This window comes from Streptomyces purpurascens (assembly GCF_045040895.1).
GTDB classification, from domain to species: Bacteria; Actinomycetota; Actinomycetes; order Streptomycetales; family Streptomycetaceae; genus Streptomyces; species Streptomyces purpurascens.
The window spans coordinates 1,079,659-1,137,329 of record NZ_CP108341.1; the positions used below are offsets into that span (position 1 = coordinate 1,079,659).

At 71.3% G+C, this 57,671-nt stretch carries 45 protein-coding genes and 2 pseudogenes (2 of these 47 only partly in view); 20 read left to right on the top strand and 27 right to left on the bottom strand.

Annotated elements, in window-relative coordinates; genetic code table 11:
- The 5 genes in view from OHU35_RS04950 to OHU35_RS04970 are tightly spaced (at most 30 nt apart) and all read left to right on the top strand, a layout consistent with a single transcriptional unit that may run on beyond the window.
- Positions 1-372, top strand: partial view of a sugar ABC transporter substrate-binding protein gene (locus OHU35_RS04950; RefSeq protein WP_229872931.1) — the final stretch only. The gene continues 981 nt to the left of window position 1, outside the view; 372 of the gene's 1,353 nt are visible here — the last part of the coding sequence; the start codon falls outside the window, past its left edge; its stop codon occupies positions 370-372.
- Positions 369-1,280 (top strand): carbohydrate ABC transporter permease, encoded by a 912-nt coding sequence (locus tag OHU35_RS04955; RefSeq protein WP_189724179.1) that lies wholly within the window; start codon positions 369-371, stop codon positions 1,278-1,280. Before OHU35_RS04950 ends, OHU35_RS04955 begins: the two co-directional genes overlap by 4 nt.
- A complete protein-coding gene (locus OHU35_RS04960; protein WP_189724180.1) occupies positions 1,277-2,221 on the top strand; it encodes a carbohydrate ABC transporter permease in 945 nt (314 codons plus the stop codon). The genes OHU35_RS04955 and OHU35_RS04960 overlap by 4 nt, the downstream gene beginning before the upstream one ends.
- A 30-nt stretch (positions 2,222-2,251) precedes the next feature.
- Entirely contained in the window at positions 2,252-3,160 is a 909-nt protein-coding gene (locus tag OHU35_RS04965; RefSeq protein WP_405504845.1) for a 5-dehydro-4-deoxyglucarate dehydratase, read from the top strand.
- Entirely contained in the window at positions 3,157-4,407 is a 1,251-nt protein-coding gene (locus tag OHU35_RS04970) for a glucarate dehydratase family protein (RefSeq protein ID WP_405504847.1), read from the top strand. Before OHU35_RS04965 ends, OHU35_RS04970 begins: the two co-directional genes overlap by 4 nt.
- A 37-nt stretch (positions 4,408-4,444) precedes the next feature.
- Here OHU35_RS04970 and OHU35_RS04975 read toward each other — a convergent pair whose 3' ends face one another.
- The 20 genes from OHU35_RS04975 to OHU35_RS05070 form a co-directional block, all read right to left on the bottom strand.
- On the bottom strand, positions 4,445-5,341 hold the full coding sequence (locus tag OHU35_RS04975) for a peptidoglycan-binding protein (RefSeq protein WP_189724183.1): 897 nt from the start codon (positions 5,339-5,341) through the stop codon (positions 4,445-4,447).
- On the bottom strand, positions 5,341-6,885 hold the full coding sequence (locus OHU35_RS04980; RefSeq protein WP_189724184.1) for a DUF6519 domain-containing protein: 1,545 nt from the start codon (positions 6,883-6,885) through the stop codon (positions 5,341-5,343). The genes OHU35_RS04975 and OHU35_RS04980 overlap by 1 nt, the downstream gene beginning before the upstream one ends.
- Positions 6,886-6,942: 57 nt before the next feature.
- Positions 6,943-9,126, bottom strand: a complete 2,184-nt coding sequence (locus OHU35_RS04985; RefSeq protein WP_189724185.1) for a hypothetical protein — start codon at positions 9,124-9,126, stop codon at positions 6,943-6,945.
- Complete coding sequence (locus OHU35_RS04990) at positions 9,126-12,935, bottom strand: putative baseplate assembly protein (RefSeq protein WP_405504850.1); 3,810 nt, start codon at positions 12,933-12,935, stop codon at positions 9,126-9,128. Before OHU35_RS04990 ends, OHU35_RS04985 begins: the two co-directional genes overlap by 1 nt.
- Positions 12,932-16,042 (bottom strand): putative baseplate assembly protein, encoded by a 3,111-nt coding sequence (locus OHU35_RS04995; protein WP_359897095.1) that lies wholly within the window; start codon positions 16,040-16,042, stop codon positions 12,932-12,934. The genes OHU35_RS04990 and OHU35_RS04995 overlap by 4 nt, the downstream gene beginning before the upstream one ends.
- Positions 16,039-16,443 carry a GPW/gp25 family protein gene (locus OHU35_RS05000; protein ID WP_189724188.1) on the bottom strand — a complete coding sequence of 135 codons (405 nt, stop codon included), beginning with the start codon at positions 16,441-16,443 and terminating at the stop codon, positions 16,039-16,041. Before OHU35_RS05000 ends, OHU35_RS04995 begins: the two co-directional genes overlap by 4 nt.
- A complete protein-coding gene (locus OHU35_RS05005; protein ID WP_189724189.1) occupies positions 16,440-16,784 on the bottom strand; it encodes a hypothetical protein in 345 nt (114 codons plus the stop codon). Before OHU35_RS05005 ends, OHU35_RS05000 begins: the two co-directional genes overlap by 4 nt.
- Positions 16,785-16,803: 19 nt before the next feature.
- Positions 16,804-17,340 carry a phage baseplate assembly protein V gene (locus OHU35_RS05010; RefSeq protein WP_359897099.1) on the bottom strand — a complete coding sequence of 179 codons (537 nt, stop codon included), beginning with the start codon at positions 17,338-17,340 and terminating at the stop codon, positions 16,804-16,806.
- 39 nt (positions 17,341-17,379) lie between these two features.
- On the bottom strand, positions 17,380-18,519 hold the full coding sequence (locus OHU35_RS05015; protein ID WP_405504852.1) for a hypothetical protein: 1,140 nt from the start codon (positions 18,517-18,519) through the stop codon (positions 17,380-17,382).
- The gene (locus tag OHU35_RS05020) at positions 18,512-18,886 is read right to left on the bottom strand and encodes a hypothetical protein (protein WP_189724192.1); all 375 of its coding nucleotides are present in this window, start codon (positions 18,884-18,886) and stop codon (positions 18,512-18,514) included. The genes OHU35_RS05015 and OHU35_RS05020 overlap by 8 nt, the downstream gene beginning before the upstream one ends.
- Positions 18,887-18,894: 8 nt before the next feature.
- Positions 18,895-19,593 carry a hypothetical protein gene (locus OHU35_RS05025; protein WP_189724193.1) on the bottom strand — a complete coding sequence of 233 codons (699 nt, stop codon included), beginning with the start codon at positions 19,591-19,593 and terminating at the stop codon, positions 18,895-18,897.
- A gap of 16 nt (positions 19,594-19,609) precedes the next feature.
- On the bottom strand, positions 19,610-20,311 hold the full coding sequence (locus tag OHU35_RS05030) for a hypothetical protein (RefSeq protein WP_189724194.1): 702 nt from the start codon (positions 20,309-20,311) through the stop codon (positions 19,610-19,612).
- Positions 20,312-20,321: 10 nt separating this feature from the next.
- The gene (locus tag OHU35_RS05035) at positions 20,322-27,221 is read right to left on the bottom strand and encodes a DUF4157 domain-containing protein (protein WP_405504854.1); all 6,900 of its coding nucleotides are present in this window, start codon (positions 27,219-27,221) and stop codon (positions 20,322-20,324) included.
- Positions 27,218-27,496 carry a hypothetical protein gene (locus tag OHU35_RS05040; protein ID WP_189724196.1) on the bottom strand — a complete coding sequence of 93 codons (279 nt, stop codon included), beginning with the start codon at positions 27,494-27,496 and terminating at the stop codon, positions 27,218-27,220. The genes OHU35_RS05035 and OHU35_RS05040 overlap by 4 nt, the downstream gene beginning before the upstream one ends.
- Before the next feature lie 53 nt (positions 27,497-27,549).
- Positions 27,550-29,775, bottom strand: coding sequence for an ATP-binding protein (locus tag OHU35_RS05045; protein ID WP_405504856.1), 2,226 nt, complete (start codon positions 29,773-29,775; stop codon positions 27,550-27,552).
- A gap of 32 nt (positions 29,776-29,807) precedes the next feature.
- Complete coding sequence (locus OHU35_RS05050; RefSeq protein ID WP_189724197.1) at positions 29,808-30,677, bottom strand: DUF4255 domain-containing protein; 870 nt, start codon at positions 30,675-30,677, stop codon at positions 29,808-29,810.
- A 73-nt stretch (positions 30,678-30,750) separates the two neighbouring features.
- Positions 30,751-31,503: a hypothetical protein gene (locus tag OHU35_RS05055; protein WP_405504858.1), complete on the bottom strand. Its 753-nt coding sequence runs from the start codon at positions 31,501-31,503 to the stop codon at positions 30,751-30,753.
- The gene (locus OHU35_RS05060; protein ID WP_405504859.1) at positions 31,496-32,230 is read right to left on the bottom strand and encodes a hypothetical protein; all 735 of its coding nucleotides are present in this window, start codon (positions 32,228-32,230) and stop codon (positions 31,496-31,498) included. Before OHU35_RS05060 ends, OHU35_RS05055 begins: the two co-directional genes overlap by 8 nt.
- A 131-nt stretch (positions 32,231-32,361) precedes the next feature.
- The gene (locus OHU35_RS05065; protein ID WP_004003113.1) at positions 32,362-32,886 is read right to left on the bottom strand and encodes a phage tail protein; all 525 of its coding nucleotides are present in this window, start codon (positions 32,884-32,886) and stop codon (positions 32,362-32,364) included.
- A gap of 33 nt (positions 32,887-32,919) precedes the next feature.
- Positions 32,920-34,785: a phage tail sheath subtilisin-like domain-containing protein gene (locus OHU35_RS05070; protein ID WP_189724201.1), complete on the bottom strand. Its 1,866-nt coding sequence runs from the start codon at positions 34,783-34,785 to the stop codon at positions 32,920-32,922.
- 708 nt (positions 34,786-35,493) lie between these two features.
- On the opposite strand from OHU35_RS05070, the gene OHU35_RS05075 reads away from it, so the two are divergent.
- A complete protein-coding gene (locus OHU35_RS05075) occupies positions 35,494-35,982 on the top strand; it encodes a hypothetical protein (protein WP_189724575.1) in 489 nt (162 codons plus the stop codon).
- On the opposite strand, the gene OHU35_RS05080 is transcribed toward OHU35_RS05075, so the two are convergent.
- On the bottom strand, positions 35,948-36,469 hold the full coding sequence (locus OHU35_RS05080; RefSeq protein ID WP_229872933.1) for a hypothetical protein: 522 nt from the start codon (positions 36,467-36,469) through the stop codon (positions 35,948-35,950). The genes OHU35_RS05075 and OHU35_RS05080 overlap by 35 nt on opposite strands.
- A gap of 258 nt (positions 36,470-36,727) precedes the next feature.
- Between OHU35_RS05080 and OHU35_RS05085 the strand changes: the two genes are divergently transcribed.
- Positions 36,728-37,978 (top strand): helix-turn-helix domain-containing protein, encoded by a 1,251-nt coding sequence (locus OHU35_RS05085; protein WP_189724202.1) that lies wholly within the window; start codon positions 36,728-36,730, stop codon positions 37,976-37,978.
- A 145-nt stretch (positions 37,979-38,123) separates the two neighbouring features.
- Positions 38,124-39,641 (top strand): aldehyde dehydrogenase, encoded by a 1,518-nt coding sequence (adh, locus tag OHU35_RS05090; protein WP_189724203.1) that lies wholly within the window; start codon positions 38,124-38,126, stop codon positions 39,639-39,641.
- Positions 39,642-40,349: 708 nt separating this feature from the next.
- On the opposite strand, the gene OHU35_RS05095 is transcribed toward adh, so the two are convergent.
- Positions 40,350-40,928, bottom strand: a complete 579-nt coding sequence (locus OHU35_RS05095; protein WP_189724204.1) for a TetR/AcrR family transcriptional regulator — start codon at positions 40,926-40,928, stop codon at positions 40,350-40,352.
- Positions 40,929-41,684: 756 nt separating this feature from the next.
- Here OHU35_RS05095 and OHU35_RS05100 point away from each other — a divergent pair.
- From OHU35_RS05100 to OHU35_RS05145, 10 genes and pseudogenes are all read left to right on the top strand, one after another.
- On the top strand, positions 41,685-42,695 hold the full coding sequence (locus OHU35_RS05100; RefSeq protein ID WP_229872934.1) for an alpha/beta fold hydrolase: 1,011 nt from the start codon (positions 41,685-41,687) through the stop codon (positions 42,693-42,695).
- Positions 42,696-43,150: 455 nt separating this feature from the next.
- Positions 43,151-43,966: an oxidoreductase gene (locus OHU35_RS05105; RefSeq protein WP_189724205.1), complete on the top strand. Its 816-nt coding sequence runs from the start codon at positions 43,151-43,153 to the stop codon at positions 43,964-43,966.
- A gap of 52 nt (positions 43,967-44,018) precedes the next feature.
- The gene (locus OHU35_RS05110) at positions 44,019-44,870 is read left to right on the top strand and encodes an alpha/beta fold hydrolase (protein ID WP_189724577.1); all 852 of its coding nucleotides are present in this window, start codon (positions 44,019-44,021) and stop codon (positions 44,868-44,870) included.
- Between the two features lie 73 nt (positions 44,871-44,943).
- Entirely contained in the window at positions 44,944-46,098 is a 1,155-nt protein-coding gene (locus OHU35_RS05115) for a low temperature requirement protein A (RefSeq protein ID WP_189724206.1), read from the top strand.
- Positions 46,099-46,206: 108 nt separating this feature from the next.
- On the top strand, positions 46,207-46,869 hold the full coding sequence (locus OHU35_RS05120) for a response regulator transcription factor (protein ID WP_189724207.1): 663 nt from the start codon (positions 46,207-46,209) through the stop codon (positions 46,867-46,869).
- A 139-nt stretch (positions 46,870-47,008) separates the two neighbouring features.
- Positions 47,009-47,371, top strand: a complete 363-nt coding sequence (locus OHU35_RS05125; RefSeq protein WP_229872936.1) for a class I SAM-dependent methyltransferase — start codon at positions 47,009-47,011, stop codon at positions 47,369-47,371.
- A 169-nt stretch (positions 47,372-47,540) separates the two neighbouring features.
- Complete coding sequence (locus OHU35_RS05130; protein ID WP_189724208.1) at positions 47,541-48,374, top strand: enoyl-CoA hydratase/isomerase family protein; 834 nt, start codon at positions 47,541-47,543, stop codon at positions 48,372-48,374.
- A gap of 31 nt (positions 48,375-48,405) precedes the next feature.
- A complete protein-coding gene (locus OHU35_RS05135) occupies positions 48,406-48,684 on the top strand; it encodes a hypothetical protein (protein WP_189724209.1) in 279 nt (92 codons plus the stop codon).
- Positions 48,685-48,769: 85 nt separating this feature from the next.
- A complete protein-coding gene (locus tag OHU35_RS05140) occupies positions 48,770-49,468 on the top strand; it encodes an SDR family oxidoreductase (protein WP_189724210.1) in 699 nt (232 codons plus the stop codon).
- 95 nt (positions 49,469-49,563) lie between these two features.
- A pseudogene (locus tag OHU35_RS05145) lies at positions 49,564-50,146 on the top strand ((2Fe-2S)-binding protein).
- A gap of 96 nt (positions 50,147-50,242) precedes the next feature.
- Here the strand turns inward: OHU35_RS05145 and OHU35_RS05150 are convergent.
- Complete coding sequence (locus OHU35_RS05150; RefSeq protein ID WP_189724211.1) at positions 50,243-50,647, bottom strand: type II toxin-antitoxin system PemK/MazF family toxin; 405 nt, start codon at positions 50,645-50,647, stop codon at positions 50,243-50,245.
- A gap of 167 nt (positions 50,648-50,814) precedes the next feature.
- Here OHU35_RS05150 and OHU35_RS05155 point away from each other — a divergent pair.
- Positions 50,815-51,111: pseudogene (locus OHU35_RS05155) on the top strand (transposase); the annotation flags it as partial.
- A gap of 323 nt (positions 51,112-51,434) precedes the next feature.
- Here the strand turns inward: OHU35_RS05155 and OHU35_RS05160 are convergent.
- The 4 genes from OHU35_RS05160 to OHU35_RS05175 form a co-directional block, all read right to left on the bottom strand.
- The gene (locus OHU35_RS05160) at positions 51,435-51,578 is read right to left on the bottom strand and encodes a hypothetical protein (protein WP_189724599.1); all 144 of its coding nucleotides are present in this window, start codon (positions 51,576-51,578) and stop codon (positions 51,435-51,437) included.
- A gap of 294 nt (positions 51,579-51,872) precedes the next feature.
- Positions 51,873-53,294: a DEAD/DEAH box helicase gene (locus OHU35_RS05165; RefSeq protein WP_189724212.1), complete on the bottom strand. Its 1,422-nt coding sequence runs from the start codon at positions 53,292-53,294 to the stop codon at positions 51,873-51,875.
- Positions 53,295-54,413: 1,119 nt separating this feature from the next.
- Entirely contained in the window at positions 54,414-54,851 is a 438-nt protein-coding gene (gene yidD / locus OHU35_RS05170) for a membrane protein insertion efficiency factor YidD (protein ID WP_229872937.1), read from the bottom strand.
- 165 nt (positions 54,852-55,016) lie between these two features.
- Entirely contained in the window at positions 55,017-56,756 is a 1,740-nt protein-coding gene (locus OHU35_RS05175; protein ID WP_189724213.1) for a glycoside hydrolase family 6 protein, read from the bottom strand.
- Positions 56,757-57,522: 766 nt separating this feature from the next.
- Between OHU35_RS05175 and OHU35_RS05180 the strand changes: the two genes are divergently transcribed.
- Positions 57,523-57,671, top strand: the beginning of a protein-coding gene (locus OHU35_RS05180) for a glycoside hydrolase family 48 protein (RefSeq protein WP_189724214.1). 2,770 nt of this gene lie beyond the right edge of the window; only the first 149 of its 2,919 coding nucleotides appear in the window; the start codon lies at positions 57,523-57,525; its stop codon lies off the right edge, out of view.

Sequence of the window (57,671 nt, forward strand, 5' to 3'; positions counted from 1 at the left end):
GAGAACGTCTACTTCGGCGCCAAGACCGGCAAGGCGAAGCAGGAGCAGACGCTCGCCGCCTTCCTCGTCTCCCCCGAGGGCCAGACACTCGCCATGACCGGCGACCACCAGCCCGTGGTGCGTATCCCCGTCAACTCCACGCTGGACGCCTCCAAGGTGCGCAACGACCCCCGCTGGAGTGTCGTGCAGAAGGCGTACGAGACGGCCTCGGTGCAGTTCCCCAACGCGCCCGACTTCGCCCCGATCAAGCAGGACACCGCCGACGCGCTCAACGCGATCTTCACGTACTGCGGCAGCGACGTCCGCTCCGGCCTGAAGGAACTCAACGACACCCTCGCCGGTGACCTCAAGGACCAGGACCTGTTGAAATGACCGCGACCGTGACGACTCCCGGGCCGCGCAGAGCCCGGATCCTCGGCAAGAGGGCCGTACTGCCCTGGCTGTTCCTCGCCCCGGGCCTGCTCCTCGCCCTCGTCTTCAAGTTCCTCCCCATGGGCAAGGGCGTCTGGCTGAGCTTCTTCGACGTACGGCCCTTCCTCGGTGACAAGTGGGTCGGCCTCGACAACTACACCCGGGTCCTGACCGACCACCGCTTCCAGGACGCCATCGGCCACACCCTGCTCCTCGGCGTCGGGATGTCCCTCGGCGGGATCGCCGTCGGCTCCGCGCTGGCGCTGCTGCTGGAGGGACAGGCCCGTTCGCTGAAGATCATCCGTACCGCCGTGTTCCTGCCCGTCGTCACCGCCACCGCGGTGGTGGGCGAGATGTGGCGGCTGATGTACTACCCGACCTCCGACGGCCTGATCAACAGTGGTCTGGGGCTGTTCGGACTGGGGCCCGTGCCCTACCTGGACAATCCCGACACCGCGCTGTGGGCGACGATGGCCATGGGCATCTGGATGCTCGCCCCGTACAACATGGTGATCATCCTCGCCGGACTGGCCGGCGTGGACCGCTCGTTGTACGAGGCCGCCGCGATGGACGGTGTCTCGCTGTGGCAGCGGCTGCGGCACATCACACTGCCCGCGATCCGGCCCGCCCTCGGCATCGTCCTCACCCTCGCCGCCATCCGCGGGCTGCGCGTCTTCACCGAGGTGTACGTCCTCACCGGCGGCGGCCCGGCCGGATCCACCGATGTGTGGATGACCCGCGCCTACACCCTCGGCTTCACCCGTAACGACATCGGCGGCGCCTCGGCCGCCTCCGTGGTTCTGCTCTGCGTGACGCTGCTGCTCACCGTCACGGTCAACTACCTCCGCAAGAGGGGAGACGTGAGATGAGCGCTCCCGCCATCGACCCCGTCCGGACCCCGGTGACCGCCTCTCCCGCGGGCAGGTCCGCCGGAAAGCAGCGCACCACCCCGGCCCGTTTCGACACCGCCCTCGGCTGGAGCGACCGGCCGGGACCCGCCTGGGCGCTGCGCGTCCTGCTCTGCCTGCTCGCCCTGGGCGTCTTCGCGGCGCCGTTCCTGACGATCTTCTCCGGTTCCTTCAGCGAGAAGGCCAGCGGCTCCACCCTGTCGTTCCTCCCCCACCACCCGACCCTGCTGAACTTCAACGTGGCGGGCGAGCGCGGCATCTGGGACTACTTCGGCAACTCCCTGGTCATCGCGGGCGGCGGACTGCTGCTCCAGCTCGCCGTCTGCACGCTCGCCGCGTACGCCCTGGCCCGGCACCGCTTCCGTGGGCAGGCCCTGATCCTGACCCTGTTCATGCTGACGATGATGCTCCCCGAGGAGGTCATCGCCATCCCGCTGTCCCTGGTCCTCGGGCATGTGCCCGTGGTCGGCATCGACCTCAAAGGCACCGTCTGGGGTGTGATCCTGCCGCTCGGCGCCTGGGGCTTCTCGGTGATGGTGCTCACCGAGTTCATGAAGGACATCCCCGCCGAGATCGAGGAGGCCGCCCGTATCGACGGCGTGGGCGAGCTGCGGATGCTGTGGCAGGTCATCCTGCCGCTGTGCAAGCCCGCGCTCGGCGTGGCCGGGGTGCTCGGCTTCATCATGATCTGGGACCAGTACCTGCTGCCCCTGATCGCCGCCAAGGACCCCACCGACTACACGGTCACCGTCGCCCTGTCCATCCTGCGCACCGACCCCGAGGTCGGCTCCGGGGTGGTGCTGGCCGGTGCGGTCATCGCCCTGATCCCCAGTCTGATCGTCTATCTGCTCCTTCAGCGCTCGCTGGTCACCGGCATCGCCGCCGGCGCCACCAAGGGCTGACCACCCCCACCCCCCACGTATGAGGGAGACATGAAGTTCCACGGAGTGCTGTTCTTCCCGGTCACGCCGTTCACGGCGGACGGCTCACTGGACGAGGAACGGCTGGCCCAGCACATCGAGTCCGGTGTCGCCGCAGGCGCGGGAGGTGTGTTCGTCGCCTGCGGCACCGGCGAGTTCCACGCGCTGTCGACCGAGGAGATCGAGCGGGCCACCCGGATCGCCGTGAGGACGACCGCCGGACGAGTGCCGGTCCTGGCCGCGGCCGGCGGCCCGCCGGTGGTCGCCCGGGACCAGGCCGCCCGCGTCGAACGGGCCGGCGCCGACGGCATCCTGCTGCTGCCGCCCTACCTGGTCAGCGCCCCGCAGCAGGGTCTCGTGCGGTACGTCCGGGAGGTCACCGCCGCGACGGGGCTGCCCGTCATCTTCTACCAGCGGGGCACCGCCCGGCTCACCGCGGACACGGCCGCCGAGATCGCCTCCCTGCCCGGGGTCGTCGGACTCAAGGACGGCATCGGGGACATCGAGCGGATGCACCGCATCGTCCGCGCGGTGCGTGCCGTGCCGGGCACGGAGGACTTCCAGTTCTTCAACGGCCTGCCCACCGCCGAGATGACCGCGCCCGCCTACCAGGGCATCGGCGTCGAGCTGTACTCCTCGGCGGTGTTCGCCTTCGCCCCGGAGATCGCCCTGGCCTTCCACCGGGCCCTCGCCGACGGCGACGACACCCTGGTCAACCGGCTCCTCGACGAGTTCTACGGCCCGCTGGTCGCCCTGCGCGACGAGGTCCCCGGCTACGCCGTTTCGCTCGTCAAGGCCGGGGTGACCCTGCGCGGCCTGGACGTCGGCGGCGTACGGGCGCCGCTGCTCGATCCGGAGCCGGAGCATCTCGCCCGGCTCGCGAAACTCCTCGACCACGGACTGGAGGTGGCCGGCGCATGAGCTCCACGCGTATCCGCGAGCTGATCGTCACCCCGATCGCGTTCGGCGACCCGCCGCTGCTCAACTCCAACGGTGTGCACGAGCCGCTCGCCCTGCGGATCATCCTCCAGCTGGTGCTGGAGGACGGCACGGTGGGCCTCGGCGAGTCCCCGGGCGGCACGGCCCGCCTGGAGCGGCTGCACATCGCAGCGCGGACGGTCGTCGGCATGGACGTCTTCGACACCACGGCCGTCGCCGCCGCGATCGACGCGGCCCTGCTGCCGACCGTGCCCAGCTCCCACGAGCGCGGCTGGACCACCTCGGCGATCGAGGTGGCCTGCCTCGACGCCCAGGGCAAGCTGCTCGGCCGCCCGGTCAGCGACCTGCTCGGCGGCACGGTCCGCGACGCGGTGCCGTTCGCCGCGTACCTGTTCTACAAGTGGGCCGAGCACCCCGCGCTCGACGGCCGTCCGGCCATCACCGACGACTGGGGCGCGGCCCTGGACCCGGCCGGGATCGTGGAGCAGGCCCGGCTGATGCAGGAGCGCTACGGCTTCAAGTCGTTCAAGCTCAAGGGCGGCGTCTTCCCGCCCGACGAGGAGATCGCCGCGATCCGGGCGCTGGCGGAGGCCTTCCCCGGGCAGCCGCTGCGTCTCGACCCCAACACGGCGTGGACGGTGGAGACGTCGAAGTACGTCGCCCGTGAACTCGACGGCGTCCTGGAGTACCTGGAGGACCCGGCCAAGGGCATCGAGGGCATGGCGGAGGTGGCGAAGGACTCGCCCATGCCGCTCGCGACCAACATGTGCGTGATCGCCTGGGAGCATCTGAAGCCGGCCGTCGAGCAGAACGCGATCCAGGTCCTGCTCACCGACCACCACTACTGGGGCGGACTGCGTCGCACCCGTGAACTGGCCGCCGTCTGCGAGGCGTTCGGGCTCGCCCTGTCGATGCACTCCAACTCGCACCTGGGCATCAGCCTCGCCGCGATGACCCATGTCGGCGCGGCCATCCCCAACCTCGACCACTCGTGCGACACGCACTACCCGTGGAACTCGGCGGACGACGTGATCGTGCCGGGCGTGCTGGAGCTGCGCGACGGGGAGGTCAAGGTGCCCACCGGTCCGGGTCTCGGTGTGGAGCTCGACCACGACCAGCTCGACCGGCTGCACCGGCGGTACGTCGAGTCGGGGATGCGCGGCCGGGACGACACCGGCTACATGCGGCGCTTCCAGCCGGAGTACGAGCGGCTGCTCCCCCGCTGGTGACGGTGGTGCGCCCCTCCGCGGGGAGGGGCGCACGCTCTCACTTCCCGGACCGGGGCACCTTCAGCCGGTCCCAGGTGAGCTTGCCGGGGATGCCGTCGGCGTCCTTGCCGGAAAAGCCCTGCTTCTGCTGCCAGAGCGCGTAGGACCGGCGGTCGGCCTCGGACCAGTCGGGGCTCGGCCCCTCCTCGTAGCGGCTGCAGCCCTCGGCCACCAGACGGCGGCCCATCGCCGTGATGATCGGGGAGCGCTGCCCGACGTGGAAGAACGCGGCGCCCGGGAACGGCTCGTAGGACGGCTTGGGCGCGGGCTTGGGGTCCGGGTCCGGCTTGGTGCTGCCCCCGGCGCCCTTCAGCCGGTCGGAGATGCGCTTGCGCATGCCGTCCATGGTGAAGCCGCGCGGGTCCACCTTGCCCGGCTGCCACTCCTTGTGGCCGATGACGGAGCGCTCGGACCAGCCGTGGTGGCGGCAGATCGCCGCCGACACCTTCTCGATGGCCTCCTTCTGCGCCTCGGGCCAAGGGTCCTTGCCGTTGCCGAGGTTGATGCACTCGAAGCCGTAGAAGTGCCGGTTGCCGTCGGTGTCGGCCTCGTTGTCGCCCGGCAGCTTCGACTCGTTGATCACAGCGCGCAGGACATCGCTGTCGCCGAGACCGGCGTGGTTGGCCCGGCCGTTGCCGACCAGGTGCACATGGCCCTTCTTGTCGATGACGCCATGGCACAGCGGGCCGGGCAGGTTCGAGTAGCCGTCGTAGCAGATGTCGACGGAGGCGGCGGTGCCGGAGGTGACGGTGTGGTGGATCATCACGCCGTTCACCGGGCCCCAGGGGCCCTTGCTGTTGCGGTTGTGGGTGCGCCAGCTGCGGACCTCGTGGACGGTCACGCCCTCGGCCCGCAGGATCTCCACCAGCTTCGACGCGCTGAGCGGCTTGGCCATCAGTTGTCTCCTTCCACGGCGGCTTCCGCCTCCGCTGTGGTCTGGGACCTCCCCTGTGAGGGGTCCTCGGCGGCCAGCTCCTCGCGGCGGGCCTGTTCTTCCGCGGCGAGCGTCGCCTCGTCGGCGGCCGGCATGCTGCTCGCCAGCGGGCCGAACGCCAGGCGCAGGTCGACCGCGCTGCCCTCGCCCTTGATCAGGGCCAGCGGGGCGAAGTGCCGGGCGATACCGGCCGGCCCCTGGAGCAGCGGGCGGCGGGCCGGGTCGACCGGCCATTCGACGCCGCCGGTGGCGGTGCGGGCGGGCACGATCCAGTGGTCGCCGGTGCGGTAGGCGCCGCCCTTGGCGAAGTACACCTCGACGCCGTCCTCCAGGGGCAGCCACTCCCCCTCGGTGACGGGGATCGCGCCGCCGCGCAGGTCGGTGCTGCGGCCCTTGCGCTTGGGTCCGCCTCGGTGGTCCCAGCGGCGCAGGTACGGGTTCAGGTGCGCGAGCCGTCCGACGCCCGGGTCCGGTTCGGCCGAGAGGCGGACGCGGCGGCCGGGCAGGTCCAGTTCCTCGACGCGCAGCAGCGGCAGGGGCTCCAGGCGGGAGGCGTAGGCGGTGTCGGTGAACTCGACGTGGTCGCCGACGTCCAGGTCCAGCTTGTCGTCGTGGCCGAGGGACGCCAACTGCACCCAGGTGCCGTCGAGTTCGTCGACGGGGAAGACGACGGAGCCGTTCTCGCGGGACCACTTGAAGGTGGCGTCCTTCGCCTCGCCGCCCGCGTGGACCTCCACCCGGTACAGCTGGTTCTCCGGGCCGCGGTAGCGGGCGTCCGGCTTGACCAGGCACGGGTCCTCATCCGCGTGGTCGGGCCGCTCGCTGCGGGCGGCGAGCCGGGCCGAGGGGGCCGACTGGCGCTGTGCCCAGCGGGTGAAGGCGGCGCGGACGACCTCCTTGGAGGGGTCGGTCTCCTCGATCTCCAGCTGAGTGAGGGACAGCGGCAGTACCTGCCAGACGACCTTGAGGCGGGCGGCGGTGTCGGGCATGGCGGCGCCGAGGGCGACCTCGCGCAGCGCGGGGTCCTCGGCCGCGTTGACCGAACGCTCCCATACGTTCAGGTAGACGAGGAACGGCGTCTGGGCGGGCGAGGGCAGCCGGTCGCCGGGCTTCTCCGGGTCGCGGAAGGCATCCGGCTGATCCCAGTAGGTCCACTGCGCGGGCGGCTCCGGCGCGGACTCCTCGCTCTCCTCGTCGGTGACGGGCACCCCGGCCGCCGGGCGGTCGGCGTCGCACAGGATGCCGTCGACGTAGTAGCGGCCGCCGTGGACGACGAGGGTGTCGATCTCGTGCTTGCCGCCCACGTACTCGATGCGGAAGCCGGCGGCGTCGCGCGGCCCGCCGTGCGGTCCGATCAGGTCGGCGGCGAGGCTGCGGGCCTGGTGGAGCTGGATCGCGGTCTGCTCGTTGAGGTCGGCGTCGAGCTGGACGCGGCCCTGCTGGGCGACGACCGCCGAGTAGTGCCGCTCCGGCCGGAACGTGGAGCGGGAGAGGTCTGCGTGCATGAAGGGTGTCCCCCCTGGTTCAGAAGTGCGGGTTCACGAAGTCGGTGGCGGTGCGGCTCACGTCACGAAGAAGATCCCGGCGTCGGTGCCGGCCGGCGTGTACTCGGCGAGCCTGGCCCTGAGGCCGTCCTCGCGCTGCGGCCGGTACAGGTCGTGGAAGGCGCCCATCTCGGCACCGTCGTCCGCGCCGCGCCGGATCTCCTCGGGGCACCCGTCGGACAACAGCGCGTACCAGGGCGTCCCGTAGCGCTGTGACGTGAAGAGCGGCTTGGTGTCCGGGCAGCGGTGGCGGCGCGGGGTGCGTGAGCCGGTGGGGACGGAGGAGTGGCGCACGCAGCCGATGCCGCGCCGGGCCACGTGGAGCCGGCCCGTGAAGACGCTGTTCTCGGCGATCTTCACCGCGTGCGTGTGGATCTCGCCGATGACGGTGGTGCGGTGCAGGTGCAGCACGGCGTGGGCGTGGCGGCAGTCCGGGGCGGACAGGGCCTCGCGGTCGTCGGCCGTGGCGTCGAGGACGCTGTCCCGGATGTGGATGTCGAGGGGGTCCTCGCCCACCTCGTCGCCGATGACCTCGATGGTGCCGAGGATGCTGTGCTCGATCTGGAGGCAGGCGGTGGTGCGGTCCAGGACGATGCTCGGCTCCTCGGGCGAGTGCGGATCGCACTCGGGCTCCAGGGACCAGCCGGGCACGAGCGTGCTGTGCCGTACGACGACGGCGCCCATCGCGCCGGTCACGTTGATGCCGCGGCCGGCGACCAGCAGCCCGTCGAGGACGACACGCGGCCGCTCCTGCGGGGCGCAGTCCTCCGACACCGCGCGGATGTTGAGCGCGTCGGGGCGGTTGCTGTACCAGTCGAGCAGGCGGATCACGGGGCGTGTGCCCTCCGCCGCCCGCAGTTCGAGCCGGTCGCCCGGGTCGAGGTCGAAGTCCAGCTGCTCCTGGTAGGCGCCGCTGTGGGTGATCTCGATGATGCCGTCGGGCCCGGTGCGGCCGGCCCGGCGGTCGTTCTGCCAGGCCCGGTAGGCGTCCATGATCTGCCGGTAGGGCTGTCCGGGCCCGACCCGGTAGAACTCGGCGTCGGGACGCGGCTCACGGTCGCGTTCGTACTCGCCGCCGCCCATGTCGGCCGCGAACGCGTAGTGGTAGTCGACCCACACGCCCTGCCGGGGCGCGGACCGCGAACCGAACGCGATCCGGCCCAGTTCCGGGTCCACGGCCACTTGTCCGCGCTTGGGCCGGTAGCGCCAGTCCGACAGATCGGCGACCACGATGTCCGAGGGCGGCACGGGGTTGTCCTCGCCGTCGCGCCGGATGACGAAGCTCTTGCCGGGCCCGTAGTAGTCGAGCAGCCGGTCGTGCAGAAGACGGCGGGTGACGAACGCCGGCACGTTGTCGACGGTGGCGGTGGGGGTCCCCCCGCTCGAGCGAAGCCGAGAGTGGGGGAGCGTCGGCGAGGGCTCCGGGAACGGCTTGGTGACCAGCGGGGTGTCGTTGCCGAGGATCGAGAAGGTGTAGAGGTTGCGGGCCCGGTCGATGCAGTAGGCCGGGGTCCGGGTCAGCGCGTACGCGTTCAGCCGCCATACGAACAGGGCGACACCGGCCGGGGTCCAGCCGCCCTGCCGGTGCCGTGACTCGGCGCGGCGGACGTCGGCCGTACGGGCCGAGTTGGCGAAGGGGCCGCCGCCGAGGGCGAGTTCGGCGCCGTCGCGCAGGTCGGTGAGACGGCCGCGCTCGCCCCGGTGGGTGCCCGTGCCGTACAGCTTCACCGGCTGGGTGTGGGCCACCTGCCGGGACAGTTCGACGGCGCGCGCCGGCCAGGCCGCCACCTGCTCGGACAGTTCCTCCAGCAGGTGCAGGGTGCCCTTGCGGCGGCGGCTGGCGACCGTGGCGGCCACGTCCCGGCGCGGGGCGACGGCCTCGGCGAGGGCGGCCCGGCCGCCGTCGTGCAGGCCGGTGGTCAGGACGCGTTCGTAGCCGGGCAGGGTGCGGTAGCCGACGAGGTCGCCGAGGTACGGCAGCACCCAGGGGGCCGCCGTCTCCACGAACAGGTCCTCGTAGCCCTGCTGGACGCCGTCGCGGACACGGTCGACCTGCTCCGCGATCACGGCGAGCAGCGCGCGCAGCGGCTCACCCTCCTCGGCGTCGCGCAGCCGGTGCCAGCGGGGCAGCAGGTCGGCGAGCCCGTCCGGCTCCCTGGGCACCACCGGGGCCGGCGTCTCCAACTGGGGATCCGGGGACATCACTTGACCTCCGTCAGAATCAGGGTGTCCGCGGCCCGGGGCGACAGCAGCGCGAGCTGGGCCGGGCGGATGCCGCGGAAGACGTACACCGACCGGCCCTTGGGCAGGCGCCGGGTGTCGGTGATGTCGGGGTTGAGGCGCAGCAGTTCGGCGAGTGGGACGCCGTACTTCGCGCAGATCTCCGACAGCGTCTCGCCGTTCTCGGCGCGGACCGTGTGGATCTTCTCGTCGTACGTCGCCGGGTGCGCCGGGACGGACGCCCTGGGCGGGCCGGGCCGGGTGAGCAGCTCGGTGAGCTCCTCCGGGGTGGCGGAGGCGGGCACGCCGGTGAAGACGTCGACGTCCACGTAGTCGACGCCGGGCACGGTGTGGGCGGTGGCCAGGACCTCGGAGAGACGGGCGGGCCGTCCCAGCTCCCGGCCCTCGAAGCCGAGCCGGTTCAGCAGGGCCTGCCGCAGGCGCGGCTCCACTGTGTGCCAGGCGTGGTCGGGGGCCACCTTCACCTGGGCGGCGATCAGCAGCAGGACCAGTTCCCGGCCGTCCACGCGGACCGGGAGGTTCGCGTCCCCGTACTCGGTGAGGGCGCCGCGCAGGGCGCGCAGGGTGTCCGAATCGGGGGCGATGGGCACGTCGTCCGTGCCCGCCACCGTCACGTGCAGCACACGCCGCCGCCCGTCGAAGAGTTCGCGTGCCGAGGCCCTGCCGATGCCGGCGCGGGAGCGGGCGAAGTCCTCGTAGTCGGACTCGGACACCAGCCGGTCCAGCGCCGAGACGGCCAGCGGGACCGTACGGCGGGTCAGGCCGGGTCCGTCGGCGTCGGCACCGCCGGTGGCCGGGCGCGGGTTGGTGACCGCGGTGACGCCCAGCGGCCGGGTGAGGGGCTGGGTGACGCGGTCCGCGGGCACATTGGCGGCCCTGCCGGTGCCGAAGCGGTAGCGGGCGCGGACGTTCTCGTGGCCGGAGGGCAGCCGGGCGCCGTGCACACCGTCGCCGAAGGTCACGGTCGTCCGGCCGTCGGCCGTGGCACCGCTGATGTAGACCCGCTCGGTCGGGCCGCGTCCTGCGAGGCTGTCGACCTCGTGCCACAGCACGCCGTCGACACGGAGCTCCAGCACGGGGGTGGCCCCGAGGGGGTTGTCGTCGGCGAGCCACGTCAGCGGGGACTGCCAGAGCGCGAAGGTCTGGTTGACGCGGTCCGAGTCGCCGCTGCCGATGGCCTCCTCGCGGCTCTCGCCCTGGGTGGCCTCGACGACGTTGCCGAGGATGCGGACCGTCTCGCGGCGGTAGCGGTGGGCGAGGTCGGCGGTGAGGGTGAGCCGGGTGTGGACGTGGTCGCCGGGCAGCCGGGGGTCGACGGCCGGGTCGGCGGCGGCGATCGACACCACCTCGGTGGCGCGCACCCCTGCCGTGCCGGGGAGGTCACTGCGCTCCCCGGCCACGACGAGCGTGCGGCCGGGCCGCAGCCCCTCGTACAGCTCGGCGAGTTCGATCTCGTTGCCGTGCACGTCCTCACCGAGGGGCTCGTCGGCGAGACGCAGAGGCTCCCCCGCCGCGTGCACGGTGGTGTCGCGGATGTGCGACAGCAGGACGTCGAACTCGTCCAGCCAGGGGTCGGCGAGAGTGAGTTCGGTGCCCCGTCCGGTGATGCCGTAGTTGGTGTACGCGGCCGTACGCGCGGCCACCACCTGGGTGGTGACGAACGCCAGCTTCGGATCGCCGGGCACACCGCCCTCGGCTCCCTTGGCGGGCCGCTGGATCGCCACCCAGCTGCCCACCGTGATGCCCTCGTGCACGGTGTCCAGCTGGAGCGTGCGGCGGTTGACGGGCTCCGGCTTGCTGGCGATCACGACCTCGACGTTGGGCTCGGCGCTCCCCACCGTGTACTTGAGGCTGACCTCGTGGTCGCCGTGCGTGAACTGCTCACTGGCGCCCGGCCGCAGGGCGATCTGCTCGGACGTGCCGTTGTGGACGCCGACGTGGACCAGGCCCTCGTCGTCGGGCCGGGACACGAAGAGCGTGCGCTCGGGCAGGGCGGAGAGGAAGCGGGCCGTGACGCCAGGCTCCTGGGAGTCCGCCGGTCGCCGGTTGAGCCAGCTCAGGTCGCGGTCCTGGCCGGAGCGCACGGACAGCTCGACCTGGCCGGGGCCGAGCGTGAAGGTGACCGGCTGGGCGACGGGCAGGTTCTCCGCGCGCTGGTCGGAGCTGCTGCCCTCGACGTACTGGAACTCGGCCCGCACCGGGGACTTGCCCGCCGTGTCGAAGACGACCCGCATGGTCGCCAGCACCGCGCCGGTCAGCGGCCAGTCGGCGGTCCGGATGACCCGGCCGCGGTCGTCCTGGACCGGCTTCAACGGGGCCGTGGCACCGAAGGGAGCCGCGGTGACGCGCAGGGCGAGCAGCTCGCGCAGAAGCTGCCGCGTGCCGGGCGCGGCGGCCGTGCGCCAGGCCGGGTAGAGGCTGCCGAGGCCGGGGTTGAGGGCGGCCAGGAGGCGGGCGGTGTCGGTGCCCGGGAGCTGCCGGCCGGTATCGCCCCGGGGTGCGGGGGCGGTGGCACGCAGGGCGGGAAGTACGACACCCAGGGCGTCCAGAGCGGCAGCCCGCGAGTCGCCCTGAAGGGGCGCGGGGAACTGCGCGACCGGCCCCGACGGCCCCGCAGACGGCGGACCACCCATTTCCGTCTGGGCAGGGGCCAACTCCAGTGCTCGCTCGGCGAGTTCGGCGAGCACCGCCTCCAACCGCTCGAACCACGCCGCCACGTCCTCGTACGGCGCGGCCAGCACCTGCGCCTCGCCAAGACGCGCGAGAGGCTCGGCGAGCCGGGCCGCGAGCCGCTCGGGCGTCTTGACCTCCTCCAGGTCGCTACGGAGCGGTTCGAGGACCTGATCCTCGAAGTCCTCGATCAGCCGGCTGACCGGACGCGGGTTGGGAACCTCCGGGGTGGGCGGCTCCTCTCCCGGTTCGCCGGGGGCAGCGGGCTCGGCGGTCCAGCGACGTACCTCGTCGACGAGTTCCTTGAGAGTCGGCGGAGCCGACTTCGGCAGGGAGATCGCCGTGACCTCGTCGTCCCGGTCGACCCGCGTCTTCGCCACGGGAAGCAACTTGCGTGCGCCGCCGGCGCCTTCCCCGAAGACGAACAGCAACTGGTCGCCTGTCTGCAGGGAGAGTGCCGTGCCCTCGACGAAGAGCTCGGAGCGCTTCTCGAGGTCCTGCGGGGTGAGGAGCGAGGGACGGCGGCGGCGGACCTTCAGCTCGTTGAAGTCCCAGCGGGCCGTCAGGTCCCGGGCGGTCTCGAACGTCAGCGACGCCTCGTCGGCGGACGCGGGGACGCTGTGGCTGCGCGCGCCGCGCGGGATCAGCACGTTCTGCGCCTCGGCGCGCGGGTCGCGTTCGAGGGTGTACGCCAGGTGCGTGGCCGCGGCGACACCGGGACGCGGGCGGTGCCCGACGAGCCGGCCGAGCAGCACCAGGGAGCGGTGCTCGTCGGCGGTGCGGAGGTAGGCCTCGTCGGCGATCCGCTCGGAGTGGAAGGTGAGCAGGTCGCCGAGGACGGCCGTGGCGTCGAGCAGGCCGATCGCCGGGTCGTCCGGGGTGCGGACGGTGAGGCGGTTCAGCGCCGGGTACGCGGGCGAGGCCAGCCGGTCGAGCAGGGCGGCCAGGAAGGAGCCGTACTCGCCGACGCGGTAGTCCAGCGCGGTGCGGCCGGGCGGGTTGTGCGGCGGTGTCGGCGCGAGGCGCTCGTCGTGGCCGCCGCGGCAGGCGCCGCCGCAGCCGCAGTCGTCGGTCGCGGGGACCGGGTGCGGGTCCGTCATCGGGCACCTCCCAGGGATATCGCCAGCAGGCCGTTCTCCGGCCGGTCCGGGTCGTTGTCGCAGATGGCGATCTCCAGCGGGCCGAGCCGCAGCACGCCGTCCTCCCTCTCTCCTCGGTCCTGTTCGGACAGCCGGCGCAGCCGGGTGACCTCGACGCTCTCCACTCCGGGCACGGCCGCGGCGACGGCGACCAGGCGGCTGAGCCGGACCGGTTCGCCGAAGGTCAGCGCGTCGGGGTGGAAGAAGCCGAGCCGTCCGCCGGGCAGCCGTCCGCTGCCGAGCACGCGGTAGAGCTCGGCCAGGATCTGCCCGTGCTGGTGGCCCGGCTCGGCGCAGACGCTCAGCGCGATGTCGAGCGGCACCAGCCGGGCGGGCCCCACGACGAGGTCGTGGCCGATGCGCCGGTACGCCTCCAGGGCCTGGGCGACCGAGTCGAGCAGGCCCGGCGACGGGTCGGCGGTGCCGTACGCGTCGATCGCGATGTGTGCTTCCTGGACGCTGCCGGTCCAGCGGATCTCGGCCGCCGCCCGCTGCACGCCCGGCAGGGCGCCGGCGAGGGCGGCGTAGTCCTCGGCGGTGACCGCGCGCAGCCGGGTACGGCGCAGGTCGAGCGGGGCCAGCTGGCGTACCTGCTCGACGGGTTCGGGCCGGGTGCCGCCGGTGGCGGGCAGCGGGTTGCGCACCACGGCGGCCGGCGCCTCGCAGTCGCCCTGCACGACCAGGTGGTTGATGGCCTCGGCGCCGACGTTGCCCGCGGTGCCGCCGCCGAGCCGGTAGCGCAGCTCCAGGCGGGAGCCGGGCGTGGGCTTCGCGCCGTGCCGGCCGTCGCCGAAGCGCAGCGCGAGGCGCCCGTCGTCCTCCAGTTCGCCGACGAAGTGCCGCTCGCGCGGACCGCTGTCGAGCAGGTCGCGGCGCGGCTCCCAGGTCTCGTCCCCGTCGTGCGGGCGTACGGCGGGCAGCGCCCGGCGCGGGTCCTGGGCGAGGGCGGCGGTCGCCGAGCCGCGCAGCACCGTCTCCTCGGGGTGGAGTCCGGTCGCGTAGGCCGGGCCCCAGGCGTGGGCGATCTCCCAGGCGATGTGCCCGTCGAGGACGGTTCCCGCCCGGGCCCGGGCGGCGAGGACCTCGACGCGGCGCAGCTTGGTGTCGAGCAACTGGTCGCTGCGGTAAAGCAGTTCGCGCAGGGCGCGGACCGGGTGGCGGTGCAGTTCGAACCGCTCCAGCACGTTCAGGCCGTAGATGACGGCGAGTTCGGCGATCTCCTCCCGGCCGAGTCCGTCCCGGTCGCGGGCGCTGCGCCACAGCTCGACGAGCCGCTGCCGCACCCGGCCCGGGATGGCCGCGATCCGCTCGGCCTGCCCGGCGGCGACGGTGCCGGTGTCGGGGAAGGGCACCGCCTGGGTGACGGGCGTACGGCCGAGGACCGGGCGGAAGCGGGGCGCGATGCCCGGGTAGACGGACTGGGCGAGCAGCGTGCGCAGGGCGGCGGCCTGGGCGTAGGCGGTGCCGGGCACGACCTGTTCGTGCCGCTGCCCGGCGCTTTCCAGGCCGAGGCCGGCCCGGTTGGTCGCGGCCTCGCCGACGACGTCGAAGAGTTCGCGGACGTCGTCGGGTACGAGGGCCCGGCCCGACTCGGCCTTGTCCGTCAGGGCGTTGATCAGCCGTGCGGGAGCGTTGCCCTCCGCGGTGTCGTGGCAGCCGAAGGCGGGAGGGTCGCAGGGGGCGGTCACGGCGGGCACGGGCGGCACGGTGACCGTCTCGGGCAGGCCGGTCAGCGTCCGTCCGTGGTCGGCGAGGACGACGTTGCCGCGGGCAAGGGTGACGTCCTCGACGGGCAGGCAGTCGCGTCCGCCGCGGGTGGTGAGGCAGAGCGGGAAGCGCAGCGCGTCCTCGGCGGCCCAGGTGATCTCCAGGACCGGCTGGTCCTCGATCCGGTCGAGTCCTGGTGTGACGGAGGTGATCCGGACGGCCTGGCGGTGGGCGGGGTCGGCGTCGCCGGGGGTGCCGGTGCGCGGGCCCTTCACCTCCTCCAGGACGAGCACGTCGCCCGGCCTGAGGGCCAGCCGGCGCTCGCGGCAGGTCTCCGGGTCCACCCACGCGTCCCGCAGGGTGGCGGCGGTGGCGCCCTGGGGCAGGGTGCACACCTCGCCGCCCCAGGTCCACAGCCGGATGGCGTTGTGCGCGACCCGCAGCTCCAGCGGGTCGGTGGCGACGACCGGTTCGAAGACCTCCACCGAGCCGCGCTCGTCGAGGTCGCCGAGGTCGGCCTCGTCGATCACCGTGCCCGGTTCGGGGCGGTCGTGCGGGTCGAGGCTGCGCACGTCGACGGAGGCGAAGCGGAAGGTGCCCGGGGCGAGCGTCCGGTCGTCCGCGGTCCGGACGGTGACGTACGCGCGGGCGTTGCAGCCGTCGTGCATCGCGTAGTCGATGAGCTTCACATGGCGGCGTACGGAGACCCGGCGGCGGGCGGTGTCGAGGTAGGCCTCGGTGGCGACCGCGTCCTGGTGGTAGCTGATCTGGTCGCCGGTGTGGGCGAGGAGTTCTACGAGGGTCATGCCCAGGTCGGCGGGGTTGCGCTCGGCCCAGTCGGGGGTGGTGAGCGCGAGCCGGTCCAGGAGCAGCTTGCGGATGGTCTCGTAGTCGCGAGCCGTGTAGTCGATGACGGGCGCGGCGGGGAAGTCCGTCTCCGGCCCGTGCTCGTCCTTGCAGTCGAAGGGGGTGGGGCAGTCGGGCCGGAAGGAGAACGTGGCGCTGTGGTAGCGCTGGTCGAAGCCGCGGTACGGCTCGGTGCCGGGCCGTCCGTACGGGTCGGTCTCGACGAGGGAGAGCCGGTAGCGGGAGGTGTCGCCGGCCCGGTCGAGGGTGACGTAGAGCCGGTCGTCGAGCTCCGGGTCCTCCTCGCGTTCGACGCTGACGTCGACGGCGGTGATGCCGGTGACGCGGCGGCCGCCGTCGATGCGGACGTTCTCGGGGCAGAGGCCGTGCGGGGCCTTGCCGAGGAAGGTGACGGTGAGCAGCAGGCCGTCGTCGCCGGTCTCGACGGTGTCGACGCCGTTGAGCTGGGCGGCCCTCACCTTGCCGCGGCGGGACGTTGTGGTGCCGGTCGTCATGCGGCGGCCCTCCCTTCGAAGACGTCGTCGCGCCGGGTGCCGGTGGCCCGGACGGCGTAGGACAGGTACACGCGGACGACGCCGTCCTCATCGCCCTCGCTGACGATGTCGAGGCCCTGTACGTCGATGAGGTCGCCGAGCCAGCGCTGCAACGCGGCCTGCACGGACAGTTCGAGCGTGCTGATCAGCTCGGGACTGTTGGGCGCGAACACCAGGTCGAGGAGTCCGCAGCCGAAGTCGGGGCGCATGACGCGTTCGCCGGGACTGGTGAACAGCAGTTGCTCGATCAGGTCGTGCACGTGCTCGCCGTGTGTGGCGTGCGCGGTGCGGCCGCGGCGGTCGGCGCGGAAGGGGAACGCGATGTCGGAACGGGGCCTGGCGGCCCGGCTGGTGGGGTTCATCGGACGGTGACCTTTCGCTGCGCGGCCTGGACGACGGGCGGCCCCTGCGGGACGAGGGCCGCGCTGAAGCACTGGGCCGCGGAGGTGTCGAGCAGCACGGGCGCGCCGTCGACCGTGATGCCGGTGGTGTCGGCGGTCCAGCGGACCGTGACACACGGCGAGGGCACCCGGTCGACGGTGTGCGGGCAGCCGGTGACCACGTAGGAGTGCGCGGCCGTGGCGACGGCGGCACCCGCGACGCGGACGCCGCCGGAGGGCGGGGTGGCCGCGGTGACGCGCCCGCCGTGCGGGCAGCCGAGCACGGTTCCGGCGTCGAGGAGTCTTCTGTTCGTACCTGTCACTTGCTGGATCCCCCGTCGTCTATCGCTTCGAGAGCACGGTCAACTGGCCCTCGTTGATCGTCACTTCGCGTCCGCGCAGCACGACCTCGGCACCCGCGCCGGTCGCGATGACCACGGCTTCCTTGGTGATGCGGATGTAGGCGCCGCCCTGGGCCTGCAGGAGGATCCCCTGCTCGGCGCCGGGCGTGTCGTTCATGACGAGCTTGTGCGCCTGCGGTGTCTGCACGACGACCGGCTTGCTCGGCGAGTTCGCCTGGAGCGCGCGGCGCGCGTCGGGCGGCAGCTCCTCGGCGGCGCCGTACCAGCACCCCGTCCACACCGGGAAGCTGGGGTCCCCCTGCTCGAACTCCACCCACACGCCCGCGCCGGGCGGCGGCACGACGAACTGACCGGACTCCGGCCCGGTGAAGGGCAGGCAGGGCAGCGCCCAGGTCGACGGCTCGTCGCCGAGCACGTCCGGGACCTCGACGGTGACGCGGCCGATGCGCAGCGGGTCGTTGTTGTCGACGACCCGGCCGCGGAATTTGCCGAGGTAGCGATTGCTGGGTGCCGCCATGGTGGAGGTGCTCCTGGTTGGTGGTCGTGGGTGGTGCGGTTACGGCCGGACGTAGTCGCTGCGGGCTTCGATGCCCTCCCGGGAGAGGGTGAAGTTCTGCTGGTACGAGCCCGGCCGCAGGTTGTGCGTGACGGACTTGACGTAGTAGTCGCCGTCGTAGGCGCGTCCGGCGCCCCGAACGCCGACGAGCTGGCGCGGCTGGAGGATGTAGCCGTGCCGGTTGACGTCGAGGGAGCCGGAGCCGGAGACGACGTCGGCGGAGACGGCCGCGCGGGCGAGCAGTTCGGCCTCGGCCTGCTCGCGCTGCTGCTTGGCCGTGCCGGACAGCGTCCTGCGCTTCAGGGCCGGGGTGGGGCGCCTGCCGAGGGGCGGGCGCAGCGGGCTGATCGGCGGTTGCGGCAGCAGGGTGGACTGCCGGGTGCCGGGGTCCTGCCAGCGTGCCTGCGGCTCTTCCCTGGCCGTCCCGTCGTAGGCGAACGTCAGTTGGTCGACGGTGGACTGGGCGTCCATGTTGACGTTGAGGGCGTGCTGGCGGATGCCGAGCCGGACCTCCGGGCCCCAACGGGCGGAGGACTGACCCGGGTTGGGCCCGGGCTCCAGGTAGAAGGTGTAGCCGTTGGCTCGGGCGAGCTCGGTGACGTACTGGAGGTCGGTGCCGGTCTGGTAGTGCACGCGCAGGTCCTGGTGCGGGGGCTGGGCGACCTTCTCGGTGTAGACGTCGGGCCGGATGCCGTAGTCGGAGTAGCGGCGCAGGATGGCGAGGGCCCGCTCGGAGGGCGGCAGGTTGGGGTAGCGGGCGGTCCGCTCCTCCAGGTCCATCAGCAGGGTGAGGTCCTCGCCGGTGACGGTGAGGGTGGAATGCCCGGGCCGGTTGCTGGCACCGACCTCCTGACGCACCACCAGCCCGTCGAAGAGCACGGCGGCCGTGCCCCGCACGTTGACGGTCACGATCAGGCGGGTCTTCGGATCGAAGAATCCCTCGGGCAGCAGCCGGCGGCTGATGATGCCGTTCTTGGTGAGGTCGAAGGCGAGCTGGAAACCGCTGCGCTCGCCCGCGGTGGCGGTGATCTGCGCGGAGAGCAGGGCCTCGGTGACCTCGGCGGGCACGGGGCGGGCGAGCTTGGGCCCCATGAGGAGGGTGATGTGCACGGGGCCCTGCCCCACGGGCAGGTCAAACACGCCGGTCCCCCTGCGGGAAGCCGCCGGCGGTCGGTATGCCGATGATCCGCCCGGCCTCGTCGGTCAACTCGCGTGGATCGAGCACGGGGTTGGCGTCGGCGATCTGCCACCACTGCCCGGGGTCGCCGAAGTACCGCTGGGCGAGCAGGTCGGGCCGCTCCCCCGCGCCGACGACGTGAGGCTGGGCCTCCTGGTGGCCGCCGTCGTCGAGGGGCGGCAGCAACCGGCGCTTGGTGTACCGGACTTCACTGCCGTCGGGGCGGCGGTGCACCCCGATCTCGGCGTCGTGGTACCGGCTGGTGCGCGGATACGGATGAGCGCCGGGGATGGCGTCCAGGGCGCTCTCGTACGGTTCGATGTCGGCCATGGTGTGGCTCAGCCCCTCCTGATCGATGCGCTCGCTGCCCCGATGCCGCCGCCGAGTCCCAGCGCGCCGAGGCTGCCGCCCCGGGCGGCGGCGGCCAGCCGCTCCTTCTGCGCGAGATGCGCGAGGTAGAGATCGGCACCGCGGTGCCCGGCGGGCAGGTCACTGACGGTGAGGATCTTCATGCCGATGCTGAGGGAGGCGCGGATGGGATTGAGGTTCACGTCGAAGGCGGACTCGTTCACGGACAGCTCCGTCAACCGCACCGGCATGACCCGCTTGCTCCCCCACGTGAACAGCGTCAGGGGCATCTCGATCGGGCTGATCTCGATGGCACCCTTCTGCGACAGCCGGCTGGCGGCGCGCAGTTGCGCCGTTGTCGGCTGTACGAGCATCTCCAGCGTGGCGAGCTGCGGATGAATCCCGTCGGGCGCCGCGACCTCGAACTGATCCGTCGCGTCGATCTCGGCGGTGAACTTCCAGGTCTCCTGCGCGGGGCCCTTGAGCCGCAACGCCTCATTCCGGTCACCACTGCCGGTCCCCCCGCCTCCGGCGTCCCCACTGTCACCCGCGGACTGCGGGCTCACGCTGCGTTCGAGGGTGTCCGGGTTGAACTGCAGCACGATGATGCGTTGGGGGGTGCCGGTGTCGGGGTCGACGACGACGATGCCGGAGCGGATGGGTTTGGGGATGTCGGCGTAGCGGGTCATGGGTTCCTGTCCGTATCTAGCGCAGACGCTCGGCGAGTCGGACTCGCAGCGGTTCGTAGTCGTGCGCGGGGAACAAGTCTGGGAAGACGCGGAGCATTTCGTTGAGAAATCGCACGGTCACCTCGAATCGGTCGTGCGCCAGGGAAACGTCCGTGAACAGGTACTGCCAGCCCAACGTTCCCTTGGTGACCCGCAAAGCGTCGAGGTAACCGCACAGATCGACATCCATGTGATGGATGCCGCCACGCACGTCACTGAACCATATCTCCGGATTGTGTACGGAGCCTTGCCGGATACGCAGCGAGGCGACCTTGCCCGTGCCCGACAGGCTAGTAGTGTCGAAATCCCGGAGCTCGGACAGGAACTCCCGCTGCTCCGGCGAGGGGTCAGGCGTGCGGTCGACCGGTGCGGAGTCACGCAGCGCCCGGACGAGGGGGATGACATCGAACTCCCCGGCGAACAAAGGGTCTTCGTCCTCTTCGGTCATCCCGGCCCCCCAGCCGGCCGCCACATCCGAAAAACGCAGATAACACTCTTTCAACGAGGAATCGAGGACGATACCGTCTCGCTCTGCGAGCGACGCGAAAGCGGCATCCGCATCCGCAACCTCCCCGTCGGGGAATTCAAGGGTGTCCATGTCCAAGAGAACATCGGGACAGTTCCTCAACTCTTCGAATACATCGATCCAGGCGCTCTCAACAGCTGTTGGTTCCATCATTCTCCCCACCTCAGAAATTGATCTTCACTCGTGCAGCGATCAGCTTCGCGAGGTCCTTTCGCAGCCGCTGAGCTGGTTCCCCGGTGAGGCCCGCAGCACCGGAGGACAGAGCCCCGACGAGGTCGTCTACGCTGTGATAGCTTCCGGGGGCGGCAGCGAGCAGCTTGACTATTTTCTGCGCGGTCGAGTCGGATACTCGCGTCACCATTCTCACCGTGGCCGCTTTCGCCTTCTTGATATCGAATCCTGCTGTGATGTTCGGCGCCGGGAAATTCTCCGCCCAGGTGCTTGTCGAACCCTTCTCCTGCCACTGATTGCCGGACACCTTGTAGCCGCCCCAGCGCACCCCCACGCGCCGCGGAAACCCTGGATACTGTCCCCGGTAATTAATGGACACCTGATACCAGATCATGTCTTCCGGGTCGGCCGGAATCGTTCCGTGCTCTACCACGTGCCCGAGAGCCGCTTGAGCGGGATGCTCGATCTGCACCATGGCCCTTGTATTGATGGCTCCCAGCGCGGGCACGAGGTTGGACGTGGACGAGTGGCCGCCGATCTTCGCCGGAAGCATGTGCATGCGCACCCAGAATCGACCTCGTTCGGAGCGTCCACCCGGGAGTTTATCCAGCTCCTTCCAGCCCACCGGATGGGCGCTGCGTCGCTCGTCCGCCTCCGTACCCTTCGGCGTGCTCTTCTTGATGAATCTGGCCTTGAAGTTGAAGGCCATGGGCCCGTCGGCGAACGGCGGCAGGATGGTGTCCGGCTTCGGCGGCTCCTTGTCGCCGGCATTCCGCTGCTCCAGCAGCTCCGCCAGGCCCTCCATTGCGTCCCGGAGCCGCTCGATTCGACGCTGGAAGGCCACGTCGCCCAGCGTGCCTCGGCTGATGCCATGACGGTTGCGGGGTTTGGGCAGGGAGTTCTGCATGGTTTCGACCGTCTGGGCCTGGCGACGTGCCGCGGCAATGACATCCGTCATCGCATCCGCGAGGTCCGTCTTTCCCTTGTTCCTGAGTCCCTGGATCTCTGTATCCCAGTCCCCGAAGTACCCGGTCATGGCCTGCAAGACACTACGGACCGCCAGGTCGGCGCTCTTGCCCTTCCCGTCGAAGAGGAGGGTGTGGGGCTCGCCGTCCTTCGTTCGGAACCGGACCCTGGGCAGTTCGAAGTCCGTGATGCCGTTGTTCTCCCGCTGACGCTCCTCTTCCCGTCGCCGATCCCGGCCGTGATCACGGGTCCGGTCCCTGCCGTGTTCGTTCCGGCGTCGCCACTGGTCCCGCAGCCGACGCAAGCGATCGCTCAGGTGATTGCCTATCCTGCGGCGGGCCTTGCCGTAGAGCCTGCGGCCTGCCCTGCGGGCCCTGTTGACCGCCGACTTGATGGTCTGGCGGGCGCGGCGGAGCGGTCGGCGGCGGGGGCGGTCCTTGTCGGTGTCGCGGCGCTTGTCGTCGTCACGGCGGCGGCCGTCGGTGCGATCTTCGTCTCGACGGCGGCCGTCGTCCCGTCGGCGGTCGGTCCTGCGGTCGTCGTCACGGCGACGGTCGCCCGGACGCGTGTCCTTCGGGTCGCGGTCACGGTCGCGGTCGTTCGCGTCGCGGCGGCGGTCGGGGCGGACCGTGTCGCGGGCCGGGCCGCGGCGGGTCGGGGTGTCGCGGCGGTCGGGCCTGTCGTCGTCCTTCAGGCGGCGGTCCGCGTCCCGCATGCGCTTGCGGGCCGCGTTCACCTCGCGGCCCTCGTCGCGGCGTTCGTCGTCGTCGCGGCGCTTCTTCGGGCGAGTGGTGTGTGCGGGGCGTCGCTTCTTCTCCGGGGTGGGGCGCTTGCCGGGGCGGGGCTTCGACGGGGGGCGGGAGGTCTTGTCCGGGGACGGCTTGCGTGGTGCCGACGGGCGGCCGGCGGGGCTGTCGTCCGTGCGGTCGGCCGGGCGGTCCGGGGTGCGGTCGTCGGTCGGGGCCTGGCGTTCGTCCTTGGGTTTGGCGGGGGCATCCGGCTTGTCGTCGGCGGGGCCCGGCTTGTGCTTCTTCGTGCGGAGGTTCTTGAGCATGCCGCCGAGCCGTTCGGCCACCTTGCCCATGAAGCGGCCGACGCCCTCGACGAGGAACTCGTAGACCAGCTCCAGCAGCGCCACGACACCCGCCGCGACCGCCTTCGCGAACGGCAGCGCGCCGTTGCCGCTCTTGACCGACTTCAGGAAGTCCATGAACAGGCCGAAGGCGGCGAGGATCTCGCTGAGGGCGCCCCACGCGGTCTGGAGGGCGTCGATGACGGCCATGACCCAGCCGGCGCCCGGGATGAGCTTGGCGACGACCTTCTCGACGACCATCACGCCGATGATGACGGGGAGTTGGGGAAGGGCCTCGTCCCAGGCCATCTGCGCCATCTGCTCGACGGTGACGCCTCCGGAGATCAGCTCCTGGAAGTCCTCCATCGGGATGCCGATGATCTCCTGGACCTTCTGGTTGAACCAGGCCCTGACGGCGGTCTTGATCTCCTCGAAGAGGTGTTCCTTGGCACCCGTCTCCGCGGCGGCACCGGCCTTGCTGATCCAGTCGCCCGGGTCGGAGACGATGTCGTTGAAGATGGCCGCCCACTCACCGAGCGCGGCGACCGCGGCGGCACCGAACTCCAGCGCGCCGACGGTGACGGTCTCGGCGATGTCGACCGCTGCCAGCAGCCCGCCTTCCAGGGCGTCGAGGCCCGCCAGGAGCGCGCCGCACAGGCCGTCGAGGAGCTTCCCGGCGACCTCCTTCAGCGCGTCCGCCGCCTCGTTGACCTTCTGTACGGCCCAGTCGCGCGCGCCGTCGATGGTGTTGCGCCACTTGTCGCGCATCGCCGGGTAGTCGGCGAGGAGCTCGTCGCCGAGGGCGATCAGCGCGTCGGCGAAGGTGTTGATCTGGTCGATGACCCAGTTGCGGGCGTCGTCGATGAGCTTGAAGACCTGCTGCTTGAACTTGTCGATGAGGTCGGTGACGACCTGACGGGCCTTCTCGAAGACGCTCTTGATGGCGTTCTTGAGCTTCTCGAAGAACTCCTTGAGCTTCTCGATGGCCTCTTCGAGCCAGTTGTCGGCGTCGTCCTTGCCGTCCTCCTGCTTCTTCTCCGCCTCCTTCTCCGCGTTGGTCTGCTCGTCGTCGATCTTCTTGTTGTCGTCCTCGGTCCGCTTGTCGACGTCCTTGTCGGTGTCCTCCTCCTTCTTCTTGATGTCGTCGCGGACCTTGTCGTACTTCTTGCCCTTCTTGCCGTCGATCTCCGAGACCTTGTCGTCCTGCTCCCCGCGCCACCGGTCTCGTGAGTCGGCGATGTCGGAACGGCCCTTGTCGCGGGCGTCGGACTGCTTCTTGCCGCTGGCCGTGACCTCCTTCTGGAGGTCCTGGTCGTGCTGCTTGCGGTCGTCCGCCGCCTTCTTGTCCTTGGCCTGGCGCTCCTGGCCCATCTTCTGGCGGCCCTGGGAGAAGCCCGCCTGGATCTGCGGGCCCCGGTCGTGTTCGGCGACCGCGGACGCGGACTCGATCGGCACACCGCCGCCGGACACCGACCGCGCGCCGCCGCCCTTCGCGCCCTTCTTCCCGCCGGCCACCTTGCCGGTCAGGGTCTCCTTGGGCACGTCGGGATAGATCTGGTCCTCGCCCATCGGGCGGGCCGCGTCGTCACGTCCCGACTGGTGCAGTTCGTTCTTCCGCTCGTCGAGCTTGTGGCCCTGCTCGTCGGTGCGCTGCGGATCCGAGTCGTTCTCCAGCGGAAGCCTCGGGGCGTCGCCCACGCGGGCGTTCTTCAGCCCCTCGTCCTTGGTCGGCAGCCCCAGGATGGAGTCGATCAGGTCGTCGAGCGGAAGGATCTCCTTCAGCAGCTTGCCGAACAGCTGGGCGCCGATGGTGACGGCGATGTCCCACCAGCTGGGCTCCGGCACGTTCGCGCCCGGGACGTCGCCTTCCGGCTTCTGCTCGCCCTTGATCTCGGGCGTCTTGCCCTGAGCCGCGTCCGTACGGGCGACCTTGGCGTTGGTGTACGTGCCCGGGGCCGCCGCCCGCGGGCCGCCGGGGACCGTGCGCGGGGAGCCGGAGGGCCGCTGCATCTTCGGCGGCGCCTTGCGCAGGGTGGTGCGTTCCTTGTCGACCGAGCGGCCGACCGCGCTGCCGACGCCCTTGAGCGTTTCCAGGGCCTGGTGCGGCTTGAGCCCCGCGGCCGTCGACAGGCCGGACTCGGGGGTGGCGTTGGAGACGTCCGGGGGCGGGGTCTCCTTCTTCGCCTTGGGGTTGGCCTTGGATCCGCCGGATGCGGAGGGGCGGCCGCCGGAGCGGACGGGTGCGGGGGCCGGGGACTTGCGGCCGCCGCCTCCGCCGCCCCGGCGCGACGCGGTCTTCGCGGCCTTTCGTGCCGCCTGGCGCTTGCTGCCCGTCGGGCGGGAGCGCGAGCCCGTGGAACCGCTCGATGCTCTGCCGGATTCCGGGGACTCGGCGGCTTTGGGCGTGTTGGTCTTCGCTTCCGGTCCTGCCGCCATAGGCGAAGGCCCGTTGCCCGGTGCCAGTTTGGGCGCGCTCGCGGGTCCCGGAGTGGAGACCTTGTCCGGGCCGCTCTCCGGACCGGGGGTGGTGGCCGGGCCCTTGCCTTCGGTAGCGTCCTGGCCGCCGCCGGGTGACGTTTCGGGTGCGGGAACCGTCGCCCCCTGGTCCCCGCCGGTCTCACGCCGGCCGTTCGCCGAGTCGGCCTCAGGCTTGCCGGCCTGCTTGTCCTTGCCTTTCTCGACCCCGGAGTCGGCCTCCTTGCCGCCGCTGCGGTCGGGAGCTCCTGCTTCCGGCTTCTTGGCGCTCTGAGCCTGGCTCTCGCCGCCGCCCTTCTCCGTTCCCGTGCTCGACGGCGAACCGGCACCCTGTGTACGGGCGTCCTCGCCCGACTTGGCCAACTGGTCGGGCGCGGCGGTCTCACCGGGCCCCGCAGCGGCACCGGTCGCCGCGCCGTCCGAGGTCCGGGCCTCCTCGTCGCGCCGTGCGGCCTCGGCGTCCTCCTTGCGTTCGTCCGACTGCTTCCGGTCCCGGTCCGTCCCGGCGGCGTCGGTCATCGAGGCCGCACCGGGAGACGCCGTACCGAGGGCACCGCCGATTCCGGACGCGTCGGTCTGCTGCGCGTCAGCCGTACCGCTCAGGAGGTCCTCGAAGGACTCGCCGCCGGGGCCTTCCTCCTCCTCGGAGCGGGCCGCGGCGTCCCGGGGTGTGCCGGGCGTGGCCTCCTGCGGTGCCGTGTCCGGCGCCGGGGCGTCGGAGGCGGACGACAGGCTGGGCAGCGGGGCCGTACCCTTCCGCCGCTCCTCGACGAGGCTCGGGTTCTTCGCCGCGTCCGTGAAGCCGACGAGGTCGGCATCGGGCACGGGCTGCGCGCCGGCCGCCCCGGCCGTGTCGTCCCCCGCCTCCCGTTCCGTGTCGTCCTGCGCTGGCTCCGCGTCCAGCCCCAACGGCTCGTCGTCGCCGTCCTGTTCGTTCTCGGGGTCGCCCACCGCACGGGCCGTGCCGGTGTCACCGCCGGTCCGGGACTTCTCGCCGGGCTCGGCGCCGCTGCGGTCGACGGTGCCCGGGGCAGGGGCCTGGCGGCGGGTCGCCTCGGACGCGCCCTCGTCCTCGCGCCGCTCCTGCTCGCCGGCCTGCTTCTCGGGCTCCTGGGCGGCCTCGTCCTCGGGGCCGCCCTGGTCCTCCTCGGCGTCGCGCTCGTCCTGCTTGTCCTGGTCCTGCTGGTCGCGTTCGGTCTCCGAGGCGTCCTTGCGTTCGTCGGCGGCGTCCTTCTCGGCGTCCCGGCCGGAGGCGTCCTTGTCCTCCTGCTGGTCCTGCGAGCGCTCCTGCTCGTCCTTGGAGCCCTCCTGCTGCCGCCCGGCCGAGCCCGCGCCGCCCTGGGCGTTCTCCTGGTCGGCGTCGCCGGAGGCGGATCCTCCGTCCTCCTGGTTCTCGGCGTCCTCTTCACGGTCGCCGCCGGGCGCGGGCCGGCCGTCCTGCGGTTTCCCGTCCGGCTTGCCGGGCGCGTTGGGCCGTACGTCCTGCTCGGGGACGGGATCGGACTCGGAGTCCTCGCGAGCGCGCCGCTCCTCCTCGATCTCCTCCGCCGCACCGGGGACAGCGAGCGGAGCCGCCGCGGAGTCCATCGGCAGTGGCCCTGCCCGCTCCGTCTCCTCCACGCCCTCCAGCAGCCGGTCGACGACGGGCACGGGCAGCCGCAGTTCCAGCCGGTCCAGGACGCTGTCCTGCACCTCGGGCGCCATACGGGCCAGTTGGATCCGGACGCGGCCCGACCGGTCCTCCGGGTCGCCGCGCAGGGAACGCAGCAGGCCGTTGGCGAGGCGGTCGACGAGGGTCGCGGGGTCCAGTTGCTCCGTGCGGCGGCGGTCGGCGTCGACGGTCGCGTAGCGGAGCCAGCCGGGGGTGGCCTGTGCCTGGTCGAGGTCCGCGGCCGCGTCCGGGGCCTGTTCCGTGTCCCGTACCAGCTCCTGAGCCGCCGACTCGGCCTCCCGTTCGATGGCCTGCTGCGGCAGGCTCACCGCGCCCAGGTCGCGGCCGGCGCGCAGGGTGCCGAGGCCGTGCGGGTTCTGGACGGTGTGCAGGAGTTCGTGGGCGAGCAGACGGCGGCCCTCGTCCGTGCCCGGCCGGTACGCCCCCTCGCCGAAGAAGATGTCCTGGCCGACGGCGACCGCGTCCGCGCCGAGCAGGTCCGCCAGCTGGCCGGCGTCCCGTCCGGTGTGCAGGCGTACGCGGCTCAGGTCGTGCCCGAGGCGCTCCTCCAGCTCCCGTCGTACGCCGGGGTCGAGCGGCTGACCGGCGCCGCTGACGATGTCCTTCGGCTCGGGGGCGCGGGACGTGGCCGCACGCTCCTTGCGCTTGCGGCGGCGCTGCTCGGCGGACTGCTCGGAACGGCTGTCCTGGGCCTGGGAGTTGCTCATGACGTCACCTCCCCGCGGCCGCACAGGCCTTCGTGCACCGCGCGGGCCAGTTCCTGCCCGAGGCGGCGTGCGGACAGGCCGGCGGGCAGCGGCGGCAGGCCGGACAGGACGTCGGCCGCCCAAGGGCCGTCGGCGGGCACGCCGCGCTCGCGGACCAGCCGGGTCAGCTCGTCCTCGAAGGCGGCCGAGACCCGGTCGGGGTCCGCGCGGAAGCCGTCGAGGACCAGCTCGCCTATCTCCACGCGGATCTCGCGCGGCGCCGGTGTCGTACCCACCCGCGTCCCACCGGTCTGTGGCACACCCGACGTCCGTGTCACACCCGTCGGCGTCACACCCATCCGCGGACCTCCGTCGGCGTCAAGGAGCGTTCCAGCTTGAGGTATTCGGTACGGGCCCCGGCGAGCATGTGCCGCATCTGGAGCGGCTCGCCCTCCTCGGCCGCGAGGAACGCGCCGGACAGGGCGATGTTGCGGATCGAGCCGCCCGCCACGGTCAGCTGCGCGAGCAGCCGCGGGTCGATGTCCTTCACCGGGGCCTGCGGCGGCAGCACGCGGCGCCAGATCTCGGCGCGCTCGTGCTCGGCCGGGAAGGGGAAGTCGACGACGAAGCGGATGCGCCGCAGGAAGGCGTTGTCCAGGGCCTTCTTCATGTTGGTGGTGAGGATGGCGAGGCCGCGGTAGGCCTCCATCCGCATCAGCAGGTAGCTGACCTCGAGGTTGGCGTACCGGTCGTGGCTGTCCTTGACCTCGCTGCGCTTGCCGAACAGGGCGTCGGCCTCGTCGAAGAGAAGGAGCGCGCCCCCGCGTTCGGCGGCGTCGAAGACGCGGCGGAGGTTCTTCTCGGTCTCGCCGATGTACTTGCTGACGACCTGCGAGAGGTCGATGACGAACAGGTCGAGGCCGAGTTCCTTCGCCATCACCTCGGCGGCCAGGGTCTTCCCAGTACCGGAGCCGCCCGCGAAGAGCGCGGTGACGCCCAGGCCGCGGCGCAGGGTCGCCGCGAAGCCCCATTCCTGGTGGACCATGGCGCGCTGACGCACATGCGCGACGATCTCCCGCAGCACGCCGGTCTGCCGCTCGTGCAGCACGAGGTCGTTCCAGCCGGCCTGCGGTTCGATACGGCGGCCCAGTTCGTCCATGCCGACCCGGGCCTCGTCCATACCGGCCCGCCAGGCCAGGCCGGCGGCGTCGAGCTCGTCCTCGTAGGGCAGTTCACGGCGTACGGTGGCGGCGGCCGACCGTACGACGTGCGGCGGCAGCTGGAACTGGGCGATCAGGGACCGCAGTTCGGTCTGTTCCAGGTCGGCCACGTCGTGGAACGCGTCCGTCCACAGGGCCAGTTGCTCCTCGTCGTCCAGGCTCGGCACGCTGACCCGGGTGCCGTGCGGGCGGTCGGTGCGGCGCGGGTCGGCGCTCGACACGACGACCGGTACGGCGGCCCCGGCCAGGAACGCCTCCGTGGCCGCCTGCTGATCCCGGTCCGGCTCGCCGAACTCCAGGAGCAGCGCGGCGGGCAGCAGGATCGCCTCGCGCTGCCACAGCCGGGCGAACCGGTCGCGCTCGGCGGGGTCGACGGGGATGTCCTCGGCGCTCAGCGCGTACAGCCCGAGCCCGGCACGCGCGGCGGCCGCGGCGGCGATGTCGGCACGGCTGCGCAGGTCGCCGCCGACCAGTTCGACGAGCAGCGGCGCGTCGGGGCGGGCGCCGTCCGTCCAGCCGGCCGCGACCCCGCTCGCGGCGAGGTCGTACGACGGCGGCAGCCGGTCGGGCACCGGCGTGCGGCGGAGCTGGCCGTGCAGCCGGGCGTCCAGGTAGGGCGAGCCGAGCAGGAAGTGCAGGATGCGTTCGTCGAGCCGGAGCCGGGAGGTCGTCAGCCGTGACGCGTCGTCCAGCTCCACGATCCGCCAGCGGCGCAGCGGCGACACGGGCGGCAGCGCGCTCCAGTGCGGTTCGTCCAGGGCGGCCAGGGCGAGCGAGAAGGTCGGGTACGTCCGCTCCGGATCACCACTCGCGGCGGCACACCGGGCACCGGTCGTCGGCTCCAGTTCCTGCGCGGCGGCGAGCAGCACGAGGTCACGCTCGAAGACGGTGAGCCCGAAGCAGGTGACCAGGGCGTCGAGGGGGGCGGCACCGGGGCCGTCGGCGGCGGCCCCGGGCACGGTGCCCCGCCCTTCAGACGGTGTGCCGACACGGTCGGGGGCAACTGTGCGGTCGGGGTCCTGCGAGACCCGCTGCCCGGCGGCGCCATCAGGATCCTGCGAACCGCGCCGCGCGGCGGAACCGTCGCGGTCCCGCGAGACACGCTGCGTGCCGGTGCCGCCCGGGCTTCCGTCCGCGGCGCGACCCGCCCCCGTGCCGCTGTCCTGCGCGGCGTGACGCGAGGCCGTGGCACCGGCCTGACGCGAGGCCGTGGCACCGGGCTCCTCCCCCGCCACCCGTCCCGCATGCGCGTCGACGCGGGCCAGGACACGCCGGATCTCGGCTGTCAGCGTCGTGCCGGTGCCCAGCGCGGCGGCAGCCGTCGCACCCGCCGCGGCCGTGCCGTGCGGTCCCATGTCCTCACCTGCCCCCGTCGCTCCCATGGGCCTCAGTTCTCCGTGTCCTCGTCGCCGTCCGTGTTCTCCGCCACCGGCCGGTTCTGCGGGGACTTGGCGGCCTTGGCGGCCGTCTTCCTCGCGGCCCTGGCGGACGGCGCGGGCTTACGGCCCCGGGTCGCCTTCGCGGGCGTCTTCGCCGGTGTCTTGGCGACGGCCTTCGCAGGTACCTCGGACGGCTCCGCGGCCTCCTCCGAGGGCGGGCCGTCGGGCGCCGGCTCCGGAGACGCGGCCGGCGGCACCGGCGCCCCCGGCGCCCCGAACGGCAGCACCCGCACCTCCGGCCGCTCCACCGGCTTCGCCGGCACCGGCGTCTCGCGCCCGTCGATCAGGACCAGGACCGCCTGGTAGACGACCGACAGCGTGTACGGCGTCTGGTGGAGCATCCCCCACAGCTTGGACGTCTCGTCGACGTCCATCGCCGTCGGCGTGAACCGCACCCGCTGCACCGCCTCGGCGAGGTCGCTCCCGCTCAAGTGCGGCCGCTGACCGGCGAGTTCGATGATGTCTCTGGGCAGTACGGGTATCTCGTGCAGGGTGCGCACCACCGAGCCGATCAGGCGCTGCCCGACCAGTTCCGCCTCCTCGCCGTACGCGCTGATCAGGTAGTGCAGGTCGAGCGCGGCGGCCGGCCGCCGGACCAGCGTTCCGTCGGACGCCCGGGCGGGCAGGTCGTTGTTGCGCTGCGAGGTGTTGGGCGTGACCTGGTACAGGAACACGGTGACGGTCGGCTCGAGAGGCGGGTCGGCCGGCGGCTTGCGCGGCTCGACCTTCACCGCGATGTCGATGTCCGGCGGAAGGTTGGCCTCGATCAGCAGGGCGAGGGCCTGGGTGACGTGGGCGAGGGCAAGTGCGTTGCTCATGGCGTCGGTTCCTCGGTCCCTCTCCTCGTCCTGGTCTGTCTCGTCGTACGGCTGCCGTGCCGTCGCGGCTCACTCACTCGCGCCCCCTGGCCAGATATTCGGCCAGGCTGACCGCGGCCCGGGGGCGCTCCGTGTCCCGTGACCGGGGCCTGTCGCCACCGCCCTGCGGCGCCCCGCCCGCGGTGACCTCCAGCCGCCCGATCTGCACCTGCACCACCTGCTCGGCCGGGCGCCCGGGACGGCGGGCCGTCGCCTGCCGGACGGCGTCCCGTGCGGCCGCCGTGTCCGCCGCGCTGGGGAGCAGCGGGGCGGACACGGCGGCGGGGGAAGCGGCGTCCGCACCAGGGGGGGTCGGCACGGACGCCGCGTTCGTGGGGGCCGCCCGCTCGGTACGGCCCCGGCTCGCCGCGCGGCGGGCGGTGTCGGGGACCGGCCGCAGCACGGGACCCGTGGGTGTGACGGGACGCAGCAGCGGCCCTTCGGACTCGGCCGGCCGGGCCGGACGACGTGCGGGCTCGTCGGGTGCCGGGGCGGGCTCGGTCCGTACGACCGTCCGTTCCCGTTCCGTACGGACGACCTCGCGGGCGGCCGGGCGCGTCCCGTCCGGCCGGGCGACGGCGGCCGGGGCGGCGACGGGCCACAGCGGCTCGGTGCCGTCCTGGTCCGGTGCGGCGGCCCGTACCGCCTCGACGCGTTCGAACGGACCGGCCAGCCGCGGCCGTACGCGCACCACGCCGGGGCGCCGCGCGGCGGGCGTCGCGTGCCGGGCGAGCAGCCGGTCGAGGAAGTCGGGCTCCGGCCGCCCTTCCGAGGTGGAGTCAGACATCCGCACACAGCTCCAGGTAGTAACGGCGCCGCAGCGGGCTGAGCGCCAGGATCTCCGGCTCGCTCCAGCCGTACGCGGTGGCGAGCAGATGGACGTCGAGCAGGAGGTCCCGGGCCCAGGCGTCCAGTTCGGTCCACAGGTAGGAGGCGATGTCCAGCTCGGCCCGGGTGGGCTCCCCGCATTCGGGGCAGGCGATGGTGAGCGTGACGTCGGCCCCCGGGTCGGCGGCCTGGGCCGCCTCGGCGATTCGCCGCTGCACGGCGACGGGCAGCGTGTCCGCGGACACGGGCCGCCCGTCGCGTACGGCGGTGACGAGGCAGCGGGCCAGCAGGGCCCGGCGCGGGTCGGCGTCCCGGGCCGCCGCCGTCAGGTCGGCGACGCCGGGCACCCGGAACTCGACCTCCCAGCCGTCCTCGGCGATCCGCACCAGCGGATCGCCCCGGTCGGCCAGGGTGCGGGCGAACTCCCCGGCGTCCAGCTCGAACTCCATGTCCGCGCCGCACGCCCCGCACTCCAGGCGCACCTGCATCCGCTCGCCGAACAGGGCTTGGCGCAGGGCGAACAGGTCCGCCTCGCGCTCCCCCACCGGCAGTGCCAGCAGGGCCCGCTGGTCGCCGTCCAGGTCCGGACGGGCGGCCCGGTGCAGCAGCACCGCGCGCCCGGCCGGGGCCTGGGCGAGCCCGGTCTCCCAGGTGGCCAGGACGTCGGCCGCCCGCATCATCGCCATCTGTCCCCCCCCTTGCCAGTGTCCGAACAGTTCCCAAGCAGCGCCCCTAAAGGGGCGCGGGGAACTGCGCGACCGGCCACAACGAACCCGCAGACAACCAACGCCCCCGACCCGGCACTCCCAGCGGAGCGCTACGCCGGGTTCAGAAACGAGGGCTCCTCCGGCTCGGGCACCTCGTAGTCCCGCTCCCAGCCCTCGCACTCGAGCTTCAGCGACTGGATGGCCACCGCGTTGGCGTTGGCGTCCAGTTCGCCGAGGACCTGGTACTCGCTGGGCCAGGTCCGGTACAGCTTGTGCGAGACGGCGACCTGCCCGGCCTCGTTGAGGACCTGGATCACGATGTCCTTGCGGAAGTCCGCGAGGGACACCTCCGAGCCGAGGCCCGCGCCGACCTGCCAGACCTTGTTGGCCCAGCGGTCGAACTCGGGGTCGTGCGTGACGCCGCGCTCCAGGGTGATGCCCTCGAACTCGGAGCGGCCCGGCGACTTGCGCGGGGACGAGGGGTCGCCGCCGTGGCGGTGCTTGACGACCTCGGTGGTCCGCTTCAGCGGACTGATCTTGCTGATGCCCGCGACCGTCCGACCGTCCCACAGGACCAGGAACTTGAAGTTCTTGTACGGGTCGAAACGATGGGCGTTGACCGTGAACTCTGCCATCGAAATGTCCTCAGGGATTCCTTGGAGCGTTCCTTAGAGCGCGAACTGGCCGGACGTCTGCTGGATCTTGACGATCACGAACTCGGCCGGGCGGACCGGCGCGATGCCGACCAGGACGTTGACGATGCCGTTCTCGATGTCCTCGTCGGTCGTGGTGTCGCTGTCGCACTTGACGAAGTAGGCCTCGCGCGGCGTGCCGCCCTTGAAGGCGCCCTGGCGGAAGAGCGTGTGCAGGTAGGAGGAGGCGCTGAGGCGGATCTGCTGCCACAGGTTCTCGTCGTTGGGCTCGAACACCACCCACTGCAGGCCCCGTTGGAGGCTCTCCTCGACGTGCAGAGCGAGCCGCCGCACCGGCACGTACTTCCACTCGCTGTCGAGGGCGTCGGAGCCCTCCAGCGTGCGCGCGCCCCAGACGACCGGGCCGGTCACCGGGAACGTCCGCAGGACGTTGACGCCGAGCGGGTTGAGCAGGCCGGTCTCGCGGTCGGTGAGGTTGACCGTGAGCGAGTGCACGCCCGCGAGCCGCGCCTCGGTGCCGGCCGGGGCCTTCCACACGCCGCGCTCGGAGTCCGTGCGGGCGATGACGCCCGCGACCGCGCCGGACGGCGGGAAGGAGCGCAGCCGGCCGGTGAGCGGGTCGGTGAGCTGGAGGTGCGGGAAGTACAGGCCCGCGTGGTTGCCGCGCACGGCGTCGAACGCGGCGAGCCCGGCACGGGCCGTGTCCACGCTGACCCAGGTGCTCGGCGCGTCGACGAGCAGGAAGATCCGCCGCTCCTGGCACAGCCGCTGGGCGGCCGAGACGACGGTGAGGGCGTCCTCCGCCTTCTCGTACGCCGCGAGTTCGGGCAGCACGAGGAGGTTGACGTCGGCGACGCCGCGCAGCGCCTGGATGCCGGACTTGTCGGCCTCGGAGCCGATGAGGTCGCGCGGGCCGGGCGCCTCGCCGTCCTCGCCGCCCTCGAGCGGGAAGACGGGCGGGTTGACGGAGGCCTCGAGGCCGAGGTCGTTGGCGCACTCGCCGAGGAAGCGGACGACGTCCTCGGGGTCGGTGGAGCCCGCGACGACCTGGACGCGCCGGCCGAAGGCGGTGACCTCGGCACCGGCGAAGGCGTGCTTGCCGGGCGCGTCGGGCAGGGCGCGCAGCTTGCGCTCCAGCAGCAGCGCCAGCTCGGCGACGGAGCTCGGGGCCTCGCCGTCGCAGTCGGGGTCGTGGAGCGTGAACTCCCGCTCGACGTCGCCGATCTTGACGGTGAGGTCGACGGCGAGGTCGGGCAGCTCGTGCCCGAACGGCTTGGAGACGGTGCCGGACGGGTCGGGCCGGCCCTCGCCGACGACCTCGACGCGGATCAGCCGGGAGCCGGCGTTGACGACGGTCTGCACGTACCGGCCGTTGGACGGGTCGGCGGACAGACCGGTGAAGCTCTCGCGGGCCTCGCCCTTGGCGTCGTGGACGCGCAGGTTGAAGGTCTCGTCGGGGCAGGGCGTGTCGTGGTCGACGGCGACACGCAGCCCGTTGCCCCACACACCGGGTTCCTTGGCGTGCACCTTGAGGACGTCGCACTCGCTGTGGCCCTCGGTGGACTCCAGGGTGACGCAGGCGGCCTGGCCACTGCCGGCCTTGGCGACCCGGACGATCACGGCGACGGTGCCGCCGTTGCCGAAGAACTGGTGAACGGCGTAGCCGACGGCGCTCTGGGCGCTCAGGCCTCCGAAGCGGCGCTCGAACTCCGTGAAGCTGGTGACGCGCACCGGCTCGTTCAGCGGACCGCGGCGGGTGTGTCCCACGAAGGCGGTCACCGAAGTGGTCAGGGTCGAGATGGTGCGGGTGCTGCTGGGAAGCTCTTCGACGTAGACACCGGGATACGTCGGCTTGGCGGCGCTCACTGCACTCATCGGCATTCCCCCTCCTATCCCTGTCTCGGGCACCGGATGAAGGCACCAAGAGACGGTGAGGGAGAGACGTTCCGGCCGTGCGCGAGGAACTGCCCCCCGAGTGTCGGCGGTGGGCACGCGCACCTCATCAGTTCCCCCGTCAGTACCCGCGCGGTTCGGTCGCACAGGTCAAGCAGCGCGCTTGTGACTCCTGATGCTCAAGTGCTCAATCCACCTTGGTGCGTTCGGAGTTGACCGAACAAGACAGGTTCTGGCCAGCAGGGTGGAAGGTTTTGTGAAGGCAAACTTCCCTGATTCGCACATCCTGCCCGCGCGCCCTCGTGGACTGGCCCACACCTCGTACCCAGCGGGTGTGAACATGGGGCGGCGGGCACGCCTGGGGGCCGCGTGTTTCCGGTGCCGGCGGCCCATCCGCCCAGCGCGCTCCCCGAGTTCTCCCCGAGTCGTTCATCGGCCAGTGGCCGGTTTCGTATGGGCGGCATGGACGGGCACGGAGTTGACCGGGGCCTTACGTGACGCGTCTTCGAGTGCCCTCTTTCGACCGGGACATGCCCGACCCAAACGCCAGGCCGCGCCACCCCTTCCGGCGCCTAGAAATATCTACGAGCATGACTGGGGCCGGATCGGCACCGCGGATCTCCCGGATCTCCGCGGGCCACCGGCCCGTGTCCCGCGTGCGTCCTTCGGGGCGCGCCGACTGTGCCTGGGGTGGCCATGCAGAGCGTCATGTGGAAGCAAGCCGTCGAGTGGCTCGCCGCGGCCGCCACGGACCCCCAGGAGTGCAAGCGGGAGTGGGACTACGGCGCGGGCACGGTTCTCGTGGAGGCCGGGCGGTACTGGGACGTGCTGAGCGTTCCCGACCGGCTCGGCCTGCTCGCCCTGGACTACCTGTGGCGCGACCCGCTGAAGGTGCCCGGCCCCACCCTGGTGGACTGCACGGCGCGCAGAGTGGGCTTCTTCCTGCCGCCCGACCCCGTCAGCGAGTGGGTCGGGTTCGGGGTCCGGCACGTCGGCCGTGGTTCCTGGGTCGCGGTACCGCCGCCGTACCGGCCCGCCGGCCGCCTGGAGTGGCTCGTGCCGCCGGACGGCACCGGCGCCCTGCACTCCCCCGGCACTCTCGAGTCGGCCCTGCGCGAGGCCACGGGCACCCTCGCGGTACTGGCACCGGTCAGCGCGGAGCCGGTGGCGCTTGACGGCTGGTGAGGCGGACGCCGAGGGGAGCGGCCGGAGTTGCCGGGATCCGATCGGCGGCCGGGCCCGCGGGCCGGCCGGGGGCCGGATGTACTGCGGGAGACTCGTCCGGCCCTGTGCGCCGACCAGGAGCCGTATATACGGCGGGAGGCACCACCGGGCCTGTGCGCCTGCCGGGGGTCGGGGGACCTCCGGCAGAGCCGACCGGGCCCGTGTGGCGGCCGGCGGCCGGTTGCGCGTCGCAGGGGACGACCGGGCCCAGGTGCGGGCCGGTGTGCCACGCGGGAACGGCGGTCCAGGTCTCGCTCTCGGTCGGCGCGGCGAAGGAGACCCACTGGCCGTCACGGTGCTCGGGGACGGTGTGGCCCCTCGCCTCCCATTCGGCGACCAGGGCCGCGTAGATCGGCGGATGACCCGAGTATCCGCTGGTGAGTTCGGCGTACGGCCGGGGCGCGGCGTCGTTCCCGAGCAGGCGCCGCGCCGTCGCAGTGCTGTCCATGCCAGGGAAACGCGATGCCGCGCGCCGGTGGTACGCGGGCGGGACCCCGTCCGTCGGGTCGAGTGAACCCGTCACCCGTACGGCGGCACGCGGGGTCCGGACAAACATCCAGTCAGGCGGTCGCCCGTTCAGAGCAGCGTCACTTCCCGGCCAGTCATGCGGAACCCCGGACCCCGGTCCGCCGGTTTCCTCGACCGGGCCCGGCGCATCCGGTAACACTGACCTCACGCCGAGAACGTACGACCGCAGGGAGAGGCCATGCCACAGCGCCCTGACCTCCGGCAGCGCAGGGCCGTGCTGGAGCACGAGTGGTCCCACTGGGTACCGCGGCTGAGCGTCCCCGGCACGCGGCCGGGCGGCAGCGCGGCGTTGCGCCACGAGGTGACCGAGTCCTGGGCGCGTTCGCTGGGCAGTGTGGACCCCGGCCGGGACAGCGCCCCGGTCACCGACGGCGGCCCGGTGCACCAGCGTTGGACGTCCTCACCGCTGTACCGGCCGGTCTCCGGCCTCGCCGGCGAACTGCACAGCATCGCCGAGGACGCCGGGTTCGTCACGGCGGTCACCGACGAGTCCGGCACCATCCTGTGGACCTGCGGCGGCCCGACCATGCGCCGCAAGGCCGAACGGGTCAACTTCGCGCCGGGCGGCCGGTGGGACGAGCAGGCCATGGGCACCAACGCCCTGTCCCTCGCCCTGCGTACCGGCCGCCCCAGCTCCGTCTTCTCGGCCGAACACCTGGTGTCGGCCCTGCACGGCTGGGTCTGCTACTGCGCCCCCGTGCACGGCCCGGACGGCCGGGTCCTCGGCGTACTGGACCTGTCCACCACCTGGGACCGCTCGCACCCCCTGGCCATGTCCACCGTACGGACGCTGGTGTCCACCATCGAGGCCCGCCTCACGACGGAACACAACGGCCCGGGCCGGCCGAGCCGACTGCCCCGGCTGCGGCTCTCCTGCCTGGGTGCCGAACAGGCCGTACAGGCCGTACCGGACGGACGGAACCTCCCCCTGCGCCCCCGCCAGGTGGAGATCCTGACCCTGCTCGCGCTCGAACCCGACGGCTTCTCCCCGGAACGGCTGCGCGCCGCCCTGTACGGCGACCGGCCGGTCACCGCGTCCACCTTCAAGGCGGAGATCTCCCACCTGCGCCGCGCCCTCGGCGGCGGCATCGCCCCCCGCCGCTACGCCTTGACGCTCCCGGTGTCCTGCGACGCCGCCGACGTCCTGCGCGCGCTGGAGCAGGGCGACACGGACACCGCCCTGCGCCACTACGGCGGTCCGCTGCTCCCCCGTTCCGAGGCCCCCGGCATCGAGGAGTGGCGCACTCGCCTCGAAGTGGCCGTACGCGAGGCCGTGCTGGCGAGCGCCCGGCCGGACCACGCCCTGCGCTACGGCGAACGGGCCCCGTACGACGCGGAGATCCACGAGCACGCGCTGCGTCTGCTCGGCCCGGACGACACCCGCCGGGCGATCGCCGCCGGCCGGCTGACCACGGCCCTGCGCGACTGACCACGGCCCTGCACGGCCCTGCGCGACTGCCGGCCTCTCGGCGCCAACCTCGCGCCAACCTCCGGGCAGCACAGTGAGAGCGTCACGAGGGCGTGGCGTGGCCCCTCACTCACCCCTCCCCCGCCCTTCACCGAGGAGAGCCGCCATGGTGTACGCGCAGCCAGGAACGGACGGCAGCATCGTCAACTTCGCCCGGCGCTACGACAACTTCATCGGCGGTGACTTCGTCGCCCCGGTCGAGGGCCGTTACTTCGAGAACCCGAGCCCCGTGACCGGCAAGGTCTTCTGCGAGGTGGCCCGCTCCTCCGCCGCCGACGTCGAACTCGCCCTGGACGCCGCGCACCGGGCGGCCGACCAGTGGGGCCGCACGTCCGTCGCGGAACGCGCGGGCATCCTCAACAGGATCGCGGACCGCCTGGAAGAACACCTGGAGAAGATCGCGGTCGCCGAGACCTGGGAGAACGGCAAGCCGGTCCGCGAGACCCTGGCCGCCGACATCCCGCTGGCCATCGACCACTTCCGGTACTTCGCCGGTGTCGTCCGCGCCCAGGAGGGCAGCATCGCGGAGATCGACGCCGACACGGTCGCGTACCACTTCCACGAGCCGCTGGGCGTGGTCGGCCAGATCATCCCGTGGAACTTCCCGATCCTGATGGCCACGTGGAAGCTGGCCCCCGCGCTGGCCGCCGGCAACTGCGTCGTCATCAAACCCGCCGAGCAGACCCCGGTCAGCCTGCTCTACGTGATCGAGCTGATCGCCGACCTGCTCCCGCCGGGCGTGGTCAACGTGGTCAACGGCTTCGGTGTCGAAGCGGGCAAGCCGCTCGCCTCCAGCCCGCGCGTGGCGAAGGTGGCGTTCACCGGGGAGACGACGACCGGCCGCCTGATCATGCAGTACGCGAGCGAGAACATCATCCCGGTCACGCTGGAACTGGGCGGCAAGAGCCCGAACATCTTCCTGCCCGACGTCACGGCCGCGGACGACGACTTCCTGGACAAGGCCGTGGAGGGCTTCGTGATGTTCGCCCTCAACCAGGGCGAGGTGTGCACCTGCCCGTCCCGCGCCCTGATCCACTCCTCCATCTACGACGAGTTCATGGCCCGTTGCGTCGAACGCACGCAGGCCATCGTCGGCGGCGACCCGCTGGACCCGGACACCATGATCGGCGCGCAGGCGAGCAACGACCAGTACGAGAAGATCCTCTCCTACCTCGACATCGGCAGGAAGGAAGGCGCCGAGGTCGTCACGGGCGGCAACCCCCGCGCGGTCCCCGGCCTCGAGGGCGGCTACTACATCGAACCGACGATCTTCCGCGGCACCAACGACATGCGGATCTTCCAGGAGGAGATCTTCGGCCCGGTCGTCTCGGTCACGACCTACGACTCCGTCGACGAGGCCCTCAAACTCGCCAACGACACCCTCTACGGCCTGGGCGCCGGCGTCTGGACCCGCGACGGCAACACGGCGTACCGCCTGGGCCGCGAGATCAAGGCGGGCCGGGTATGGACCAACTGCTACCACGCGTACCCGGCGCATGCGGCGTTCGGCGGCTACAAGAAGTCCGGGATCGGCCGCGAGACGCACAAGATGATGCTGGACCACTACCAGCAGACGAAGAACATTCTTTGTTCATACAGCCCTCAGAAACTTGGCTTCTTCTAGAGCCTGAAGTCGGGTTGCTTGGAGGCATCGTTGCGCTCCAGGCAACCCGACATGAAAGATACCCAGTGCAATCAATTGGGTTCTCAAGGCTACCGTCTGGCATTCAAGCTTATGGCCGCCCTGAACGAGTCCGTATCGCGAGTGAAGGCTCCTCGCGACCACGAAGAGGACAGCCCAGAAGGGGTCGGGCAAGGAGGCCGCCGCGAGGAAGCCCGCCCCGAGCTCCTGACGTGTACAAGGCCGTTGTCAGTGCCGCGTGCGATCCTCACCCCTGAAGCGGGCACTGCAGAAGGAGGCCGACCGAGTCCCGTGCGATGCCATCCGCCTCGGCCAGGGACTTCGCGGTCAGCGTCAGTCTGTTCCTATCCATGCGTCCCCAACTCCGTCGCACAGCAAAAATGGCACGGGGCTAACATCCGATCGCGCCAGCTCGAAAGGGGCTCTCGAACTCGCCCGCAGCGGATTCCCCTTCCAGGGCACAGGTCCGTCCGCCACCCAGGGTGGAGCCCCAGTGGCCGTTATGGCGGGTGGCCCTACGCCGTGCGGACAAGTATTGGTACAGGGAAAAGGGGCCGAGGTGCCCCACCGCGCGTCCGCGTGGCTACGTGGGCCAACCAGTGCCGCCAGGCGTGAGTGAGGGTCGCCGACACGCTTCGGCGGCGCCGACGGTCGGTCGGTGGATCCGGCGTCCTGTCGAGCAGTTGCGGCTCAGCCGCGTGGTCCCGCGCCGTGCAGGAGTGTGTCGATGACGAGTGCGGCCAGCGCGTCCGGGTCTTGCGCGGCTGGATCCTGGTTGGCACCCGGCCTGTCGAGGGCTTCGCTCAGGAGGGCGTAATACACCTGCCGCGTCCAGTCCAGGTCCGCGTCCGGAGCGAGGAGTCCCTCGTGCTGCGCTCGTGCGAGGAGTTCGACGGTGTAGGTGTCGATCTCTTCCCAGACGGCGGCTGCGGCGCTGGTATGGGGCGTGGCGTGACTGAGGGTGAAGCGCCAGGTGTTCTTGACCCGCAGGACGTTCGCAGTCACCCGGTACAGGGCCACGAGCGCGGGGGCGGAGTCGGGCCGGGCTTCCCCGATGGCATCGAGGAGCTGCTGCTTCGCGGAGACGGCGAGCGCCTCCAGCAGCGCCTGCCGATTCGCGAACCGGCGGTGCACCGTGATCCTGGTCAGCCCCGCTGCCTCGGCGATCTGCTCCATGGAGGCACCGGCGTCGTCGGCGAGGACCCGCTCGGCCGCCTCCAAAATCGCACGCACACTGCGCTCGGCATCTGCCCGCAGCGGTCGGCCCATAGCGGTCTCCCTGTCTCGTTCGTTTTCGTCCCCACGTAGAGGATACGTGAACGCTACGGGTATCTCGATAACTGATTCTCTCCTGCCGCGAATACACTTCTATCTGATACACGGATGACGCAAATAGGTTTCTCATGCCGCACTGCCCGACAGGCGACGACTCCACGAAATCGCCGGTCAGGCGACGCTTTCGCCCTCCATGCCGGCGCCCACTCGACAGGTGCGTCGCGACAGTGACCGGAAGCCGGGACGGCACCGGCTCGCGCAGCCCACGATGTCGGCGCACGACAGATTCACCGCTCTGGGGCAAACCCTCCGGTCACAACCCGAGCAATTGTCATGCTCTCGACGCTTCGAGCCCGACCGGACAGAGGCTGTCGTCATGACCCAAGAGAGCGGACTGATTCACCCTGGCGGATGACGCAGTCGAGCGCCCGGGACGACTCCCGACGACATTGCCGATCCCTAGCTTCAGCACATGTCGATCATGCGGGAGTCTCTTCGCCGCCCCCAGCTCACCGGCGTCGTCACTCCCAGCTCCCCCACCCTCGCGCAGTCCGTGACCTCCGGTCTGCATCCAAGCGGGAGGTCCGCGGACCCGTTGGGGCTTTCACATGCGTACGGGGGCGAGCCCCGTTCGACGAAGTCGCCGGGTCAGGAACAGCCCCGACTCCCCTGCGCCCGCAGAGCATTCACGGAGCGCACGGCAGGTTCAACGCGCCGGGGGAGACCTCCGGCCCGACTCAAGGAATTGGCATGTCCTCAAACACTCGAGGTACGCGTATCTCCCGGCGGACCGCGATGGCGCTGGCCAGTATGTCGGTCGTCGCGGCTGTCGTCGTCACGGCACCGAGCATGGCCAATGCCGTGAGCGGCAGCTCCGGCGGCACGCGGCACTCGGCCACCCAGGCGCAGAACGCGGAAAGCGCCAGCACCGCCCCCAACCTGCGCGTCAAGGCCGCCAACGGCGTCACCTACCAGTACCGCCGCTTCGGCCACCCCAGCGCGGACAGCGTGCCGCTGGTCTTCTTCCAGCACTTCCGCGGCACTCTCGACAGCTGGGACCCCAAGCTCATCGACACCATCGCCGCCAAGCGTGAGGTCATCCTCGTGGACAACGTCGGTGTCGGCGGCTCCACCGGCACCACCGCCAGCACAGTCCAGCAGATGGCCCTGGACGCCATCGACTTCATCGACGCCCTCAAGCTGCCCCGCTACGACGTGTTCGGGTTCTCCCTCGGCGGCGAGGTCGCCCAGGAGGTCGCCCTGCGCCGCCCCTGGCAGGTCCGCCGTGTGGTCCTGGCCGCCACCGGCCCCCAGGGCGGAGTGGACCAGCGCGCATCCGACCCGAACATCCTGCAGCGGACCCTGAAGGACAACCCGGGCCCCGAGGACTACCTCTTCCTCTTCTTCAAGAACACCGCCTCCAGCCAGGCCGCGGGAGGCGAGTTCCTCCAGCGCCTCGGGCAGCGCACCACCGACCCCGACGCCCCCTCCAGCCTCGCCACCCGCGACCGCCAGCTCACCGCGTGGTCCGAGTGGGGCATCCCCGACAAGTCCAAGCTGGTACGCCTGAACGCCCTCTTCCAGCCGGTCCTGGTCGCCGACGGCGAGAGCGACATCCTGATGCCCGCCAAGAACTCCCACCTGTTGGCCAAGTACCTCCCCAACGCGCAACTGCACATTTACCCGGACGCCGGCCACGGCTTCCTCTACCAGTACGCCGTCAAGTTCGGCACCGAGGTGAACGCCTTCCTCGACCGCTGACAGCCCCTCCCCCTGAGACGGTTGCCGGCGCCCACAGGAGCGGTGACCGCAGACCGGCCTCATGCCCGATGCCCCGCCGGAGCCAAGCCCGGCGGGGCATCGCCGTGCAACGGGCCGCCGACCGGTCTCCATCCGGAGGGCCGCAGCGGGGCGGGCATCGACACGGAGGCATGCCTCCCACAGTGCTCGAGCGGGGCGCTCTTCGGGTGCGGTGCGGGCGCTCCGGGGAAGGACCCGCTGACGTCGTGACCCTCCGTAAGAGATACGTGAACGCTACGGATGCCTTTTTAATTGATGCTGTCATGTTGCCTTTGAGTGAGAAGTTGATACATTGATGAAACCGATTGGGGGTTGCGGCGACGGCGACGGACCTCGGCATGACGGGCGTCCGCGTCCGACACCGCGCCCCCCACACCCCCCGTAAGAAGAAGCAGTCCATGAGTCAGGAGCCCACAATGGCGACAACACGTCCGGTAGCCCTCGTGACGGGTGCGTCCTCCGGCATCGGCAAGGCGGCCGCGCTCGCGCTGGTGGCGGCGGGCCACGAGGTGGTCGGCACCAGCCGCGACACCGCGCATGTCACCCCCCTCAAGGGCGTGACCTTCCTCGACCTCGACGTGACCAGCGACGCCTCGGTGACCGCTGCGGTCGGCGAGGTGATCGACCGGTTCGGGCGGATCGACGTCCTGGTCAACAACGCCGGCATCGGCTCGGCTGGCGCCGCCGAGGAAAGCTCCGCCGCCCAGGCGCAGGGCCTCTTCGACATCAACGTCTTCGGCGTCATCCGCATGACGAACGCCGTCCTGCCGCACATGCGCGCCCAGCGCAGCGGACGGATCGTCAACATCTCGTCCATCGTCGGCTTCATGCCGCAGCCCTACATGGCGGTCTACGCCGCCTCCAAGCACGCCGTCGAGGGCTACTCGGAGTCGGTCGACCACGAGCTCCGCGAGTACGGCGTGCGGTCCCTGCTCGTCGAGCCCGCCTGGACCAACACGGCGTTCGACGCGGCCAGCGTGCGGCCCGACCGGCCTCTGGACGTCTACGCCAAGCAGCGCCACGTCTTCGAGGAGTACATGGCCGGTGCGGTCAAGGACGGCGACGACCCCGCCGTCGTCGCCAAGGAGATCGTCGCGGCGGCGACCGACGCCAAGCCGAAGCTGCGCTACACCGCCGGCGCCATGACCGGGCGCGTGCGCACCATGCGCCGCATCGTCCCGTCCCGCATGTTCGATCAGCAGCTGCGCAAGCTCAACCGCCTGCCCGTCTGACCACTCCCACAAGACCGTCATGAAACGCAGCGACAGGAAAGCGAAGCCCGCCATGACCACCTATCTGGCAGACGCGGCGAAGGACCTCACCGTGAAAGGCCCCTCCGCGACGTTCACCTACCGGCGCATCGGCCCCCGGGGCGGCATCCCGCTGGTCCTGCTGAACCGGGTCCGCGGAACCCTCGACTGGTGGGACCCGGAGTTCCTGGACCACCTCGCCGCCGCCCAGGACGTGATCGTGTTCGACAACGTCGGCACCGGCTACACCACCGGCACCCCACGCGACTCCGTCGAGGGACTCGCCGACGGCACCGTCGAGTTCATCGAGGCCCTCGGCCTCACGCAGGTCGACCTGCTCGGCTGGACCCTGGGCGGCACCGTCGCCCAGCACGTCGCCCGCACCCGGCCCCACCTGGTCCGCAAGCTGGTCGTGGCGGCCGCCAACCCCGGCGGGACGGTGCCCGGCGCTCCCGACCCGGACCCGAAGGTGCGGGCCACCATGACCAAGCCCGAGGTCACCGGGGACGACCTGGTGTTCCTGTTCTTCCCCGAGACGGACACCGGACGCGCCGCCGGGTACGCGCACCTCGCCAGAGTGGCCACCCGGCTGGCCACCGGACGCCCCGACGTGTCCGAGGCGGCGGCCATGGGCCAGATCACCGCGATCGGCAAGGACGCGCAGATCCCCTTCGAGCAGGTGCGGGCGGACCTGGCGTCCATCAAGCAACCCGTCCTGTACGCCACCGGCATGCAGGACGCGATGATCCCCGCCCTGGCCTCCTGCACCGCCGTCCAGCACCTCGACCACGCCACCCTCGTCGCCTACAGCGACGCCGGGCACGCCTTCCTCTTCCAGCACGCCAAGGACTTCGCCCGCCAGGTGAGCGCCTTCCTCGCCGACTGACCGTTCACACGGACACCGGCCCCACAGGAGGCACGACAAAGTCGGGACGCCTCCCGCACTGAGGAGAGTCATCGTGCAGGTGACCAGCGCCCCGGCGCGCCGGGAGGTCACGCCGCTGGAGCTGTTCTTCGACCTGGTCTACGTCTTCGCGATCGGCCAGTTGTCGCACCGGCTCCTCGTACATCCCACCTGGACCGGCGCCGCCCAGGCGCTCGTGCTCTACCTCGCCGTCTATGCGGCGTGGGCGTACACCACCTGGGCGGTCACCCTCGTCCCGGCCGAGAACCCGCGGACCAGGCGGATGCTGCTGGGGGTCATGCTCGCGGGGCTGTTCATGAACGCCGCGATCCCACGAGCCTTCGGCGACGCCGGCTGGGTCTTCGTCGCCACCTTCCTGCTGATCCACATCGGCCGGACCGTATGGCTGCTGACCGTCGGCCTCGACCGGGTCAACCAGGAACATTTCATCCGCGTCCTGGTCTGGTTCGTCGCGGCCGCACCTGTGTGGCTGATCGGCGCGGCGGTCGACGGCGGCGCGCGGCTGACCTGGTGGGCCGCCGCCATCCTGATCGAGCTGGCGGGCACCTGGGCGGCGCATCCACTGCCAGGCCGCAGGCTGGACTCCCGAGAGGTCGCCTTCGCCGGCGGCCACCTGCTGGAACGCGGCCGACTGTTCATGATCATCGCGTTCGGCGAGACAATCATGACCACCGGCACCGCGCTCACCACGGCGCCATACGCGCCGATGACCCTGCTGACCAGCAGTGTCGCGCTCACCGGCACCATTGCGTTGTTCTGGCTGTTCTTCAGCCGCTCAGAACACGTCGTCCGCCACTACGAGCGGACCGAGGACCCCATCAGGGCGGGGCGCAGCGGCGTCATCAGCCTCATGGCCTCCGTCGCCGGAATCATCGCCGCCGCCACGGGCGACGAACGGGTCATCGCACATCCGGTGGAGCACGCCGGCATCACCACGAACCTGCTCCTCTTCGGCGGGCCGGCCCTCTACATCGGGGCGCAGACCTGGCACGGGGCGACCCTGTTCGACGCACTGAGCCCGGCACGGCTGGTCACGCTGTCCGCCCTGGTCGTCGGATGTGCGGTCACGACGGCGGCCCCGGCCTACCTGTCGGCCGTCATCGCCGCCGCAATCGTCGTCGCGCTGGCCGTGTTCGAAGACCGCCATCAGCCGGGGAGGGCGCGTGCGAAGCCCATCCCACCACGCTGACCTCCACCGTTGCGCTCACTCACCGACCGACTCACCGGAGCTTCTCATGGACCTCCCCACCAACACCGTCCTCGTCACCGGGGCCGGCCGGGGCCTTGGCCGGGCGCCATGACGCAGGAGGCCAGCGTACTGATCTGCGACGATCAGGAGTTGATGCGGGCCGGCCTGCGCTTGGTCGTGGACGGCCAGCCGGACCTCACGGTCGTCGGCGAGGCCGGAGACGGCGAGGCGGCAGTGGCGCAGGCGCTTACCCTGCGCCCGGACCTCGTCCTCATGGAGGTACGGCTGCCCTGCCTGGACGGCATCTCGGCGACCGAGCAGGTTCGGGCCGCGTTGCCCCGGACGCAGGTACTGGCCCTCACCATGTGCGACCGCGACGAGTACGTCTACGCCTCGCTGCGTGCGGGAGCGAGCGGCTTCCTCGTCAAGGACGCGCCGACCGCCGAGCTGCTCGTGGCCATCCGCAGCGTCCTGCGCGGCGAGAAGGTCATCGCCCCCTCGGTGACGCGGCGGCTGATCGACCGCTACATCACAGGTGCCCTCGCTCCGCTCACCGACGCAACGCTCGACGTGCTCTCCGACCGCGAGCGCGAGGTGCTGAGCCTGGTGGCCCGCGGGCTGAACAACGCGGAGATCGCCGGGAAGCTGTTCCTCGGCGAGACCACGGTCAAAACCCACGTGGCCAGGATCCTCACCAAGCTGCGCCTTCGCGACCGGATTCAGGCCGTCGTCTTGGCCTACGAGAGCGGACTGGTTCGTCCTGGCGGGTGACCCCGTCGGGCGCTCGGGATGGTTTGCGACGACCCGGACGCTCCCTAGGTTTCGGACATGTCGATCATGCGCGAGTTCCTTCGCCGCCCCCGGCTCACCGGCGCCGTCGCCCCCCAGTTCAGCAACACTGGCGCAGGCCATGACCGCCGGCCTGGATCTGGAACACGCCGACGCCGTGGTGGAGTTGGGGTCCGGCACCGGTGCGACCACCGAGGCGATACGGCGACGGCTGGAACCGGGGCCACGGCTGGTCGCGGTCGAGCTCGACCCCGCTTTCGCCCGCCGACTCGCGGACCGGTGCCGGGACAGCAGCGTCGAGGTGGTCCACGGTTCCGCCGAGGACCTGCCGGCGCTCGTCCCCCACCCGGTCGACGCCGTCGTGTCCGGTCTGCCGTGGACCGTCATGCCTCACGAGCGGCAGCGCCGGATCCTCGACGCGGTGACCCGCGTACTGAGCGCGGACGGCCGGTTCAGCACCTTCGCCTACGTCCACGCGGCCTGAACTCCCCCGGCCCGCCGGTTCGCCGCCGAGCTGACCACGCGGTTCTCCGGCGTGGAGCGCAGCGGGTCGTCTGGCCGAATCTCCCGCCGGCGTACGTGCACCGCGCGTTCACGCCGACCCAAACAACCCTTCCCGCCCCCGCTCGAACACTTCAGAACCGGAGCACACCATGACGCAGCACAGCATGTTCAGCATCGAGACCGTGGCGCCGAAGATCCGCCGCGTTACTTTCACGAATGCGCCCGTGAACGTCGTCGGCGCGGACACTGTCGTCCAACTGCTCAACGTCGTCGATGAGTTGAGCAAGGACGAGAGGGTTCAGGTCGTCGTCTTCGACAGCGGCACGCCCGGATACTTCTTCAACCACGCCGATCTCGGCCAGGTGCCCGAACTCCTGGCGTTGAACGGCGCGGACGGGACCCCGACGTGGGTCGAACTCGTCACGCGGCTGAGCAGCGCCCCCTTCGTCAGCATCGCCTCCATCCGCGGGCGTACCCGGGGCGGGGGCGACGAGATCACCCTGGCCTTCGACCTGCGCTACGCCAGCCTCGAGGAGGCGGTCTTCTGCCAGCCCGAGGTCGCGATCGGCATCGTCCCGGGCGGTGGCGGCAGTGACCGTCTGGCTCGGCTGCTGGGACGGGATCGCGCGCTCGAAGCGGTCCTCACCAGCGAGGACTACGACGCCGAGCGCGCCGAGAAGTACGGATGGGTGACCCGGGCCGTCCCCGACGCCGAGCTCGATGACCTCGTCAACGGCGTGGCAGCGCGCATCGCGTCCTTCGACAGGGCGTCCGTCCTGGGCGCGAAGGCGCAGATCAACCGGTCGACGCTGCCGCCGGTGGCCGACCTGCGCGCGTCCTGGGCGGAGTTCGCCGAGTCGGTCAAGTGGCCGGGATTCCAGGCGCGCGTGCCGCAGCTGGGCAAGGCCATCGCCGAGGTCGGTCTCGATGAGATCGAGCGGAATCTCGGCTATTACGCCGGGCTCATCAACCAGCAGGCATAGGCGCCGTGCGGGGAAACGAGGAAGGACCTCCATGACCAGGGACCGTGTCCTGCCGACCGGCAGACGAACTGCCGTGCAGCGCAGGGAACTTCTCACGCTGGCGGCGATGTGCCTGGGCGTGATGATGACGTTCCTGCTCATCACCGCCACCATCTCGGCGCTGTCGGCGATCCAGGCCGATCTGCACGTCAGTCCGAGTGCGCTGATGCTCGCCCACGCCACCACCACCTGCCTGATCTTCCCGGCCGCCGACCGGCAACCCGCACACACGCGTCAACACGTCGGCCAGGGCACCTCTCCGACTTCCTGACCTGCGGCTGAACCACGTCCAGGCACAGAACCCCCCGGATCCCATCAGCGATTCCTTCCCCCCCCCATGCAAAAAGGGACTTCACATGGACCTCTCCACCAGCACCGCCCTCGTCACCGGAGCCAACCGCGGCCTCGGCCGCGCCCTCGCCGCAGAGCTGCTCAGCCGCGGCGCCACTGTCTACGCCGGCGCCCGCAACCCCGACCAGGTGGACCTGCCGGGCGTCACGCCGATCGCGCTCGACATCACCGACCCCGCCTCCGTCGCGGCCGCAGCCAAAGCCACGGGTGACGTGACGGTTCTGATCAACAACGCCGGCTCATCCACTGGCACCGACCTGCTCGCAGGCGACCTGGACAACATCCGCCTGGAGATGGACACCCACTTCTACGGCACCCTCTCGGTCGTCCGCGGTTTCGCGCCCCAGATAGCGGCCAATGGCGGCGGCGCCATCCTGAACATCCTGTCCGCCCTGTCCTGGTTCAGCTTCCCGGAGTCCGGCGCCTACTGCGCCGCGAAATCCGCGCAGTGGTCCCTCACCAACTCCCTGCGCCTCCAACTCGCCGACCAGGGCATCCGGGTGGCCGGACTGCACGTCGCCTACATGGACACCGACATGACCCGGGCGGTCACCGCCCCCAAGTCCGCCCCCGCCGACGTCGCCCGGCTCGCCGCCGACGGCATCGTCGAGGGCGTCTACGAGATCGTCGCGGACGACGTCAGCCGCCAAGTGCAGGCCGGGCTGGCCGGAGGCGTCAGCGCCCTCTACCCCGAGATGCCCTGACGGACAGGGGATTCAGCCGAGACCCACCGGCCGACCAAAGCCGGCCGTTCACCACCGACTTCCGCCGACACTGTCGCCGAACGAAGAGAGCGGGCATGTCCACCGACCTTCCCGAGTCATACGGTTCTCCCCCTGATCTCCCTGATTCCCCTGAACCCCCAGCCGCCGTCCCGTCCCGCCGCACGTTCATCGCCACGACCAGCGCCGTCGGGGGCGCCGTCGTGGCGGGCGGCCTGCTCGCGGGAGCCCCCTTCACCGCCGAGGAGGCCGCAGCCGCAGTGACCGCCGATGCGCCGCCCAGCGGTCGGCTCTCGCTGACCGTCAACGGCGAGCGGCACACCGCCGAGATCGACAACCGGACCTCGCTGCGGGGCCTGCACGGTCCTGGTCGACGGGCGGCGGGTCAACTCCTGCCTGACGCTGGCCGTGCGCCTGGACGGTGCCGAGGTCACCACCATCGAGGGCCTGGCCGACGGCGACGAACTCCACCCGTTGCAGCGGGCGTTCATCGAGCAGGACGCCTTCCAGTGCGGGTTCTGCACGCCGGGGCAGATCATGTCCGGCGTCGACTGTATCGAGGAGGGGCACACCGGCTCGCACGAGGAGATCCGGGAGTGGATGAGCGGCAACATCTGCCGCTGCGGCTGCTACGTGAAGTACTCCAGCCGTAGATCGTGATCTCGATGGTGAGGGGCCCCGAGGCGGCAGGTGTCCAGCGTGGATCATCTCGCCCGAGATCGCCCATGCCGTCGTGGGCGTCGGCTCCTTCTCCGTCTACCCGAGTTCACCGCGGCGGAAGGCGTCCCTTATCTCGCTGAGCTTCGCGGTCGTTGCCGGGGTCCGCTCCTGTGCTTGTTCAGCGAGTCGGAGGGCATCGTCGATCTCGCTGAGCTTCCTGGAGGACAGGACGGCCGCCCGCTCTATCAGGTCGTCCCGGGACACGGTGGTCAGCCACGTGCACGGGGTGAAGCCTGGACGCGGGAACGCGAGCCGCAGCACGCCTTCGAGCGGCAGCCCTTCACCGGCGCCGACCGTCACTTCGATGCCCAGACCGCTGATGTCGAGGCCCGCCGGAGCGACGACCTGCATCACCTGGAACCCGGACGCGTCGTCTCCTGACAGCAGTACGACCAACCTGCGCTCGTCGAACTGGACCCACCAGACTTCGCCACGTTGCACAAGCCCTCCGATACACAGGACGGCAGGCAGACGCTGCGCGACCTGACGCGGTGTGGAGACGGGTGCGGCCACTGTTGATCATCGGTGTGTGAAGACAAACGATCATGCGGTGGCCGCAGGTCCCAGCGTAGACCCTGCCTGCTGTTCAGGAGGCGTTCGAGGGCCTGATGAGCCGGATAGCGGGACGCTTCACACGGGTCGAATCCCGACGCCGGGCCCGGAAGTTGGTACTCGACCTGTTGTCGGACCTGCCGCGCAAGAACTGCTGGACCATCTCCGAGTGGGCCGGGGACAGGGCCCCGGACGGCATGCAGCACCTGAAAGGCACCGACACCGTTGGAGTCCAGCGGCACTGAACCGGCACCGCGGGCAGGATCGAGAACGCCCAGGTCGCCGTCTACCTGGTCTACGCCGGCCGCCGCGGGCACGCCGCAGTGGACCGGGAACTCTATGCTCCGCGTTCCTCAAGCATGAAGATCACGATCTACGGCTGTAGTACTAGGAGCCTGAAGTCGGTGCCTAGCGGTGCGTCTTCTGGTCATGGTTCCCTCGTCCTCCGGTGCTGTGAGAAGGAAGCAGGCGGCACGGCGCGTCCGCGAGGTCCGGGCCGGGGCCGTCACGTCTGAGGCGTTTGCTTCGCCCGCGCTGCGAGAGGAGCGACATCTCCCGCGACCCGGGCGGCCCGATGGCCGGCGTCGAGGAATCGGGTGACCATGCGAGCGGCCAGCTCCGGCTTGGTCGCACGCCAGCGGCCGCCACCTTGATCCAGCGACGCGCACCAGGGTGGTCAGCGGCACTGCGGCAGGCGAGTAGGAGCTTGACGCCGGTAGTGGCTGGTCTGGGATCGGGTCTGGTGGCGGCGTCGCCAGACGGACCAGAGCTCCAGCGGCGTCCCCTCGGCGATGAGGTAGGTGCCGAGGTCCAGGTACACACCCCGCATTGTCGACGCGCCGGCTTCGCACGCCGGGGCGGCAGACCCGTATCTGCCATCCCGGCATTTGACGGCGTGTGGGAGTGCAGCCGCATCTCCTTTCGGAGCGCGCGCTCCTGACTCCGCATCGATGTCCACGAGAACGGCTCGTCCGCACCCGGTGACTCGCCTTCAGCACCGACTGTCGTGCGGCTCGTTGGCAGCCGCCGGGGCATCGACTCGAATTCTCCGGTCCCGCGGATCCCGTCCAGCAGCGTGGACGAAGACACCGCCCGGCAGTTCGGGAAGTCGGTCTCAGCCGCTGCGCCGCACCCGGGCCGCCTTGCGGGCCTCCGCGAGCTTGCGGGCCTCGCTGCTCTTGCGGGACGGCCTGCCGCCGGAGTCGCCCTTCGCGTCCTTGGTGCTGCCCAGGCCGCGGAACGGGGCGTTGTGGTTCTTGGGGCGCGGTACGGCCGACCCGCCGTCGAGAAGCTTTCCGGACGGGGCCTTGGCGCCGGTGATCCGGCTCAGCTCCGCCTCGCCGGACCGCACTTTGGAGACCCTGGGGGCGACGTCGGCGTCCGCCATGACCTGGCTCGTCTCGCGGCGCTGTCCCGACAGGACGAGTGTCACGACGGTGCCGGAGCGGCCGGCCCGGGCCGTGCGGCCCGCGCGGTGCAGATAGTCCTTCGGATCGGTGGCCGGGTCGACGTTGACCACGAGGTCGAGGTCGTCGACGTGCAGGCCGCGTGCGGCGACGTTCGTCGCTACCAGCGCGGTGACCTGCCCGTTCTTGAACTGGGACAAGGTCCGGGTCCGCTGCGGCTGGGACTTCCCGCTGTGCAGGGCGGCGGCGGCCACGCCGCTGGCCCGCAGATGCCGCGTGAGCAGGTCGACACCGTGCTTGGTGTCCAGGAACAGCAGGACGCGGCCGTCCCGAGCGGCGATCTCCGTGGTCACGGCGTACCGGTCCGGGCCGTGTACGACGAAGACGTGGTGCTCGATCGCGGAGACCGCGTTGGACGAGGGGTCCACGGAGTGGACGGCGGGGTCGCGCAGGTAGCGCTGCACCAAGTGCTCGACGTCGCGGTCGAGGGTGGCGGAGAACAGCATCCGCTGCCCGTCGGGACGCACCTGGTCCAGGATCTCGGTGACCTGCGGAAGGAACCCCATGTCACACATCTGGTCGGCCTCGTCCAGGACCGCGATGCGCACCCGTCCCAGTCGGCAGCCCTTGCGCTCGATGAGGTCGTGCAGCCGGCCGGGCGTGGCGACGACGATCTCGGCGCCGTCCCGCAGCACGGCGGCCTGACGTCCGATGGACACTCCGCCCACCACGGTCGCGAGCCGTAGCCGTAGCGCCTCGGCGTATGGGGTGAGCGCCTCACCGACCTGCTGCGCCAGCTCCCTGGTAGGCACCAGAACGAGCGCCAGCGGCTCTTTCGGCTGCGCGCGCCGCCCGGCCGTCCGGACGAGCATCCCCAGGCCGAAGGCGAGCGTCTTGCCGGAACCTGTGCGGCCCCGGCCCAGGACGTCCCGTCCCGCGAGCGCGTTCGGCAGCGCCGCCGCCTGGATGGGGAAGGGCACAGTCACACCGTGCTCACCGAGCGCCCGCAGAACCTCGGCCGGCAGCCCCAGCTGCGCGAAGGAGGCAGCCGTGGGCACCGCCGAAGTGGCGCCCGCCGCCTCGGACACATCGTCCTGCTGCTGGGCATCGGCACGTGCTGATTCGCTCACAGAGAGCCTTCCTCCGAAGGGACCGTACCGAGGAAGGCGCGGCAGGGACGCGGCCGCCAGCCAGAGACACCGAACGGAGACCGACACAGCGACGCTGCAAACGCGTAACGTTAGCATGGGGCACGCCGCACGGGCCTGTCGAAAGCGGCCCTGCCCTTGGCCTTGTGGACGCCAGAAGACGCTTCGAACAACCTGCGCCACGTGGTGCCACAGGGGCACTCCCAGCATCGACGCCCAGCCCGGCACCCGGCACCGAGGTGCGGACCAACTTCGCTTCCCCTCTGGCGATTTCCATCATTTTCGCAGGTCAGCGTGAGGCTGGGCCGTGTACCGCAAGTAGACGAAGAACCTGCTGGTGTCGTACTCGGCGAAGAAACTGGGCTTCTTCCAGACCCCGAGAGAAGGGCGCCTGACCAGGGCAGACGCCCGTCAGGCGTCCTTCTCGGCGCACATCTGGGCGGCGAGCCAAACGCGCCCCTGCTCCCGGTGATCTTCGAGGAGATTGGATCACTCCGCTGCTGCCCAAGGTCGAGCGTCGGGCCCGGCATCCGGGACGCAAGCGGCATCCGGACCGGCTGGTGTTCCACCCCTGGCCTTCTCCCGGGCGGCCGTCGACGGCTCCCCCCATACGGGCGTCAGAGGGAGCTCCAAGACCGGACGAAGCCCCGTCGACCGGGGCAGGACGGGCAGTAGCATCACCTGATCACCGACGCCACCGGCATCCCGCTCGCCGCCACCCTGACCGGCGGAAACCGCAGCGTCGTCACCCAGCTGATCCCCCATGCTCCAGGCGCTACCGCCGGTGCGGGGCAAGCGCGGCTGGCCCCGGCGCCGCCAGGACGTGGTGCTGGGCGCTCGCGGGTTCACTCAAATCACGTTCGAGGTCGCAGAACGGCCCGGACCTCTGTGGCACGTGCGTCGCTGGGCAAGTGCCCAAGGGGCCGTGGCGCCGGTCCAACGGTGGGTGTGACCGGACATGTCCTGGCTGAACCTGCCAATGGCCCCGGCCGGAGGCCACAGCGCGCGTGACACCTGCGGCCGCCGTGCCGGAACGGGGCAGCGGGCGGCCGGCGATCGGGTACCGGGCCGGACGGGCGGATCCGCGGGCGGGGGTGTCGGTCAGCCGCGGCCCGGCGGCACCGGGTCCCGAAAGCCCCGGCGGCGGGCAGCACCGGGCCGACAGCGCAGCAGACGCCCCAGGATCAGCCGACCGCCGCGCAGGGCGCCGTGGCGATGGAGTGCTTGTACCGCATAGGTGGAACAGGTCGGGGTGTATGGGCAGCAGGCCGGCCGGGTTGGGCTGACCGCGACGCGGTAGTGGCGTACGGCCCGGTACATCGAGGCGGACACGCGCCCGCCCGGAGAGGGCGCGGCGGGGTCAGCGCCGTGGCCGGCGGCCGTGAGCGAAGGGCGGAGGACGGCGAGCAGCATGGCCGCCTGCGACACGCCGCCGCAGCAGCACGGGTGGGCCAGCGTGTCGAGCGTCCCCGCGCAGCATCCTTCGTCCTTCTCGCCGCCCGCTCCCTTCCTCCGGCCGCGCTTCTCGCCTCGCGCCATGATGTCCGTCCTCCCCGTCACGGTCGAAAGATCATATGACGGTCAGGCGGCGGTTCCGGACTGGGAACAGGCGCACTCGGCCGTGGAGCACGGGATCCGCCGGGATCGGTCCCTCGGCTCTGGCGAGCGGGACCGACCCCGGCGGTCGTGCACCACGTCAGCAGGTCACGACAGCGGCGGGTAGGCGTTCCGCACCAACTGCTGGAACTGGGCGGAGAACCAGTGTCCGGCCAGCGGCGAGTTCGGCAGTGAGCCCGTGGGGTTGTTGCCGTTGCGGGGGTTGCCGCCGTACGTCGGGTCACACATCCGGTCGAAGCCCTTGCCCTCGTCGTTGGGGACGGGGGCACTGTTGCCGTCCGACTCCCCCGGCGGCTTGACCCACACGTAGGCGTCGATGCCGGCGGCCGGAGCCGCGGTCGGCCGTTCGCCGATGCCCGCACCGCTCTGGTTGCACCAGTTGCCGGCGTGGATGCGCCGGTCGATGCGGCTGGCGTCGACGTAGCCGTCCACGGTGGTCTGCGCTCCGGGACCGCTGGGCCGGGCGGAGCCGCCCCAGCCGTTGCGTGACGTGTCGATCAGCATGCCGAGTCCGGAGTTGAAGCCGGCCGCGACGAGCTTGTCGCGCAGCGCCTGGGCGAAGGACTGCTCGTCCACGTACTGGTTCCAGTCCACCCACTTCGACTGACGTACGGTCTGGCCGTTCACCGTGTCGGTGACCTTGAGGTACGGCTCCTTGGTGGGGCTGTAGTTCGCGGTGTTGACGATGAAGCCGGCCACGTCGTTCACGCTCGCGCCGTTCGTCGTCGCGACCTTGTGGAACTGCTGTACCGCGGGCCCGAGGTTGCTGTCCCAGCCGAGCCAGCCGTGGTGGGCGGCGTCGATGTAGTTGTAGACGTTGGGGATGGCGCCCAGCTTGTCCAGGGCGTAGCCGACGCCCTTCTCGTAGTTGCCGTTGCTCTTCATGGTCACGCAGGCGTCGGTGGTGGTGGGGGTGCCGCCGGCGTTGGTCACCAGGTTGGGCAGCGAGTCGGGCTCGATGACGGTGGCGATCCGCAGGCCCGCGTACTTGGACTCGGACAGGATCGACGTGATCGGGTCGATGTACTGGCTCTTGTACTTGTCGAGGTCGTTGGGTCCCAGCTCGCCGTTGGAGGCGAGGGCGGCGCAGTCGCGGCCGGGCAGGTCGTAGATGACCAACTGGATGACGAGATCGCCCGAGCCCTTCTGCTTCAGGGCCTCGTCGAGGTGCGCGCGCAGGCCCATGCCACCGTTGACTCCGTTGATGGCGGCGATTCTGTCGAGCCAGACCGCGGTGGGCTGGTCGGCGATGCGGCTGCCGCCCGGTTCGGCGGCGGCCTTGGCGGACCACTCGGGGTTCACGTACACCTTGGCGCCGGTGTAGGGGTTGTCGATCCGGCTGCCGGTGTCGCCGCCACCGCCACCGCCACCGGTGCCACCGCCAGAGCCGCCACCGGTGCCACCGCCGCTGTCGACGTTGCAGGTGACGCCGTCGAGCGTGAACGTGGCGGGCACGCTGTTGGTGCCGCTGGAGGAGCCGTTGAAGCCGAAGCTGACCGAGCCGCCGCTCGCGAGGGTGGCGTTGTAGCTCTCGTTGGCGACGGTCACATCGGCACCGTTCTGGCTGATCTTCGCGTTCCAGCCGTTCGTGACCTTCTGGTTGCCTGCGTACGACCACTTCACCGACCAACCCGACTTGGCGGCCGCATGGTTGGTGAGGGTCACCGCGGCGGTGAAGCCGGTGTCCCACTGGCTCTGCACCTTGTAGTCGACGGTGCAGGGGACGGCCGAGGTGGCAGCGCCGGCCTGGCCGACGAGGAGCGCCGTCCCCGACGACCCGGCGACCAGCGCCAGGGCGGCGAGCAGCGATGTCCTGGTGTGACTCATGAGTGCGGACTTCCTTCTCTCGGTGTGGACTGGGGGGGGAGATCAAGGACGGACCGGAGGAGCAGTTCGGCTCGTTCCAGCGACCAGCGGCACCTGGGCCGCGTTGGGGTCAGGCGTGGAGTTCGAGTGGGTGGTGCGCTTGGCACGTCCGCCGCTTGTGAGGTCCCGTGGAAGGCGGAGCCGTCATGCCGGCGCTTCGTGGCCTCCGTCGAGCTGGAGGTCGCCCGGCCGGGAGGTGTGCTGGGCGCCACCGCGGGGTTCGCACCCACGGTGCACGCAGTCCCGCTGAGCTGGAGCGTCGTCGGTGCGGGACGGCTCGTCGGTGTCACGGCCCTTGCTCGGCTCAAGGCCTCGGAAGAGTCGTTCCCACTGGCTGGTGACGGCGCATCCGGCCGTGCACGCGGCCGTGGCTTCCCGGGCCGGGAACACCGGCGGGACCGCGCTCCGAACGAGCGCGACCGGACCGTCGCTGACTAAAAGTACTGAATGCGGGGGGTGTCGCATGAGCGAGTCCTTGCAGCTTGGCGCGCCGCTACGGACGCGTCGACTGATGGAACCGCTCCCACTGGTGGGGAGGAAGTTAGCGCCAACAGGGGGAGTTTCATAGGGTCCTTGCGAAACTTTTCGCTCCCGTCAGCCCAGTTCGAACTTTGAACCCCTCGACGTCTTGACCGCACCCGCCTTCATCCCCACGATGGGAGCGCTCCCACTGGATTCAGGCTTTGGCATCTCTCCGTGAGTCGCGTGACGCAAGGAGGAACAGCACATGGATCCCGGACGCAAACGCAGAGCCGTACTGCGGTTTTGGACCGTCGCCGCCACCGTGTCAGCCCTGCCCCTGTCGATGCTCGCCACCGGCACGACCACCGCGAACGCGGCGTCCGTGCAGTGCAGCGTCGACTACAAGACCAACGA

Bases quoted from the DNA above. Each gene is read 5' to 3' on its own strand.
- OHU35_RS05025 (WP_189724193.1), bottom strand. From the start codon at position 19,593: ATGACCCGCTACGCCGACATCCCCAAACCCATCCGCTCCGGCATCGTC.
- OHU35_RS04980 (WP_189724184.1), bottom strand. From the start codon at position 6,885: ATGCACGCAGACCTCTCCCGCTCCACGTTCCGGCCGGAGCGGCACTAC.
- OHU35_RS05030 (WP_189724194.1), bottom strand. From the start codon at position 20,311: ATGATGGAACCAACAGCTGTTGAGAGCGCCTGGATCGATGTATTCGAA.
- OHU35_RS05050 (WP_189724197.1), bottom strand. From the start codon at position 30,677: ATGAGCAACGCACTTGCCCTCGCCCACGTCACCCAGGCCCTCGCCCTG.
- OHU35_RS04975 (WP_189724183.1), bottom strand. From the start codon at position 5,341: ATGGCCAAGCCGCTCAGCGCGTCGAAGCTGGTGGAGATCCTGCGGGCC.
- OHU35_RS05045 (WP_405504856.1), bottom strand. From the start codon at position 29,775: ATGGGACCGCACGGCACGGCCGCGGCGGGTGCGACGGCTGCCGCCGCG.
- OHU35_RS05100 (WP_229872934.1), top strand. From the start codon at position 41,685: ATGTCCTCAAACACTCGAGGTACGCGTATCTCCCGGCGGACCGCGATG.
- OHU35_RS05035 (WP_405504854.1), bottom strand. From the start codon at position 27,221: ATGAGCAACTCCCAGGCCCAGGACAGCCGTTCCGAGCAGTCCGCCGAG.
- OHU35_RS04970 (WP_405504847.1), top strand. From the start codon at position 3,157: ATGAGCTCCACGCGTATCCGCGAGCTGATCGTCACCCCGATCGCGTTC.
- OHU35_RS05085 (WP_189724202.1), top strand. From the start codon at position 36,728: ATGCCACAGCGCCCTGACCTCCGGCAGCGCAGGGCCGTGCTGGAGCAC.
- OHU35_RS05055 (WP_405504858.1), bottom strand. From the start codon at position 31,503: ATGTCTGACTCCACCTCGGAAGGGCGGCCGGAGCCCGACTTCCTCGAC.
- OHU35_RS04995 (WP_359897095.1), bottom strand. From the start codon at position 16,042: ATGACGACCGGCACCACAACGTCCCGCCGCGGCAAGGTGAGGGCCGCC.
- OHU35_RS05075 (WP_189724575.1), top strand. From the start codon at position 35,494: ATGCAGAGCGTCATGTGGAAGCAAGCCGTCGAGTGGCTCGCCGCGGCC.
- OHU35_RS05110 (WP_189724577.1), top strand. From the start codon at position 44,019: ATGACCACCTATCTGGCAGACGCGGCGAAGGACCTCACCGTGAAAGGC.
- OHU35_RS05130 (WP_189724208.1), top strand. From the start codon at position 47,541: ATGACGCAGCACAGCATGTTCAGCATCGAGACCGTGGCGCCGAAGATC.
- OHU35_RS05175 (WP_189724213.1), bottom strand. From the start codon at position 56,756: ATGAGTCACACCAGGACATCGCTGCTCGCCGCCCTGGCGCTGGTCGCC.
- OHU35_RS04965 (WP_405504845.1), top strand. From the start codon at position 2,252: ATGAAGTTCCACGGAGTGCTGTTCTTCCCGGTCACGCCGTTCACGGCG.
- OHU35_RS04990 (WP_405504850.1), bottom strand. From the start codon at position 12,935: ATGACGGACCCGCACCCGGTCCCCGCGACCGACGACTGCGGCTGCGGC.
- OHU35_RS05140 (WP_189724210.1), top strand. From the start codon at position 48,770: ATGGACCTCTCCACCAGCACCGCCCTCGTCACCGGAGCCAACCGCGGC.
- OHU35_RS05060 (WP_405504859.1), bottom strand. From the start codon at position 32,230: ATGGCGATGATGCGGGCGGCCGACGTCCTGGCCACCTGGGAGACCGGG.
- OHU35_RS05020 (WP_189724192.1), bottom strand. From the start codon at position 18,886: ATGGCCGACATCGAACCGTACGAGAGCGCCCTGGACGCCATCCCCGGC.
- OHU35_RS04955 (WP_189724179.1), top strand. From the start codon at position 369: ATGACCGCGACCGTGACGACTCCCGGGCCGCGCAGAGCCCGGATCCTC.
- OHU35_RS05065 (WP_004003113.1), bottom strand. From the start codon at position 32,886: ATGGCAGAGTTCACGGTCAACGCCCATCGTTTCGACCCGTACAAGAAC.
- adh (WP_189724203.1), top strand. From the start codon at position 38,124: ATGGTGTACGCGCAGCCAGGAACGGACGGCAGCATCGTCAACTTCGCC.
- OHU35_RS04985 (WP_189724185.1), bottom strand. From the start codon at position 9,126: ATGTCCCCGGATCCCCAGTTGGAGACGCCGGCCCCGGTGGTGCCCAGG.
- OHU35_RS05000 (WP_189724188.1), bottom strand. From the start codon at position 16,443: ATGAACCCCACCAGCCGGGCCGCCAGGCCCCGTTCCGACATCGCGTTC.
- OHU35_RS05010 (WP_359897099.1), bottom strand. From the start codon at position 17,340: ATGGCGGCACCCAGCAATCGCTACCTCGGCAAATTCCGCGGCCGGGTC.
- OHU35_RS05070 (WP_189724201.1), bottom strand. From the start codon at position 34,785: ATGCCGATGAGTGCAGTGAGCGCCGCCAAGCCGACGTATCCCGGTGTC.
- OHU35_RS05135 (WP_189724209.1), top strand. From the start codon at position 48,406: ATGACCAGGGACCGTGTCCTGCCGACCGGCAGACGAACTGCCGTGCAG.
- OHU35_RS05125 (WP_229872936.1), top strand. From the start codon at position 47,009: ATGACCGCCGGCCTGGATCTGGAACACGCCGACGCCGTGGTGGAGTTG.
- yidD (WP_229872937.1), bottom strand. From the start codon at position 54,851: ATGGCGCGAGGCGAGAAGCGCGGCCGGAGGAAGGGAGCGGGCGGCGAG.
- OHU35_RS05095 (WP_189724204.1), bottom strand. From the start codon at position 40,928: ATGGGCCGACCGCTGCGGGCAGATGCCGAGCGCAGTGTGCGTGCGATT.
- OHU35_RS05120 (WP_189724207.1), top strand. From the start codon at position 46,207: ATGACGCAGGAGGCCAGCGTACTGATCTGCGACGATCAGGAGTTGATG.
- OHU35_RS05105 (WP_189724205.1), top strand. From the start codon at position 43,151: ATGGCGACAACACGTCCGGTAGCCCTCGTGACGGGTGCGTCCTCCGGC.
- OHU35_RS05080 (WP_229872933.1), bottom strand. From the start codon at position 36,469: ATGGACAGCACTGCGACGGCGCGGCGCCTGCTCGGGAACGACGCCGCG.
- OHU35_RS04960 (WP_189724180.1), top strand. From the start codon at position 1,277: ATGAGCGCTCCCGCCATCGACCCCGTCCGGACCCCGGTGACCGCCTCT.